The sequence below is a fragment of the Vibrio sp. Vb0598 genome (genome assembly GCF_033338935.1).
Classification (GTDB): Bacteria; Pseudomonadota; Gammaproteobacteria; order Enterobacterales; family Vibrionaceae; genus Vibrio; species Vibrio alginolyticus.
Genome location: NZ_JAWOTP010000005.1, coordinates 57672 through 115342 on the forward strand (window position 1 = coordinate 57672; position 57671 = coordinate 115342).

A 57671-nucleotide genomic window follows, 5' to 3' on the forward strand; every position below is an offset into this window, starting at 1 on the left:
TCGATGTTCTTATGCTTGGTCAACTTGGCGAAGCAGAAATTGCCGCAGTTGGAGTTGCTGCGCGCGCGACTTTCGTCACCACCATCATGTTAGTTGGGGTGACAACGGGCGGTGCGTTGTTAACTGCTCAATATTGGGGGGCTGGCGATAAAGTTGGGGTGCGTCGCAGTACCGCTTTAACATGGATGATCGCAATGATGTTTGCTGCGATTGCTGTTGCTTTGTTTGTTGTTTTTCCACAACTCATCATGAGCTTGACTACCGATTCACAAGAAGTGATTGAATTAGGGGCCAGCTATCTCATTATTTCGTCGGTTAGCATGTTTGCTGTTGCATGTGTGGCCAGTATGTCGGTGGGCCTAAGGGCGATGCACCAACCAGGCCTAAGCACTTTTTTTAGTGGTATAGGCATTTTATCTAATGTGTTTCTTAACTGGGTTTTAATTTTTGGTCAATTAGGCTTTCCTGCTCTGGGTATTACGGGAGCAGCGATCGCAACGGTAATCAGTGGCGCGATCGAAGTAGGTTGCTTGTTTGGTTATCTATGGTTGAAAAAACACATAATCGCATTTGGTTGGGATGATATACGCGCAGGATTGGTCTTAGATAAAATTACGCGTTTCTTGAGCCTCTCTTTGCCAACCACATTTAACTTCTTGGCGTGGGCTGGTGGGCTGTTTGCTTATCATGCCATCATGGGGCAAGCAGGTGTACAAGGTTTGGCGGCACTTTCCGTAATGACACCTGTAGAGTCGATCGCATTGGCGATGATGATTGGTTTATCGAATGCGGCTGCAGTTCTAGTCGGGAACCAGCTCGGCGCTCGTAATTTTGAACCCGTTTATTATCAAGCATGGGCTACGGTCATTTTGAATGTGCTTATCGCATTTGTGGTCGCCGTCTTGTTGATAGTGTCAAATCAATGGATCCTTAATGCGTTTAGTGCGCTGACGACAGACACTCGCGAGTTAGCTGAACAGTTTATGGTGATTCTAGCGTTGGGTGTCGTGCTACGCTCGGTGCCGATGATGGCGATTGTTGGTGTATTACGTGCGGGCGGTGATGTTAAGTTTTGTTTGTATCAAGACATCTTGGCGCAGTGGGTGATCGGGATTCCACTCGCAGCATTTGCAGCGATTTATCTCAATTGGGATCCACAATGGGTTTACTTACTCTTTTTGACGGAAGAAGTTGTGAAGTGGGCGATTTGCTTGCCAAGAATGGTTAGCCAAAAATGGATGAGAAACCTGATTGGCCAGTAAAGAGGAACAGAGTTTATTTTGGCTGCAAAAATCTGCTCAAAACGTCAACAAAATTAGCAACAGAAAGTGAATCGAGTTGCATTTGTACTTCCATAGTGTGATCAAGCATTCAAAATACTTTCTACTAACAGGATTTTAGTGTAGATTCTGATCCCAATTTTTAAACACCATCCGAGCGGCATAATCAATGTTAAAACTGTCAGACCTATGTAAAGGCTATGTAGACGGGGGAGAGTTTCACCCTGTATTACAAGGGGCAGAATTAACATTGCAGCAAGGTGACCAAGTCGCTCTGATGGGAGAAAGTGGTTCGGGTAAAAGTACTCTGCTGAATTTAATCGCCGGATTAGATACTGCTGACTCTGGTGAAGTGCAGTTTCCAAATTTTGCTATGCATGAAGCACCGGAGCATTTAAGAACCCTTTATCGCCGCAACAATATTGGGAATATCTTCCAACAATTCAACCTGCTTCCTACACTTAATATTGCCGACAATATTCGTTTTTGTCGTCAGTTAAAAGGTCTGCCGGAAGATAAAGAGTTGTGGCGTCAAATTCTTTCTGCTTTGGACTTAATGCCATTGCTAGGACGTTATCCGGAAGAGGCGTCTGGTGGTCAGCAACAACGTGCGGCGATTGCTCGTGCACTCTATATGGAGCCAAAAATCCTGCTTGCTGATGAGCCAACTGGTAGCCTAGACGAGCGAAACGCAGAAGCCGTAATGCGCTTACTAACGAGTCTCGCTCGCCAACTGGAGTGTACTTTGCTGTTAGTGACGCACAGTGAAAAAGTGGCCGCCCATATGGAAGGAAAGATTCGACTTCAAGGAGGGCAGCTACATGTTATGGCCCGTAGTTAAGGCACTACTCGGTCATTACCGTCGTTACCCTCTACAAATTATTCTTGTCTGGCTGGGATTAACTTTAGGCGTGTCCCTCCTTGTTGGTGTTACTTCTATCAACCAGCATGCAAAACAAAGTTATGCTACTGGGGAAAAGCTTTTCTCCAATCCTTTGCCATACCGAATCCGAACGAAGCACTCTGCCAATAAAATTCCTCAAGGTTTCTATATTCAGTTACGTCGAGCTGGGTTCAACCAATGTGCACCGTTTGACGTGCTTCATCTAGATGCCAAGACCGATATGAGCCTGATGTTGGTGGGGATAGATCCTGTCGCGATGATCCCACTACAACAAGGAAAATCGCTAGGTGAGATGCCTGTTTTATCACTAATGAAGCCTCCTTATCCTATTCTTGTTAGTCAAGATTTGGCCGCTTACATGAGTTGGCAGGATGGGGACTTCATTGAGATGAATGACGGAAGTCGTCTTGGGCCTATTCAAGTAGATAAGGACAAGATGCTTTCGGGTACTCGGCTGGTTACTGATATATCGTTGTTGCGTATGCTCAAGCGGAGCTCAGGTTTGTCTGCGATTTCTTGTGGTGAAATGCCAGAGGAAAAGCTAATAGCACTGAAAAACATGCTGCCAAACGGAATGACGCTCGTTAGGAATACGCGTACAGAGCTTGAGTCGCTAACTAACGCATTCCATATGAATCTCACCGCGATGGGAATGCTGTCGTTTTTGGTCGGGTTGTTTATTTTTTATCAAGCGATGTCTCTGTCTTTCATCCAGCGACAACGTTTGGTAGGTATTTTGAGACAGACTGGTGTTAACGGAACACAGTTAGCGCAAGCTTTATTACTAGAGTTGTCTTTGCTCGTCTTTATTGCGTGGGCGTGTGGTAACTTTTTTGGCTTGATCTTAGCAAATGAACTTATCCCAGCAGTGTCTTCGAGCCTGAGTGATTTGTATGATGCCAACGTAGGCTTAACCATAGGATGGTCATGGCAATCTAGCTTATACAGTCTAATCATGGCAGCGATGGGTGCGTTGATATCGTGTCTGTGGCCATTAATCCGTTTGTTGAAGTCACAACCAATCCGCCTTTCTTCTCGACTGTCGCTAATGCGATTTGCTGGAAGAGAGTTCTCTTGGCAGGCGCTTGCGGCATGTGCGTTTTGTGTCGCTGCAATAGCGGTATATCAGGCGCCGAAAACACAAGAAACCGGCTTTGCAATTATTGCGCTGATGTTGATTAGTGTGGCGTTGTTTATGCCATTTATTATGTGGCATATGTTCCAAAGTTTTTCTTATACCATGCGATGGGTTCGTGTCCGTTGGTTTTTTGCTGATGCAGCAGCCAGCATGAGCTATCGAGGTGTGGCTACGATGGCGTTTATGTTAGCGCTGGCGGCAAACATTGGTGTAGAAACAATGGTCGGAAGCTTTCGAGATACAACCGATAAGTGGCTAAATCAGCGATTAGCCGCTGATGTGTACATCTATCCGACTAACAATTCAGCCGCTAGGATGAGCGCATGGCTCCAGAATCAGCCAGAGGTGAACTCGGTTTGGTGGCGCTGGGAAAAAGATATGCCGACCGAGCATGGTGCTCTGCAAGTTGTGAGTACTGGCTCTTCTGAAGGTGAGTTAGACTCACTTACCGTCAAGTTAGGTGTCCCAAATTACTGGTATCAACTGCACGCTACCAAGAGCTTAATGGTCAGTGAGTCGATGGCCTTGAAGCTGGATATCCGCCCTGGCGATTTCATTAACTTGCAAGAACCGCTTGGTGGTGATTGGCAAGTCGTAGGCGTTTACTACGATTATGGAAACCCATATAACCAGGTGATGATGTCGCACCGGAATTGGCTGTATGCATTTGCAGGTACGGGTAATGTTGGTCTTGGCGTAGTATTAAAAGATAACGTCAATGGAGAAGGGCTGAAAAATCGCTTAGAGAATGTATTCCGTCTCCCGCAAGATCGTGTGTTTGATAACGGTAATATTTATAGCCAAGCAATGAGAGTGTTTGATCATACCTTTGCGATAGCAGGAACCTTGGGCAATATCACGCTGATTATTGCCGTGTTTGGTTTATTCTTTGCGACGTTGGCAGGAGAACTTTCACGGCAGCGGCATTTTTCCTTATTAAGGTGCATGGGTGTGTCCGGAAAAGAACTTGTCGTATTAGGTGGTTTGCAGCTATTCGTCTTCGGAGCCATTTCTGCGATTATTGCAGTGCCGCTCGGCTTGGCGCTCGCACATTTGATCGTTGATATTATCATTAAGCAATCATTTGGCTGGTCTCTAGAGCTTCAAACGATTCCATGGGAGTATGCTCAAACCATTGCTTGGGCGATGCTTGCCATCATGGTTGCTGGCGCATTGCCAGTTATTAGAATGATCAAAAGTACACCGATGAAGTCATTAAGGGACGCGTTGTAATGAAAAAAATGGGCTCTAAAAAACGCTTGTTGGTTTCAACGCTCATTGTTGTTACGTTCGCTTTTCTGACTGGGGCTGCTTTTTACTCAACTTTTTGGTTAGAGGCGACAGCAACACGAGAAAGCGAACTTGATTCTATCTTAACGCGTGAAAATCAAACGATTTTCGAGCCTGTACTACCTAATGAGCATGTCTCTTTACCCTCAGACTTTCGCTTTCATCCCGAGTATCAGCATGAATGGTGGCACTACTTTGCGAAACTAAAAGATGAGCAAGGCAAGATCTACAATGTTCAATGGAGCTATTTCAGGGTTGCGACGGACGAGCGAGAAACCAGCGGTTGGCAGAACCCTCAATTGTACATTTCACATGTTGTCGTCAGTCATGGCTCGCATGTATGGAAAGAGCAACGGGTAGCTAGAGGTGGGATAGGCCAAGCTGGTATGATCAATCGTCCTTTCAGGTTATGGATTGATAATTGGACTTGGCGATCACTCGGTGCGACGCCTTTCCCGGGCAACTTGAATGTGAATACTGATACGTTTGGACTTGAGCTCAATACCATGACAAGCGGCCCCTTTGTGGTGAATGGAGACAAAGGCTTCCAAGTTAAACATGCGTTGCAATCTGTTGCTTCTTTCAGCTTCAGTGCTCCATTTTTAAAAGTAAAAGGCAGCTTAAGCTTAAATGGTAAGCGATTCTCAGTGACGGGTTCTGCTTGGGCGCAAAAAGAGTGGGGCAGCGGCTTAATTGGTGAGGGGCAACAAGGCTGGGATTGGTTTGTTTTCAATTTAGATGATGGTCGAGCATTAACTGTTAGCCGTTATCGTCACCATGGGCAAACACCGCACGTGTTTGGCACGTTGTCGACACGCTCAGGTAAAGTCATCAACCTCTCAGACGATGATATCAGTATTAAACCAATGCAAGTGACCAGTTTATCCAATGGAAGAAGGTTACCTTTGCAGTGGATTATCAATATTCCGAAGCATCAAATTAATTTGACTACCCGCATTATCAAGTCAGATATGTGGCTACCCTTTGTAATACCTTACTGGGAAGGGCCTACTTTAGCTTCCGGCTCCAATGAGGCTTGGGGCTTTATGCAGCTGACAGGCTATTGAGTTGTGAAGAAAACCACCCCCTACGGGTGGTTTTTTAGTGCGCGAAGCTTCCTAGCTTTTTCTCAAAAGTACGGGGTTATCATGATGGTACAAGCCGTGTTATGCTGATTTTCTCATCATCTTGATAAATATTTGGTGCGACAAAAACAAATACGATCTCCGATCAAAATTGAGTGTCATGTTGGAAAATACGATGTATAGTAAACTTAACATCGAAAAAACCGAAGTTTATACTCTGAAGAAGCGATTATTCTAAAGTTTTCGACAGCTATACACTCTTATCACTCTTTGTTAATCGTTTATTAAGATAATAAATATAAGGACGAAACCATGAACGATGTCATTCGTGACTTTTTCAAAATGGAATCAGCAGGTGGTATTCTTCTCGTAATTGCAGCGGCAATTGCGATGACCATTGCTAACTCACCGCTGGGCGAAACTTATCAATCTGTACTGCATACTTATGTATTCGGTATGTCAGTTTCTCACTGGATTAATGACGGCCTAATGGCTGTTTTCTTCTTACTTATTGGCCTTGAAGTGAAGCGAGAGCTACTTGAAGGAGCGCTAAAATCAAAAGAAACCGCAATTTTCCCTGCGATTGCAGCGGTTGGTGGTATGTTAGCCCCTGCTCTTATTTACGTTGCGTTTAATGCTAACGACCCAGAGGCGGTTTCTGGCTGGGCCATTCCAGCTGCGACGGATATTGCATTTGCTCTAGGTATCATGGCGCTACTAGGTAAGCGCGTACCAGTAAGCCTTAAAGTGTTTTTGTTAGCTCTCGCTATCATCGACGATTTAGGCGTGGTTGTTATTATTGCACTGTTTTACACAGGTGATCTTTCTAGCATGGCGCTGCTTGTTGGCTTCATCATGACTGGTGTCCTGTTCATGTTGAATGCTAAGGAAGTAACGAAACTGACGCCATACATGATAGTCGGCGCGATCTTATGGTTTGCGGTACTTAAATCTGGTGTTCACGCAACACTTGCAGGCGTAGTGATCGGCTTTGCTATTCCTCTTAAGGGTAAACAGGGCGAACATTCCCCACTTAAGCACATGGAGCACGCACTTCATCCATACGTGGCATTTGGTATCTTACCTCTATTCGCATTTGCAAATGCGGGGATTTCGCTAGAAGGCGTATCGATGTCAGGCCTAACTTCAATGCTGCCATTAGGTATTGCTTTGGGGCTACTGGTTGGTAAGCCTCTAGGTATCTTCACCTTTAGTTGGGCAGCTGTGAAAATGGGTGTAGCTAAGTTACCGGAAGGCATTAACTTCAAGCATATCTTTGCGGTCTCTGTGTTGTGTGGTATCGGTTTTACAATGTCTATATTCATTTCCTCTTTAGCGTTTGGAAATGTAAGCCCTGAGTTTGATACCTATGCTCGACTAGGTATCTTAATGGGCTCGACGACAGCCGCGTTACTTGGCTACGCGTTACTGCACTTTTCTTTGCCTAAGAAAGCGCAAGCGTAAGATACACACTGTTTAGTAAAGCCTCCCATTCGGGAGGCTTTTTTATGTCTGCAGATTGGCACATCAACCACTTCAGGGTGGTTACTTTTGTGACCAACTAAGGTCTAGCTTATGGAGTCGGGGCAAATCATCGAAAGGGGCGTTTGGTAAATCTATAGGCGAAAAAAAGCCCAGCCGAAAATTTGACTGGGCGGATACAAACATAGGAGTTAATAAGAAAAAAGCAGCAACGTAACAATTAGATGGAAACAAGTTTGACGGCCAGTGAAACTTCAAATGCCCTAACTGTTACGTATATTCAGACCGAGCCTTTTCCAAACAGTTCCATTTTTTTTCAAAAAATTTCTACTTAATGCTTTCTAGCTTCTTACACATCCGAAAGCAATAGAAAAATCGAGATGGATTACCAACTTGGCGAAGTTACTAACTTCTGTGTTTCTCATTTTATCTCCCCTAGAACCGAAGATGTATTTCATACTCTCTTCGCTCACTCCGAGCCGCCAACGCTATTGTTAGCGTTTCAATTGCGCTGGTCTGAGAAACTTGATCGTTTTCTTCTGACAAGCTTCATTGGAGTATTCGATTGAATTTCAAAAGATTAGATCACACCTTTTGCTGTCTGGTCAGACCAATTGGTTAAAGTGTGATGTTAATCATTTGTTAATCTTAGGTTTCGGGAGTATATTTTCAAACAGTTGTTTAATACGAGTGATTAAAATGGCCCCGAGAACATCAACAAAAGAAAAAATACTCGATGTCGCAGAAGGACTCTTTGCTGAACATGGCTTTAATGATACTTCGCTAAGAACGATAACAGGTAAAGCTAACGTTAACTTAGCATCGGTAAACTATCACTTTGGCGATAAAAAAACGCTGGTTAGAGCTGTTTTAGATAGGTATTTAGAAGCACTAATGCCGAGCATTAAGACTTCATTAATTGAGTTAAACACGCGCGATAGCTACAACATGGACGATGTCTTTGAGTCATTAAGATTACCCTTACGTACATTAAATGATGTACGCCCAAATGGTACTGCGCTGTTTATGTTGTTAATTGGCCGCGGTTATACAGACGTTCAAGGTCATCTACGCTGGTTCATTACCACCAGATACGAAGAGGTACTGAACCTTTTCACTTTCTCGATAATGAAGGCGAACCCGGAACTATGTGAAGAACAGTTGTTTTGGCGATTGCACTTCACGTTAGGAACCTGTGTATTTACGATGGCTTCAAGCCAGGCTCTTTCGGAGCTGGCAGAAAGTAAGTTTGAAAAGGAAGTCGATGTGAAATCTGTCGTCGATTTACTGATTCCATATTTGTCAGCAGGAATGTCAGCAAAGCAGTTGGCATAAGACAAATAAGAAAGTTAAACCAATAATAAGATTATACCCCGAGCGGTTACGTGAACAAAAGGATCTGAACTATGAGCTCTCTACGAAGAAAATGGATTAGTGACCCGGCTTTTAAAGTGTTCAAAAAAGTATTGCCACCTCTGTCTAGCACCGAGAAAGAGGCGATGGAAGCGGGTAGTGTATGGTGGGATGCCGAACTATTCTCAGGCAAGCCAAACTTCACAACATTGCATCATTATCCAACGCCTACACTGACGGCAGAAGAGCAGTCATTTATGGATAATGAGCTTGAGACCCTGCTAGAAATGCTTGATGACCAGAAGATTGTCAAAGAAGACAGGGATTTACCGCCTGAAGTATGGGAGTACCTACGTAAAGAGCGATTTTTCTCTTTGATCATCTCGAAAGCATATGGTGGTCGTGAATTTTCCGCTTTGGCGAACTCAACCATTGTTTCTCGTATTGCGACTCGAAGTATCAGTACCGCGGTATCGGTAATGGTACCAAACTCTCTTGGCCCTGGTGAGCTGCTATCGCACTATGGTACGCAAGAGCAAAAAGATTACTGGTTGCCTCGTTTAGCTGATGGTACAGACATCCCTTGTTTCGCCCTAACTGGCCCTGAAGCGGGTTCTGATGCTGGTGGCATACCTGATCAAGGCGTGGTTTGTTACGGCACCCATGAAGGCAAAGAAGTGCTTGGCGTGCGAGTTAGTTGGAATAAACGCTACATCACGCTTGCGCCAGTTGCGACAGTGCTCGGGTTAGCATTTAAACTGCAGGATCCTGAAGGGCTACTTGGAGACAAGAAAGAGGTTGGCATTACATGTGCGTTGATTCCCGCTGACCATGAAGGTGTCGAGATAGGCGAGCGCCATGATCCTCTGGGGTCTGCGTTCATGAATGGCCCAACTCGTGGTGAAGATGTCTTCATCCCTATGGACTGGTTGATCGGTGGCGCTGATTACGCAGGTAAAGGTTGGCGTATGCTGGTTGAGTGTCTTTCTGCTGGTCGTGGTATCTCTCTTCCAGCGCTTGGCACAGCGATTGGTCACCTTACTACACGTACAACAGGTGCTTATGCTTACGTGCGTAAACAGTTTGGAATGTCGATCGGTAAGTTTGAAGGTGTTGCAGAAGCAATGGGGCGCATTGGTGGTCTTACTTACCTACTAGAAGCGACGCGTACGCTAACGACGACTTCTCTCGATATGAAAGAAAAACCTGGGATTGTAACCGCGATTGCCAAGTACCACATGACGGAAATCGCGCGTACCATTCTAAATGATTCGTTTGATATCCATGCGGGTCGTGCGATTCAAGATGGCCCAATGAACTATCTTGCTAAACATTACCTTGGTATCCCGGTTGCTATCACCGTTGAAGGCGCGAATATCCTGACTCGTAACCTGATGATTTTTGGTCAAGGTGCGACTCGATGTCACCCATATGTTCTAAAAGAAATGGAAGCCGCGGCGAATCCAGATTCTGAACAAGGTGCGAAAGAATTTGACAACTTACTCTTTAAACACATCAAGCACGCGCTCGGTAATACATTCGGTGCATTTGGTGCAGCACTAACTGGTTCTCGATTTGTTAACGCGCACATGAGTGGCCCAACGCAGCAATACTACAAAGACATTACTCGTCTCAGTCGTGCACTTGCAGTAAGTGCAGACTTTGCGATGTTAACCTTAGGTGGAGACTTGAAGCGTAAAGAAATGATCTCCGCACGTTTGGGTGATGGATTAAGCTATCTATACATGGCATCTGCTGCCTTGAAAAAGTATGAAGATGAAGGCCGTCAACAAGGCGATCTAGACTTCGTTCATTACGCTGTTCAACACTGTTTGTATAACGCTTCTAAGTCATTAAATGAGGCTTACACCAACTTCCCTGTGAAATACGTTGGCGGTGTGCTTAAGGGGCTATTGTTCCCGCTTGGTAATCATTTCAATAAGCCAAGTGATGAGCTGTGTGTGAATTTGGCTGAAGCGATGATGACACCAGGCGCGCAACGTGATCGCCTCACGCATCTGTGCTACATCGGAAAATCAGAGGATGACAGCGTAGGCTTAATGGAGAATGCATTCCTTGCAATGTACGACATTAAACCTTTGGAGCGTAAACTTATGAAGGCTGCGAAGGATGGTAAAGTGGCTCGTAAAGGTCTGCTACATGATCGTTTGCAGCAAGCATTTGAAGCAGGCGTGTTAACTGAACAAGAAATTGATCAAATCATGGCTGCAGATAAATTGCGCTACAAGGCGATTCAAGTTGACCACTTTAGTCATGACTTTTCTGAAGTGCGAACTCATAGCCCAAAAAAGTCGCAGTTGAATCCGGCGGCATAATAGACAACTAATGTTAAGAAAAGCACCTCAATGAGGTGCTTTTTTGTATTCTTGGGGAGTGGATGGTGGGATAGTGCTCCAACCACTTGCCTTTTAAGAGCATTTTTACAGAAATTAGATGCGAAATCCCAACGAAACTTTTATCCTAACAAGGTTTTTTAAAGGAAGTTGAATATGATCATCAAACCTAGAATTCGTGGATTTATCTGTACTACAACGCACCCTGTTGGTTGTGAAGCTAACGTAAAAGAACAAATTGCGTACACCAAAGCGCAAGGTCCAATCAAAAACGCACCTAAGCGTGTTCTTGTTGTTGGTGCATCAAGTGGCTACGGTCTATCTTCTCGTATCGCTGCGGCATTTGGTGGCGGTGCATCAACTATCGGTGTTTTCTTCGAAAAAGAAGGTACTGAGAAGAAGCCAGGTACAGCAGGTTTTTACAATGCCGCTGCTTTTGAAAAGCTAGCGCGTGAAGAAGGTCTGTACGCAAAAAGCTTAAACGGCGACGCTTTCTCAAATGAAGCGAAACAGAAAACTATCGAGCTGATCAAAGAAGACTTAGGTCAAATCGATATGGTGGTTTACTCACTGGCATCTCCAGTACGTAAAATGCCAGAAACTGGTGAATTAGTTCGTTCATCTCTTAAACCTATCGGTGAAACTTACACATCAACGGCTGTTGATACCAACAAAGATGTGATCATCGAAGCTAGCGTTGAGCCTGCAACAGAAGAAGAAATCAAAGACACTGTCACGGTAATGGGCGGTGAAGATTGGGAACTTTGGATCAATGCGTTGTCTGATGCTGGTGTTCTTGCTGAAGGTTGTAAGACCGTCGCGTACAGCTACATTGGTACTGAGCTAACTTGGCCAATTTATTGGGATGGTGCACTAGGTAAAGCAAAAATGGACCTAGACCGTGCAGCGAAAGCGCTAAACGACAAGTTAGCAGCAACAGGCGGCAGTGCCAATGTTGCGGTACTTAAATCTGTTGTAACTCAGGCGAGTTCTGCAATTCCTGTTATGCCACTGTACATCGCAATGGTATTCAAGAAAATGCGCGAAGAAGGTGTACACGAAGGCTGTATGGAACAAATCTACCGTATGTTCAGCCAACGTCTATACAAAGAAGACGGTAGCGCGGCAGAAGTTGATGAGATGAACCGCCTACGTCTGGATGACTGGGAACTTCGTGACGACATTCAGCAGCACTGTCGTGAGCTATGGCCTCAAATTACGACTGAGAACCTAAAAGAGCTGACTGACTACGTTGAGTACAAAGAAGAGTTCTTGAAACTATTTGGTTTCGGCGTTGAAGGCGTAGATTACGAAGCGGATGTGAATCCAGCAGTTGAAGCAGACTTCATTCAAATCTAATCGAATCACAGACTAGATAACCAATAAACAAAAGGCGCTCATTGAGCGCCTTTTTGTATTTCATAGTCAAAGTGAGTATTAACTTAGTATTATCAGAATCGTACCAGCTAGCGTCATTAAAATATTCGCAATCGCATAGGTACCCGCATAACCAAGGGCAGGGATGGTGGACTTAGCGTAGTCGTTAACGACATCCATAGCTGGAGCGCAAGTACGGGCGCCAATAATGGCTCCGAAGAGCAGGGCACGGTTCATCTTGAGTACGTGTGCGCCAACTAAGTAAGCCAGAACTACAGGTACAACACTGACAATAAATGCCAAACCAATGACTTTTGGTCCTACTTGCGTTAGGTGCTCGAACATCTTTCCACCTGCACTTAGACCAATTCCCACCATAAAGAACATTAACCCTAGATCTTTGACCATATTCAGCGCCCCTTGTGGGACATAACCGAAAGTAGGGTGATTTGCTCGTAAGAAACCAAGCGTAATACCGGACAACAGAAGACCCACCGCATTACCCAAACTGAAAGACACCTGACCGAACGTCATTGTGATGAGGCCAAACAGAATACCCAAAATAAAGAAGCTACAAAAAGCGAGCAAATCGGCCATTTGACTGTGGATCGAGATGAAACCGATTTTTTCCGCCAGTCCATGTACTCGGCTTTTCTCGCCGCTCACTTGAAGGACGTCCCCTTTAGCGAGCACAATGTCTAAGTCCATAGGCATTTCAATCTGAGCGCGAACTACGCGGTTTAAGAAACAGCCAAACTCAGACAAATTCAAATCCGATAAACGCTTACCAGCGATAGCGTCACTTTTTACGACGATTTCTTCTTCAACGATGCGCAAATCAAGCAAGTTACGGTCGAATACTTCTTTACCATTACGGAAGCTAGGGTCTAAGCGAGCATGGCTGTCAGGGAAGCCAACCAGTGCAATTTCATCTCCCTCTTGCAAGATAGCATCACCATCTGGGTGGGCGAGAATACCATTGCGACGGATTCGTTCAATGTAACAGCCAGTTTGACGATAAATACCCAGTTCTCGCAAGTTTTTACCATCAGTCCAGTCAATTAGCTCTGGGCCCACTCGGTAAGCTCGAATAATGGGTAAATACACTTTTCTCTGGCTTGAATTTCCAAGGCCACGCTCTTGTGCGATTTGCTGCGCGGAATCAGAAAGGTTTTGTTTTTGCAGTTTTGGCAACAATTTAGCAAACATGATCATGCTAATTAAGCCGACCAGATAAGCCATCGCGTAGCCTACGGATAGATTTTCTAATACCAGAGAAAATTCCATATTCCGCGGTATAGTCGCAAGGCCAGAGTTAAGAGCATCTTGTGCACCAACCAGTACTGGCGTTGCGGTCAATGCGCCTGCCATCATACCTGCGGATAAGCCAAAATCGAGGCCGAAATAGTGACTCAAGCCATACGTTAAGCTGACCGCAGACACGAGAACAGTCATGCTTAAAATAAAATAATGCTTACCATCTCTGAAGAATATACCAAAAAAGTTTGGTCCAGCTTCAATGCCAACGCAGTAGATAAACAGCATAAAGCCAATGGTTAAAGCTTCTGCATTAAATGAGAAACCAAGGTGGCCCATTACCAAAGAGGTAATAAGAACGCCAATAGAGTTGCCTAATTGTAATTTGCCAAATCGAATTTTTCCGATGGCAAGGCCAATGGCTAATACGACGAAGATTAGAAGGATAGGGTTTTGCTCGAGAAGGTATACGACGTCTATGTTCACTGTGTGGCTCGGTAGAGTGTGTGCCAAAAAAGATTAAGAACTGTGAATTGTAACTAAATATAGCAAAAAGATAAGTGAATTTTTTTAGGTTTTACCATTAGTTGACTTAACGTAATAACCAGCTGAAAAATAATAAAAAAGCCGCATGAAGCGGCTTTTTTGAAAACAGTCTTTATTACTCGTCAAATAGACCTAGGTGCTCTTTCGCGTATGCTTCGAACTCGTCGCAGCCACCGATGTGCTCTTGGTCGATAAAGATCTGAGGAACGGTTTCAACTGGTTTACCAACTGTTTTCTCAAGATCTGCTTTAGAAATACCTTCAGCGTGAATATCAACGTAACGGTAGTTGAAGTCATCACGTTTTGCTTTTAGCGTTTCTGCGTGCTCTTTTGCACGAACACAGAAAGGACATGCAGGGCGACCAAAGATAACAACGAACATAATCTTATTTCTCCTAAATCTATTCTTTTTTGAAAGCGTACAAAACATAGCGGCTGAGTGCGCTTTCTTTTGTTGGAGTAACTATGCCCGATCCAGATACGGAAATAAAGCGGCAATTACCTCTTGGTTCTATAGGTGAAATCTATCGAATAAAAACTAAACGCGCGTGCTTATTTTACGGCTCTGAAGTATGTGAAGTGACGCATAAAAAACATACATTCTAAAGGGTTAATGATGGCAAGGTGGAATTGGTCAATTTTTTTTGTTTAAAAAAATAGCAATCTATTTTGGCTATACGCAAATAACTTCAACTCTTACATAAGCGTTAAATCAGAGGGCGAGAGGTTATTTGGGTATATTCTTTTGGGAGGGTGTGTATGTTTCAGTTTATGACTGCAACAAGGATTATATTTGGTGAAGGTGCACTTCAATCTTCATTATCCGTTATTAACCAATTTGGCTACAGTGTTTTGCTGGTTACTGGGCAGGATACCCAACGAGCCGCCCCCATTATCCAATATCTTAAAGCTCAAAATATGCGTTACCAGCACGTAGCTATCGTTGGAGAACCATACATCACGATGGTAGAAGAGACCGCAGTGCTCGGTAGAAAATTCCAACCTGATATGGTGGTTGCGATAGGTGGTGGCAGCGTCATCGATATGGGCAAAGCCTTAGCTGCCATTATTCCCAATCAAGGCAATGTTTACGATTACGTAGAAGTGGTAGGAAGAAGCGTCCCTTTAAAAGCAAAGCCTCTTCATTTTATTGCAATTCCTACGACAGCAAGCACCGGTTCAGAAGTGACCAGAAATGCTGTGCTGAAATCTGGACAAGATAAAGTGAAAGTGAGTCTTCGAAGCCCTGATATGCTCGCAGACGTTGCCATTGTAGACCCGACACTTACTTACGGGACCGACCAATACACATCTGGACGTGGCGCAATGGATGCGTTCACTCATTTAATGGAAGCATATGTGTGTGGTGAGCCAAACCCTCTTACTGATATGGTCTGCGAAGAGGGGCTACGCCGTTTAAGCCGTTCAGTGATTGCCGCTTGTAAGCAAAATAATCATAAGGCGCGCTCTGATTTATCGTTCGCTGCATTGCTTGGTGGTATGGCGATTACTAATGCCAAATTAGGTGCCGCTCATGGGTTAGCATCGGCGTTAGGAGGCAAGTTAGACGCCCCCCATAGCGTTATTACGGCTCGCCTAGCTCCGCACGTGATGCAGGAGAACATTAACGCCGCTAAACTCGCGGGTAGGAATGATGTGATAAGTCGTTATCGCAAGCTGGCCCAATTAGTCACTGAGCGAGTAAATGCTAACGAACACGATGGAATTCTTTGGGTAAATATGGTGCTAGATAAGTTAGCGTTACCGCTACTGGCTCAATTTGGAGTATGCCAAACCTCTTTTGAGCAAGTGGCGAATGATGCGCTTAAATCAATGGCAATCAAAGGGAATCCTTTACCTCTTAATCAGGAACGTTTGATACACATATTGCAGCAAGTCTGTGATTGTAGCGGAGAGTGCGCAGCTGAGAGTGCACAACATGTCAGTTCTGTTGAAGTACTGGAATCAAGAACGGACTTATCGAGTGTCAACGACTTAGGGTGATTGCTCCCTTAGCAGCATTAAAACAAAAGGGGAGCCTTGAGCTCCCCTAGATAAAGTATGGACTAAGCTTTAGTGCTTAGTACTGGCTTAGTTTGTCATAGCGACTGTCTTTCAACGCATCTTTTACGCGTTTTAGGTTCTCACGGAAACCAGTACCACGGCGAAGAGTGAAGCCAGTTGCTAGCACATCAATCACTGTCATTTGTACAACTCGGCTTGCCATTGGCATGTAAACGTCGGTATCTTCTGGAATATCGAGCGTGATGGCCAGCGAGCTTGCCTTTTCTAGAGGAGAATCCTTCGCTGTAATCGCAATAACCGTTGCGCCATTTTCACGAGCAAGGTTCGCTATTTCTACCTGACTCTTTGTTCGACCGGTATGAGAAATAAGAACCACAACATCATTATCACTGCAGTTGATACAACTCATGCGCTGCATAACAATATCTTCAAAACAAGTAATTGGAATATTAAAGCGAATAAACTTGTTTTGTGCGTCTCGGGCAACAGAAGATGATGCACCAAGGCCAAAGAATGAAATGCGCTTCGCTTGCGTTAGCAAATCGACCGCACGGTTCACTTGCATTGGATCTAGGCTATTTTTCGCGACATCTAAACACGCCATCGTCGATTCGAAAATCTTATGGGTGTACGCGTCTGGGCCATCGTCTTCTTCCACATTACGGTTAACGTAAGGGGTGCCGTTGGCTAGGCTCTGTGCCAAGTGAAGCTTAAAATCTGGAAAGCCCTTGGTGTCCAGACGACGACAGAAGCGGTTTACAGTGGGCTCACTAACGTCGGCCATTTTAGCCAGCGTTGCAATGCTTGAATGAATTGCAGTTTGTGGAGACGCCATAATTACTTCCGCAACTTTGCGCTCTGACTTACTGAAATTCTCCAGGTTTTTTTGAATTTTTTCTAATGTATTCATAGTGTTCACGAGGGTATAGAGAACAACTCGCTGGCTCTGCTAACGAAAGGAAACACGAAGATTCCGGAGTAGAGTGGGGCGTTAACGAAAACAACCAGCGCCATAGAATCAGTATAAACCTGATCTTCAATCAGTCTAAACCAATAACGGGTACTATTTAGTGAGAATTTGACAGGCCTCAAACAAAATGTTGTAAAAACTACAGAATTGGATGTGTAAACGAAGTTTTGTTGCGCTAGTCGCACGATAATGATGTTTGAGTTACATCAAAACGAAAAAAAATTTCAAATTGATGTAACTCGATCTGGCCGTTAAGACGATTGAATATCAACAACCAGCTGTTGAATTCTTTTCATCAAATTTGGTGCTTGCTTGGCGATTTCGCGTTGTTCATCAAGCACTGAGCTCAAAATTTCTTTTGTGGTCAGTGGATTTGCCAAAACCACTCGAAACACGATCGTATTCATGCGTTGCCATTGGTCTGGGTTCAGTCTTGTACGTGAAACGAACGATTTGCCCGTTTCGCGCTGACGCTTTTGAATAAACTGTGTTAACTCATTGATCAGCTCATTCAGTTGTTCTTTTTGTGAGCCTTCTGCTTGTGCTAATGCTTCACGGATGAATGGCGGCAAATAACGGTATGTGAGCAGACAAAGCTCTGGTTCAGAAACTAACTCGAAATCATCTTGCTGTTTGATTAAATCCGCAAAGTATCGAGCTTTTTCAATGCTTTGGTCAATCAGAAGCTCGTAACCTGGGCGACTTATGATGTGCATTGCGGCGTAGACCAACATCGCCATGCCCGAACGTGAGCCTTCTAGTGTATGGCTGCCTAGGTCTTTTGAACCTTTGCGCAATATATATTGAGCGTGATGCTCTATGGATTTCATTGCGTCAGGGTCTTTGAACAGAACCATACCAGCGCCCATCGGGATATAGAGCTGCTTGTGTGCATCAATAGTTACTGAGTCTGCCATTTCCACACCTTTAAGAAGATGACGGTGATGGTTAGACATAAGTGTTGCGCCACCCCATGCGGCATCCACATGGAAGTGACAGCCGTGGGCTTGGCAGACTTCAGCGATTTCAGGCAATGGATCAACATTACCTGTCTCTGTTGTGCCAGCCACACCAATAACAGCAATAGGTTTGATGTTTTGTTTTTCGAGCTCAACAATTTTCGCTTTAAGGTCGTCGACAATAATACGGTTGTTGGCATCGGTTTTAACCGCAACCAAGCCCTCTTGGCCTAGCCCTAATACATCGGCTGCTTTCTTAAGGGAGTAGTGACCACGCTCAGACACTAGCACCGCTAAGCCATCATAGCCATAGTGCTTCATGGCTTTAAAAAGGCCTTCCTTCTCAACGCCTTTAAATGAGCCATTGGCTCTTAACGCTTTGTTACGTGCTACCCAAAGCGCAGTGATATTGGCAATGGTGCCGCCGGAACAAAATGCGCCTAATGAGTGGTTTGCACTGTGCATCCACTGATTGTAAAAAGTATCATTCTGACCATATATCAAGCGATGCAGCATACCCAAAACTTGACGCTCAAGTGGCGTAAAGGCTTTGGAAGTCTCTATTTTTACCAGGTTTTGGTTTAAGGCGATCATGATCTTTGACAGTGGCATCAAGAAATAAGGCAGTGCCGATGTCATATGACCAATGAAGCTTGGTGAAGATGTGTGAACTGAGTGCGACACCAAAGTGTCGAGTAAGTGCTCTGTATGATCTGACACGAACTCTGGCTGCTCAGGAATCTGAGCAGAAGAAAAGTCTTTTTCGATTTCGCGTAAAGGCTTTTCTTCTGCCACGATGTGTTCACGAAGAAATTGATTTAGATTTCGCGAGAGGCTCTCGTCAATTTTAGTTAACGTTGAGTCCGGACCTTCTGGGACAGTGAAGATCTTTAGCAAGCTCTCAAAGCTAACATCAGCGGTTTTTTGTTCCTTAACCATAGCAAAGAATCTTTGTAGTTATTTTGGTAATGCGAGCGGCACAATCTAAACTAAAACGGGCGCAAAGTCCCGTTTTAATTGTTGAAACCCAAGTTGTAGAAATGAAAATTTTAGGTGAAGGTTACGATATTCACATTAAAAAATTCTAGATTGAGTACGTTAAAACATTCTAGTGTTTTCGAATGCTAATCAACGACTAATGCGAGCAACCTTAGTCACATTTCTGCTTTTCAATCTTTTCTATTGACTGATTGTACTTATTAAGTGCGGTATCAATTTGTTGGGGATGACTAAGCAGATCAGCGAATGCTGAACGAAGCTCGTAGTTTTTTGGGTGGTTAGTTGATTGACGGTCGCTAAATGTCTGTTTTGCAACTTCACCTAACTTATCGCTTCGGGTCGCTAACTGCTTAACGTCATGTTGCTCTAGTTTTAACCATGCTTCGATTGGCTGTTCCGTCGCAACGCGGCTAGGGTCGTTCTCTAGAAAGTAGTGAACCGCTTCGCGGTTTAATTCAAAGTGATGTTTACGTCCATCCAAGAACCATTGACTAACTTCTTTCAGATCTGGATATTGGGTAACCGTCAAATCAACAAGATCTTGATACCACTGTAGTGAGGCATCGACGTAGCCATCGTATTTGCTAGCAAGACATTGTTGATCTGCGGCAAGCGTAAAAGTTGAGCTTGTAGCGAGGAGCGCTGCAACGACAAAGCGTTTCATTCTTCTTCCTTCTGGTTGTTATCCCTTTATTAACGCAATGCACATCAGTTGATGTTTCTCCCTTCTTTCTATTTGGTCGTGACAAATCGTTGGGCTGAATGACGAAAAGAAAGAGGGGTCTTGCCAAAAAATATTGACCACTTTGACGTTAACTGGGTATTTAAATTTTTGCCGTATTGTAATGGATGTTAAAGCGAAAACCTGAGATCTAGCTAGCAAGTGATACAAAGAAAAGCATCATAACTGGTACCAATAAACTCAAAATAAAGCCGCTAACGATAGCAACAGGAACACAACGCACACCACCGGTGGTTTGAATAACGGGTAGGGTGAAGTCCATTGCTGTTGCACCGGCATAACCAATTGCGGTGCACGGATAGCTACGAATAAAGAGAGGAATGGCAACCAGTGCGACTAGCTCTCTCATCAATTCAATCAAGAACGACGCGCCACCAAATACCGGACCAAAAGCGTCACCCATTAAAATACCTGCGAGTGAATACCAGCCAAAACCTGAAGCCATTGCGAGTGCTTGATAAAGAGGAAGATCCAAAAGCACCGCTGCAAGAACGCCACCAAGCATACATGTTGCGATGACAACAGCCGCAATGGCCATTCCTTGTTTATTTAATAGGATTTGACGCAGAGTAAGTCCACTATTGCGCAGCTGAATACCAATAAAAAATAGAAGTAGAAAGAGTATCCATTCGCTTGCTGTATCTACCCAACTCAAATCAATGGGTAACAGCAGGCCAACCACTAACCCGCCGCCAACGACCACGATAAGCTTAACAGACTCTAAAGCCATCGAAGATAACGGTAGCTTCTTTTGATTTTGATTGGTCTGGAGTGGGATAATTTTATCAATAATAGGCAGAGCCAACAGGTTGCAGGCACTTAGACACAAAAAAAACGTACTCGCATAGAGGAGAATACTTTGTAAGTTGCTGCTTAAATTATCGAGCGCCGCTAAGCTAAGACCCATCAACGACAAAATGACGTAAATAAGGTAGGACGTTGACTGATTGATCTTCTCCAATAACGAAGATCGAGATATAGGAATTAGATACCCCACCACAAGCGGAGCGAAAATAAATAGCATCCCTGAGAACATAAAGCTCAATGATTCCTTTTTGAGATAACATCAACACGCATAAATCAAATTATCTATCGGTTGAAATTAGAGACATTTCACCACACACAGCTCAGCCTTGAGCGAATCGTTTTATCGCGGATAAGGTATTATCAGAAAGCGATAAATTACAAACCGCTAGCATTGAGTACAGCACGGATTTGATCATTGAAGTCAGTATCACTCATGTTACTAAGTTCATACAAGACTTCTGCACCAGTTAAGTTGAATTCAACTTCATGTTCGTCAATGCGTTCATCGTGATTGCGGAACATCAATAAATGATGCGCAATTCTAGCGATGTCGAGATAACTCACTTCTGGTCGCGTTAACTCGTATTTTTCGTTTGAGGATACTTCTCTGAAGTCGTTGTCAAACCCCCAACGCTCAAGTACCAGTTTACTTGTGGCAGAACAACGTGTTTGGAAGATCTGCAATGCAATATCTGGGTCTAAGTAATTGCCCCTATCTAAGTACAAGTGGTACTCATTAATTAGGCAAAATAACCCAATATCGGCTAATAGACCGACCAATAACGCCTTTTCTTGCTCTAGATGACCATAAGTGCCTGGCTCGTGGCTACGAAACGATTGAACCAACATCACCATGACGGCACCGAGCTCACGCGATATCGCTGCACTCTTCACCAAGATGGCATTGCATTCTTTAGTGAGATTAACTGAGTGTTTAAGTTGCTCGATCGCTTGTGCGGTAACAATATCACGTACACGAAGTATTCCGAGACGAGATACCGCTGTAGTTAAGTCGTTGCAGGTGATATTTCTGCGATTGAAAATCACCGAGTTAGCGACTCGTAAAACGACCGCTGCTAATCCGGGATCTTCCAATAAACAGTTAGCAACATCGGCAATCGTGGTGTGTTCTTCGACACATAACTGCTGAATTTTAAGCACGACATCAGGAATAGGAGGTAACGAAATCTTACCCGTGGCGATGGACTGTTCTACCAGCTGAGCAAACTCGGATTCCAGTGCGTTTATAAGCTTATCTTTATTATTTGGCAGCCAAAAAAATGATAAATGTTCCATTGTGACGCTGTACTTGAGATCTTTCGTACAGTGTACCCTTACAGCGTATTCTTTATCAATTAAATGCGTATTATGTGCCCGTAATTGCCAGCGAGATCATAATGATGGCGTGTTTTAGGCATGCTATGCGTCAAAAAAATATCACCACACAAACAATAAGTGTGAAACTAATCACGTATGCAGAATTTATACTTTTTTATATGTGACCTATGTCCTAACTTATTTTTCAACGTTAAGTATGATTAAGCAAGTTGGTGAGCACAACTCACAAAAATATCGCCAACAAATCGACATTTATAATTCGCTATAAGCTGCTGTTTATCTGGTGACATCGCTAATCGGGGTAATTTATTCAGATTAAAGAGGTCAATGGACATGACAGACCAAGCTTTTTTTAAATATGTACGCACCTTCAGTGAGTACCAAAAACGTTCTATGTTCGGTGGTATTGGTTTATTCACCGATGATGCTATGTTTGCGCTTGTCAGCAATGATTGCTGCTACTTACGTGGTGGTAATGGGCTAGATGAAGTGTTTACTCAACTGAGCTGTGAGAAGTATAAGCACGTCAAAAAACAGACGACGGCAACCGTAAATTATTATGATGTAACCGATTTATTCGAATCCGGATATGTAGGGCTTGATGAACTGGTACAGAAATCAATTGAATACTCAATTAAGGAACGGAAATATCAAAAGTCCTCTGCCAGTAGACGCTTAAGAGACTTACCCAACATGCAACTAACCCTTGAACGTATGGTCAAGAAAGCCGGTGTTGATGACGTAGAAACCTTTTTAGAACTTGGACCTGTAAAAGTCTTCAACAAAGTTAAAACGGCTTACGGTAATGATGTTGATGTAAAGCTACTGTGGAAATTTGCTGGTGCAACTGATGGCGTACATTGGAAACTGATCCAAGAGCCGCGTAAAAAACAGTTATTGGCACTGTGTGACTAAGCGAAGCTGATCGCACAATGATTGACTCGTTTCGATGGAGTTAGCGGGTCGTAAAGGCAAGTGTGAAAAGCGGAAAAAGGACGTTGAAGTTTTTTACCACTTCATTGAGTTAGTCATTAAATTAGACAAAAAAACCGAGGTAGAGACCTCGGTTTTTGTTTTTTAATTTGCTCTTTTCTTACAGCACAAATCTTAAAACTTAAAACGCGTAGTGAACATTACCTGATCACCGTAAAAATCGTTGATACGTGCTTCAGCACCCAAAGAGAAAAGCTCTGTTGAGTGGAATCGAGCGTAGGCAGAGCCAGTCCAATCGTCATCGTTATCGATAGAAACGTAGCCGACTTTGCCGCCTACTTCTAATTGAGGGCCCAACCATTGGCGAACACCTAAGTTCAGCTCCATACCAACATCTGTGCTGCTCTCATTCGAAGGTTGCACAACGCGCATTAGCATTTCACCAGTAAGATCTGCCCAGTTGTTTAGCGGAGAATGGAAGCCAAAGCCTGCAGCTGAGTCAAAATCACTTTCAAACTCAGAGTCAATACGAGCAATAACATGCGCGTTCGGGTGAATTGATTTGCTGAATCCAGCACCAAATGTCACAGGACTTGCGCCAATACGTGCTTCGAAATAGTCGTAGCTAAAGTTGCTCATAGTTGCTGGCGCATTGCGATCGTTTGCAGCTAGGGCATGGCTTGATGCCACTAGTAAGGCAGCGGCTAATAGTGTTTTACGCATAACTAACGATAAACCTTGTTCATTATTTCCATGGATTCAAGCAACCACTTGAACCGTAATCTGATTTGTCCGACATCATAATAAAAAGGAAGGTCGACGACCAACAAAAATGTGTCGATGTTTTGTCAATTAACTTAATAGTTCCTTGGTTTAAGCAAAAACTACGCCATATACGTAGTGTCCGAGAATTTCACTCGAACAAGCAACGATGTTTTTCTAACCTCGTTCTACTATGCGAGGTAAGGTGGTTCAATGAGCATCGTTGAGTTCAAGTTAGAACCAAACACTTTATTACTCGCCAAAGCTTGCTCTTCTTTCTGCCATGGCGTTGAGGACTGCCTCAGAATCAAGGATTTGAGTCCAGGATAGCAGGTTATCATCATTCTCAATCACAAACGCGGTAAGCTGAGACACGATTGCTTTTCTCAATGCTTCACCTTTCCAAGGTTTGGCAATGTAATAATCGAGACTCGCGTTATTTACGGCTTCTACGGTGTCTTCCAAACCAGCTTGTCCTGTGAGTAAAACTTTGCGCGCTGCTTTTGTGTCACCATTTTGACTGAGTTCGATTAAGAAGCTGATCCCAGTTTGTTCCGGCATAATGTGGTCACATAAAATGAGCGCAAGCTGAACTTCTTCTTCCGCCATCTCCTCAATCACCTGCCGAGCTTCAGTCACCGATTCCGCTCCTTCGACGACAAAGTTCTCCTCGAAGGGAGCAAGATCTTGGAGCACGCTATCCAAGACTTCTCGTTCGTCATCGACACATAAAATTAGATACTTGGTCATGTTTCATCTCCTTCTTCGATGACTGGTAACCAGACGGTCATTCGTGTGAACTGGCCGATCTCTGATTCGACGTCAATCCACCCTCTGTGTGCTGTTACGATTTGCTGGCAGATGGACAGCCCGATGCCTAAGCCAAAATTACCTTCTTTTTTTGTGGTGAAGTTCAGCTCGAAAATGGCGTCTCTTTGCGATTCAGGAATGCCACATCCATTATCTTCAAATGAGATAACGGCATAATGTGTGTGCTCTTTTTCTACAAGGCGTGTTTGTATGTTTAACACACCTTTCTCTGGAAATGCGTCAATGGCGTTAGAGACCAAGTTCGTCCACACCTGTTGGAGTGCGATCGGTTGACAAAGGATGGAAGGCAAGTTTGCATAGTCGGTTGAAACTTGGTGCATTTTTAATTTGTTCTCGAAAATCACCAAGGTGTCTTCAATGCCCTCATGAATATCGGCATAGTGCAGGGTCTCATCATCTGACCGAGCATATCCTTTCAGGCTTTTTACCATATCAGCAATTCGTGCTGCACAGACATTAATTGAGCGAAGTGTAGAACCTGCTTTGTGGTATTGCTCTAGTGTATTGAGAGCATGATAAGACGCTTGCTGCTTTCTCGTTAGTTGGGTAAGTAGCTCGTGATCGGATTCTAAACCAAGGCTCACCACTTTCTTTGCCAACGCTCGGTCTGGAAGAGTATGGCTAAGCGCTTTTACGCGTGATCTGAGCTCGGCGGTTGAAGCGGGTTTTGAGGTTTGCGCTTTGTTCAGTAATTCAATGCCTTTGGTTTGTATATCGGAACTGGGCTCATCGTTAAGTAATCGTTCTAGTGTATGCGTTAAATTCTCTACGCCCCTTAATATCGCGGCTACTGGATTGTTTAGTTCGTGGGCCACTCCCGCAACCAATTGACCAAGCATCGCCATTTTTTCTCTTTCAATGAGCTGCTGGTGGGCTGATTCTAAAGATTCGAGCGTTTTTTGAAGTTGCAGTTTGGTGTTGATGCTTCTTTGCAATCGGCGGTTGAAGTGGCGTAAGAGCAAGTTTGTAAAAAGAGGCAGTAAGTTTGAGTCGCTTTGCATCACTTTATTGAATACGTTGCGATCGAGTTTGATAACTTCTGTTTTGGTTAGTGTTAGAGCTGTCGAGAAAGAACATTCCCCAGTAACAAACGACATGCCTCCGACAATATTCCCTTTGTTATGGCGTACAACCTCTCGCTGCATGCCTTGTTCATCGCGCTTGTACAGAGCCACTTCACCTTCGGTGATAAACCACAAAAAGCTATTTGGCTCGCCTTCCACGGTTAATAAGTGTTCAGGTGAGTATGTACGGCACGCTCTTGTTTCGTCATTATCTTTGAAAAATTGCTGGAGAGCGGAGATCACTTGCTCGGCTAACTCGGTATCAGACATCGAGTGGTAGTCGTGTAAGAATCCGGCTTGATAATGGCTCATCTGATTATTGATGTGCGCTCGCAACAAGCTGTGATGATCCAATATCTGACTGTAACTTAGCAGGTCTTCTTTACCGTTTCGCAATATAAATTGGGTCAGCTCTTTTTGCACTGTGTTAAATAAGACGTGATCTGGCAAAGGTTTAGTGAGGCAGTGGTCGAGCCTGCCCTCATTAACGGCAGTGAGAATTGCCTCTATATCAGACGAGCAGCTAATAAGAATTTTTCTTGCTTGCTCGGTATGTGGCATCCGGTCTAAACCAATAAGAAAATCCACGCCGTTAAAATGAGCGTGATGGCTCGCTATAACTAAAGCAACAGTCTGTTCTCTTTCTTCTAGATACTCTAAAGCGCTTTGAGCCTCTTCTATCGATTCGACAGAAAAAATATCAAACTTACTTGAGAAGGCAGACAGCTCCAATCGAAACTGTTCAGCACTGATTGGGTTGTTGTCGAGACACAACACAGCATAACGATTCACAGATATTTTAGCTCCGGTTAAAACTTCGCCACGCAAACTTTAACAATAAAAGGACATGATGAGTGGGAGCCAAGTATGATTCCTGATTAATGGACTAGAATAAGCATCAATAGTCTGATTTGTCTCAATGTTTTCTCCGCAGGTGGTTTGGGGTAGACTGACCGAAAATATCTAATAAGTGACGTTATGCAAAATCTTAAAAAAATCGGCGCCATTGGTGGTGCTATCTCATTAGCACTGTGTTGGCCATTGGCTGTCGGACAAATTGGTCAGTCCATCATTGAAGATGGTATTACCAATATGAATGATGAAATGATTAAAGGTGAAGTGGTCGAGTATCAGCGTGGCTACTTGTCTTCAGTCGTGCTGACTCGTTATTCAGTTGTTGATCCTGATCTTAAAACTCAGCTAGAGCGTGATGGTATGCCAACGACGTTTGATGTAACCAGTGATGTTAGCCACGGTCTAACAAGCCTAACAGCTGATTCAAAATTGGTGGACAATGACTTTTTGCCTCTCACGATGCATAGCCAGACTCAACTAAATGGCAATACAGCATTTATCCTCGACCTAGACAGTTGGCATTATCGTAACGAAGCGCAAGGTGTTTCTGTTTCTACAAGCCCTGCAAAAGTAACAGGTGATGTGACGGTATTGGGTGATCTCAATTACCAAGTTTCCGTTCCTTCTGTTCAAGTGGATTTTGAAAACGGTGAAGAGCTTCATCTGAATGCATTGACAGGGCAAGGTAAAGGAAAGCAAGCAAAAGGCTACTGGTTAGGCGAGCAATCTTTCTATCTAGAGAAGCTAGATGTGGTTGATGCGAACTTAACGCCTGTCTTTTTGATTGAAAATGCGAGCTACCGTGGTAACACTACGATGAGTGAGTCTGGTGATAAGCTGAACAGTCAATTAAACCTAGATGCTAAGAAACTGCGTTTAACTGATGGGACGGATGTCGATAACTTTAAGTTGGATTTCTCAATTGCAGATGTGGATAGCCAGTCTTTTGATCAAATTATGTCTATCTATCAAAGCTCTCCTATGCTAGATGAGCAGGAAATTGCGAATTTATTGCCGCATGTCGATACGCTGTTTAGCAAAGGTTTTGATTTATCCGTGAACGAGCTTTCACTCGCGTTCGGTGACGGCAAGTTCCACAATGAGTGGCAACTATCCATCCCTGAAGGTACTGAGCATATTACTCAAGATCCAATGAAGTTGGTGACGGCCACTACTGGTGAACTTAGCACTTACTTCTCTGATGAATTAGTAACGCATTACCCATTTATTCAAGAAGGGATTGATGAGCTCCTTATTATGGAGTTGATCGAAAAAGTAGAGGGCGGTTATCAATTAAAAGCAGAAATTGGTGAAGGCAAATTGAAGTTCGAAAATGGGCATGAGTTCCCATTGGTGGCTCTACTTATGCCTGCTTTGATGCAACAACAGTAATTCGTGTTGTTGCGAATTTGTTCCAATTCAACGCTTAGTCTTTAAAAAGAGGTCGTAAGACCTCTTTTCTTGTTTTTATCACTGCGAAAACGTGATATTAATTTCGTAATATTTACATAGCAGGAGCAATGAGCATCATGGAACAAAATACGGACAACGTATTTAACTTCAGTGCAGGGCCAGCAGGTCTGCCTAAAGCAGTTATGCAGCAAGCACAACAGGAACTAATCGATTGGCAAGGCCTTGGTACTTCGGTCATGGAAATCAGCCACCGAAGCAAAGAGTTCATCAAAGTTGCAGAAGAAGCCGAGCAGGATTTACGTGATCTTCTGAATATTCCGGACAACTATAAAGTACTGTTCTGCCAAGGTGGTGCTCGTGCTCAGTTTGCTGCTGTTCCTCTAAACTTACTTGGTGATGCCGATACGGCAACTTACATCGATGGTGGTTATTGGGCTGAAAGCGCGGTAGCTGAAGCGAAAAAATACTGCGAACCAGACGTGTTTGATGCAAAAACAGAAATCAACGGGAAAGTCGCGGTTCTACCTGCAAGTGAATGGAAAATTGCTCCAGAAGCGGCTTACGTTCACTTCTGTCCAAATGAGACCATTGATGGTATTGAGATTAACGATCTTCCTATCACCGACAAACCGATTGTTGCTGACATGTCTTCGACAATTCTTTCTCGTGAAATTGATGTGTCGAAATACGGTGTGATTTACGCGGGCGCTCAGAAAAATATTGGTCCTTCCGGCATTGCTATTGCTATCGTGCGCGATGATTTATTAGGTATGGCGAAGCAGGTACTACCAAGTATTTTGGATTACACTGTTTTGGCAGAAAAAGAATCAATGTTCAACACGCCACCAACCTTTGCATGGTACCTGTCTGGTCTTGTTTTCAAATGGCTGAAGGCACAGGGCGGAGTAAAAGCGATTGAGCAAGTGAACCGCGCTAAAGCCGCGCTACTGTATGATTACATCGATCAGTCTGATTTCTACCGTAATGGCGTGCACTCAGCAAACCGTTCTTTGATGAACGTGCCATTTCAACTTGCTAAGCCTGAACTGGATGCAACCTTCCTTGAGCTAGCAGACTCTAAAGGGCTGAAAGCGCTAAAAGGTCACCGAGCAGTTGGTGGTATGCGAGCATCCATTTATAACGCAATGCCGCTTGAAGGCGTTCAAGCGTTAGTAGACTTCATGCAAGAGTTTGAGAAAAACTACGCGTAAGCTCAAACTGATAACTGATATTTGTTCTCCAAAGCGTCGCTATTGCGGCGCTTTTGTTTATCTCAACTCACATCATTCCAGGAAGGTAAAATGACCAAGGCAAATATTGAAGCGCTGACTAAGCAGTTCCCACTCTTGGCAGCACTTATTGATCTTGAAGAGGTTTGTTGGTTTAACCCCCATATCACTTCCTTGGAGGAAGGCTTACCTCATGTCGGGTTAGATGAAAAAGATATTCAAGCGGCGAGTGAACGGCTAGCACGATTTGCGCCTTATTTGATGAAAGCGTTTCCCGAAACGGAAACGTCGCGTGGCGTTATTGAGTCCGCAGTGGTGGATATTCCCAATATGAAAGTGCGTTTGGAGCAGCAATACGACACACCAATATTGGGCCATTTAATGCTCAAAAAAGACAGTCATTTGCCAATTTCTGGTTCGATCAAAGCGAGAGGTGGTATTTATGAAGTGCTCACTCATGCAGAAAAGTTGGCGTTTGAAGCCGGCTTGCTCTGTGAAAGCGATGATTACAGCAAATTGTTCAGCAATGAGTTTCGGCAGTTTTTTAAGCAGTACAGTATTGCAGTTGGCTCAACCGGCAATCTTGGTATGTCCATCGGTATCATGAGTGCGAAGCTGGGTTTTTCAGTTTCAGTCCACATGTCTGCGGATGCGCGGGAATGGAAGAAAAATAAGCTCCGGTCACATGGTGTTAATGTCGTAGAGCACCAAGAAGATTATGGTATTGCTGTCGCGCAAGGTCGTAAAGAGGCAGAAAAAGATCCCAACTGTTTCTTTATCGATGATGAAAACTCACGGACGCTGTTTCTAGGTTACTCTGTTGCGGGTGAGCGTCTTAAGCAGCAATTTGATGACTTGGGAATCGTTGTTGATGAGCATCATCCATTGTTTGTTTATCTTCCTTGTGGTGTTGGCGGCGGGCCTGGTGGCGTGGCATTTGGCTTGAAGGTAGCGTTTGGCGAGCATGTCCATTGTATTTTCGCGGAGCCAACGCACTCCCCGTGCATGCTGTTGGGCGTACATACAGGCTTGCATGACGATATTTCGGTACAAGATTTGGGTATCGATAACATCACCGCCGCTGATGGCTTGGCAGTCGGGCGTGCCTCGGGATTTGTCGGAAGAGCGATGGAAAGGCTACTTGATGGTTTTTACACCATTGATGACGCTCGTATGTATCACCACTTGGGTGAGTTAAGTGAACTGGAAGGTATTAATCTAGAGCCTTCTGCATTAGCCGGTATGATTGGGGCAGTGCACGTCTCGAATAACCATGCTTATCAGTCTCAAATGAAATTTGACGAAGAAAAACTCAAAAACGCAACACATCTTGTTTGGGCAACTGGTGGGGGCATGGTTCCGGAAGATGAAATGGCGGCTTATCTCAAAAAATCTGGTCGGTAAATCAGCACTGTATACGTGCTTAATTAGGTAACTAATTAATACAGGAATAACAAAAGGGCTCATCGTTTGATGAGCCCTTCTCGTCACTGAAAATCGAATTATAGAGATTGTAATAGTTGGTAGTAACGACCTTTTTGAGCGAGTAGCGTTGGATGGTCGCCTTGTTCGATGATCTCACCTTGTTCCATCAAACAGATGCTATCCATACTTTCTAACTCTATCAGTCGGTGTGTAATGAATACTACTGTCTTATTAGCAAAGTGTTCATTGAAAAGCGCCATCACTTTTTGTTCCGTACGCTTATCGAGGCCTTCAGTCGGCTCATCTAAGAGTAGGATTGGGGCATCACGTAGCAATGCTCGAGCAATACCGATTCGGCGTTTCTCACCACCAGATAACTGACGACCGCCGTCGCCTAACCAAGCGTCTAAACCCGGCTCTTCAAGAAGTCCGCCAAGCTCGACTTTTTGTAAAATAGTAGACAGTTGCTCATCACTTGCGTCCGGAGCGGCCATGAGTAAGTTGTCACGTAGTGTCCCGTTTAGTACATCTACGCGTTGACTGACCACAGTCATTGCTGTTCGCAGGTCAGAATCGCTCCAATCTTGCAGTTTTGCACCACCGATTCGAACTTCACCTTGGTTAACATCCCAGTAGCGGCAAAGAAGCTGAATCAGTGTTGATTTACCTGAACCTGTTTGACCTACAATTGCAGTTTTAGTGCCCAACGGTAGTGAGAGTGACAAGTCTTTCAGTACCTTTTGCTGACCGTCAGGGTAAGTAAAATCTATGTTGTCGAATTCAATGTCTAACGTTGTGTCTTTATGTTTCGACTGCTCAGGGAAGACAACGTCAGGTTCAGCCAAAATTACTTCATTTAAACGACGAGCAGAGGTCAACGTTTGACCGAGATACTGGAATGCGCCCGCGATAGGCATCAGAATCTCAAAGCTCGCCATGGTTGCAAACGCAAACAGCGCAATCCAAGGATCAGGAGCACGACCACCTACGCCGTCTGCAGCAAACCAAAGCATCACAACCAGTGTAAGGCCGTTCACCAGCATAAGCAGGCCTGAAGCCATGCCCGTTAAATTCGCGTTCACAAATTGGTTAGACAGCAACTGCTTCTGCTTCTCTAGAATGAGATTACGATAACGTTCTTCTGCTCCAAAGATACTCAGTTCACTGTAGCCTTGAAGCCAGTCCAGTGTCGCCACTCGCAATTGCGCTTTATGATGAGTGAGATTCTCGCCATTGTTTTTACCCAGTTTATAGAACAGTACTGGCCATACAAACAACATGACGGTAAGAATCGAGCCAAGCAGTAGGGCGAGATGCCAATCAAAGAAAGCCAGGACAGCCGTTAAACTCAATATGCCAAAAACACCAATCACGACAGGGCTGATAAGTCGAAGGTAAACGTGATCCATCGCATCTACGTCCGCTACTAGGCGGTTGAGCAGATCGGCATCACGCATCGTAGAAACACGACCCGGAATCAGTGGTGCAAGTTTCTTAAAGAAGAAGATACGTAGATCGGTAAGCAGCTTGAACGTTGCATTGTGGCTAACGACACGTTCTCCCCATCGACCTGCGGTTCGAGCCATTGCAGCGCCGCGTACCCCGGCACCTGGTAACATGTAGTTGAAGGTCTCACGAGCAACCGTCAAGCCTGCCACCGCTGCGGCTGAAATAAACCAACCTGATAGCGTTAATAAGCCAATAGACGCCGCTAAGGTCAGAAATGCCAGTAGCATACCTAGCGAAAGACCAAACCAGTGTTTCTTATAGAGTTTAAGATAAGGGAGTAAATCACGCATCTAAGTTCCCCTTGTCTGTTTCACGTTGTGCGAGGTTCGCTTCCAACATGTCTTTAAATAAGCCATCTTCTGTCGACAGTGTGGCGTAATCACCACGTTGAACAATCTGACCGTCCTGCATAACAAGAATTTGCGATACGTTTTGTAAAGGCGCAAGTTGGTGAGTAATCATCAAATTCGTTGTGGCATGCGCATACTTGTTAATGCCTTCCATCACGAGTTTTTCACTGCGAGCATCTAAGCTTGCGGTTGGTTCATCTAACAACCAAAAACGACCATTTTGTAGCATGGCGCGAGCCAGTGCTAAACGCTGCGCTTGGCCGACAGATAAACCACCAGAACGATCAGATATCGGATAATCCAACCCATGCATTTCAACAAATTCAGCAGCGTGAGAGTCATTCAACACAGAATGTACGTCTGCATCCTGAATATTGTGCTTACCTAGTGTGATGTTATCTCGAATGCTACCGTGTAATAGCATCGGGTTTTGACCAATCCAGCTTACTGCCTCTCGCCATGTGGCTAGATCCAGTTGCGACAATTCGCAGCCATTAATTTTTAAGCTACCTTGATAAGGCATGAAACCGAGGATTGTGTTTACCAAACTTGTTTTACCTGCGCCACTTGGTCCAACCAACGCTGTACTTTTGTTGGCTTCAAGAGAGAAGGATAGGGGACCTGCGAGCTGCTTACCTTCCGGACTAAAAATGGTTAACTGGTCCGCTTCAATATGGATAGGGCTGTTTTTATCTAACGCTTGGGTACCATCTTTGATTTGATCGACTTCCAAATCCAGAAACTCGACAATGCTTTCTGCTGCGCCAACCGCTTGCTGTTTCGCATGATAGAACGTGCCCAAATCACGTAATGGCTGATAAAACTCTGGAGCAAGAATCAGAATGAACAAACCAGCAAAGAGCGTAACACCTGTGCCGTAGTAGCCGAAGTCCAGCTCCCCGATATAACTAAAGCCAAAGTAGACAGCGGTAATTGCGATAGAAATAGAAGTGAAAAACTCTAACACCGCAGAAGACAGAAACGCGATTTTCAGAACGTCCATGGTACGAGTACGAAAGACTTCTGAAGCACCCTTTAGCGTCTCAGTTTCAGATTTTGTTCTATCGAATAAGCGAATGGTTGTCATTGCTTGCAAGCGGTCATAAAAGTGACCCGACAAACGCTGCATCGCTTTAAAGTTTTTACGGTTTGCTTCTGCGGCTTTCATCCCAACCAGTGCCATGAAAATAGGCACTAGTGGTGCAGTGACCAGGAAGATCAAGCCTGCTGCCCAGTTTACTGGGAATACGACAACCAAAATGATGAAAGGCACTAGTACCGATAATGACATTTGAGGCAAGTAGCGTGAGAAGAAATCTTGCATATCTTCTACCTGCTCTAAGATGAGCGTTGCCCAAGTGCCAGCAGGTTTGCCTTTGATGTAAGCTGGCCCAAGTTTATGAACTTTATCTAAAATGAGTTGGCGAATATAAACTCGAATTTGCTCCCCGCAACGGTAACCGGCAAGCTCTCGACCCCAGGTACAAGCAGCTCGACCGATAACCGTGCCACCGAGCCCAACAAAATGCCAAATGAGCTCGGCTTTGTCGACTTGGTCAATGATTAACTGGTGCAGAATGGAGGCGAGCAGGGCTGCTTGAGCCAATAAAAACACGCTTGAAAGTACGCCTAGGCCTATCGCAATCATAAGCCAGCGCTTGGCTAACTTACTTTGTTGCTTCAGCCACTTATTCAAGCTGCTTTGCTTTTTCTTATCCATCGTGAAGGCTTAATGATAATTGTTTTAATGAGGCGGTAGTATACAAAAGAAAACCCAGCGGGAATACCGCTGGGCTTTAAGGATATGACACAAATGTGAAAAGTTATTTGTCACCAAGTGAGTCTAAGAAACGTTCAGCATCTAATGCAGCCATACAACCTGTACCTGCAGAGGTGATCGCTTGACGGTAGTTGTGGTCCATTACGTCGCCAGCTGCAAATACACCTTCGATACTAGTTTGTGTTGCGTTGCCTTCAAGACCTGATTGAACGATGATGTAGCCATCTTTCATGTCTACTTGGCCCTCAAAGATTTGTGTGTTTGGCTGGTGACCAATTGCGATGAATGCACCCATTACATCGATATCTTCTGTCGCACCGCTGTTCACGTCTTTAATGCGGACGCCCGTTACGCCCATATCGTCACCCAGTACTTCATCGAGAGTGCGATCGGTATGAAGAACGATATTACCGCTTTCAACTTTATCCATCAGACGTTTCACAAGGATCTTCTCTGCGCGGAATGAATCGCGGCGGTGGATCAGATGAACTTCTGACGCAATGTTAGATAGGTATAGCGCTTCTTCAACAGCCGTGTTACCACCGCCCACAACTGCAACTTTCTGATTACGGTAGAAGAAACCGTCACAGGTTGCACAAGCAGAAACGCCGCGACCTTTAAATGCTTCTTCAGACTCAAGGCCAAGGTATTTTGCTGATGCGCCGGTAGATATGATTAAGGCATCACAAGTGTACTCACCTGAGTCGCCTTTTAAACGAAATGGGCGTTGTGATAGCTCTACTTCATTGATGTGATCAAATACGATTTCAGTTTCAAAACGCTCGGCGTGTTCTTTCATGCGATCCATCAATGCTGGACCTGTCAGTCCCTCAGCATCGCCTGGCCAGTTTTCAACTTCAGTTGTGGTGGTTAGCTGACCACCTTGTTGCATTCCCGTCACAAGCACAGGGTTTAAGTTTGCACGCGCTGCGTAGACGGCAGCTGTGTATCCTGCAGGACCAGAACCAAGAATTAATAATTTACAGTGTTTTACGTCGCTCATTATGGCTCCAAAAAGGGCGTAACATTTCCCTCGATTGTATGGAAATTCTTAGTGCTTTAAAAGCATAAACAACGATTGTGATCGAATAATTGGTTATAGATTAGAACCCACTAAATATTGATTGAGAACGTTGACTTCTAGCATAAAATTCTATTCGTAGTAGAGAAGTCTAGTTTCAAATATTGTCAAAGCGTAAAACTGAAACATGGCTCTGTTTTTGTGGTTTTATTTGGTTTGTTATGTTGTTTTAGTCGTTTTGTTGAAGCTATCAACGTTAAAAGCTGGTAATTGCAGAATATTTGCGTAACCTAGAGTGTAAATTAAATGTTAATTAATGTGCCTCATTAAAGGAGCAAATGATGTTACATTCACGTGAGAATACTCTACATTTAACACAGCTCAGCATGGCAGCAATTGAGCAGCTTTCCCCATCGTTTGAAGAACTGCCTCGTACCGAACATGCAGATGGTCAGTATCGACTACGACGTTATTCTGTGGTTGGTTTTGATAACGGCAAAGTCATCGACTTAAATAAAAATAGCTTTGTTCAATCCTCTGATATCAACCGATTTCAAGGTGATGTTGTAAGACAATTCGAGCCAATTGAGAAGGATATTCTTACCAGCGATGGATTTCGAGAAATGTGTGAATTGTTTGTCAATGCGAATCATCTGCCAAACGGTCAAGAAATAGAAATCCACCAAATCCGTATCAGGGCACTGGAAGAAGAAACCCAAGTAGCACCTGAAGGTGTGCACCAAGACGGTTTTGATCACATTGCAATGGTTGGTGTGGGACGCCATAACATCATCGGTGGCGACATCATGCTGTACAGCAGCCATAACCAAGCCCCATTTTTCCGTAAAGTGCTAGAAACCGGAGAGGTCGCAATCTTGGCTGATAGCAAGCTGTGGCATAACGCGTGCCCAATCCGCTCTGTTATTGATGACGAAGCGGGCCATATGGATGTATTTGTACTCACGGCTACGGATAAGCGTAATGAACTTCAATCTTAATCAGATCAGAGAGCAATTTCCGGCGTTGGCTCAATACCACAACGACAAGCCCGTGACGTTTTTTGATGGTCCAGGTGGCTCACAAGTGCCTCAATCAGTACTAGACAGCATGGTAGGGTATTTAGGTCGTTTCAACGCTAACTTAGGCGGGCATTATTTTTCTAGCCAAGTGACCGTTGACGTAATGCAAAATGCGCGTGAGTCGGCTCAGGCTCTACTTAATGCCCCTTCATCTGGCAATATTGTCTTCGGTGCCAATATGACCTCACTAACCTTTCAGCTTAGTCGCGCGATTAGTCGAGATTGGCAAGCAGGAGATGAGATCATTGTTTCCGCTTTGGATCACTATTCAAATGTATCCAGCTGGCAGCAAGCGGCAGAAGATAAAGGCGTTACGGTTCATCAAGTTCGTATCAACGAAGAAGATTGTACGCTGGATATGGAGCATTTAAGCCGCCTTCTTTCTGATAAAACGCGCCTTGTCGCTGTGACTTATGCATCGAACACGACGGGCTCTATTGTGGATGTACAGCAAGTAGTCAGCATGGCGCACAATGTTGGGGCACAAGTTTATGTGGATGCCGTCCATTATGCGCCTCATCATTTGGTTGATGTTCAAGCGTTAGGTTGTGACTTTTTAGCTTGCTCAGCTTACAAGTTTTTCGGACCGCACGTTGGTATTGCTTACATAGCCGATCAGTGGCTCCACAGTATTCGCCCTTACAAAGTCGAGCCTGCCACTAATATAGGCCCAGGTCGATTTGAAACAGGAACGCAAAGTTTTGAAGGTCTTGCTGGTGTCGTTTCTGCGGTTGAGTATCTGGCTCAATTTGGTGAAGTCGGTTTACCTCTTCGCCAACGATTGGAGCAAAGCTACCAACTGTATGAACAACATGAGCAGCGCTTGAGTGAGCGTTTCTTACAGCGTTTGAATGCATTAGATGGTGTCAATCTATTCGGTATCGCAAAGGAAGATAGCCAACTCCGCACGCCAACTTTTGCGCTAACGTTTGACCGATATTCTCCAGAGTTCATCGCGAAAACACTGGGTGAACATAACATTTGTGTATGGAATGGTCACTTTTATGCGTTGGGCTTAGTTCGTCAACTTGGTTTAGAAGAATCGGGTGGTGTAGTGCGAATTGGTTGTATGCATTACAACACAATAGAAGAAGTCGATATGTTATTCGATGTGCTTGAAAGCATCCTTGACGCATAACTAACGATTTCTTCCTGATAGAAAAACAAAAGCTCGGGTCAAACTCGAGCTTTTTTCGTTTTTATTTGAATCAACGCGTTCTGCAAGCGATTACGCACTAACTTCAACTTCATAGGAAGTGAATTTTCTTACATTAATAACGCCGGTATCAAAGATGAGGTATTGACCTTTGATGCCTTGCAAAGTGCCAGTAACAACCGGGTTTTTATCGAAGTTATGCGAAGTGATCTTCGTTGGGTGCCGTTGTACCGGGTAGCTAAGGTCGGTAATGCTTTCGTTTAATACTTCAATGGCATCTTCGCCGAATTGCTGTTTTATCTCGGCAATTTTCTCTTCGACTAAAGGCAATAGCTCAGCAAAACGGTCCTGCAATGCCATAGGTTCACCGTCACCTTTAAGCAGTGTGCGCCAATTGGTCTTGTCTGCGATATGTTTCGCCAGTTCAACTTCAATTAAACCGGAGATATGGCGAGTTTTTACTTTAAAAATTGGCAAGCCCTGAGTCGCGCCTTGGTCAATCCAACGAGTCGGGATTTGAGTATGACGAGTAATACCAACTTTTAAGCTGGATGTGTTGGACAGGTAGACAAAGTGATCCACCATGCAATTCTCTTCACCCCATTGTGGTTCGCGACAAGTCCCTTGATCGTAGTGGCAGGTCTCTGGCTTCATGATACACATGTCGCAGCTTGCTAGCTTTTTCATGCATACAAAACAGTGGCCTTGCGAATAACTCTTTTTCGTTTTCTTTCCACATGAGCAACAAAAAATATTGCCAGTGTGAGTCAGTGTGAGCGTTTTACCCAGAAAAGGAGTTAAGTCGATCTCTTCCTCACCGACAGGAAGACGGTAGTTGACGGCACCTTCCAGAGAAGCACGCATTTTGTTTAGCGTGCCAGTTGCAATTAATGACATGACATTACTCATTATTGTGTTTTTGCACAGTATATACTGAAGTGGAGAAGAGATGCAGGGTTGACAGGAGCTTTAAAGTAAATGTCTTGCACTAAATTATTATGCATCGTGTTTTATTTTCTAAAAATTATGGCTGTGAAATGCTTCGCAAATAGAAGTTGGGCTGCACTTTTTAGAAATTTTAAAACGTGATAACGGTTCAAAATCCGTTACCATGTGTCGAAACTAAGAATTGAATGAAAAAGCGATTTTATTTCTTGATAAATCACCTTGATTTCATTTTTGAAATTATTGAACCCCACGTATTGTATAATCTCAGCAGGTCACTTGCCCATGAAGTGGATCCATAACTTTATCTTTGCTCTTTCTATTTGCACTATCAGTTTGGTTGCCCTTTATAGTGTGCTTGGCGATACGCGAAAGCTGACCATTACACCTGAGCATTTCAATATCTATGCAACTAAAGATGCCAGTGAAGGAGGTGTGAGTGATGCAGATATCACATACGATCGGCAAAGCCTAGTCCTTAGCTGTGAACTAAAGCAGAGCTCGTATGCTTGGCCTTACTGCGGAATCTCGGTTTATACCGATTCAGCAACGCCAACACAGGGTATTGACCTTTCCAACTACCATACGATTCGATTGAAGGTGCGATATGAAGAGGCAGGAATAGGGGCTAACCCTAGCCACGACCTACGTTTGTATCTTCGCAATTATAATTCTGAGTATTCCAAGCCGGACGACGAGTACACCATTAAATATAATGGCATGCAGTTTTCTCCGTCGGGTTCGAGCGATATTGTCGAAATTCCGATTAAAAATCTTCAGGTGATGACCTGGTGGTTAGCAGATAACGGAGTCGCGATTGAGCACTCTGCACCTGAATTTTCAAACATCACACGTATTGATATTGCAACTGGGTCTGGTGCGGCACTTGGTAAACATAGAATTGTGATTGATAAAATTGAGTTTGAAGGCGCTTACCTTGCGCAAGAAACATTGTTGTATGCATTATTACTCTCTTGGATGGCGCTTGGACTGGCTTTTTCACTGCATGAGTTACGAAAAAATAGAGTGGCTTATGAAAAAGCGCAAAAGCGTCACCGTCATTTGGAAAAGGTGAATGATACTTTGCGAGCTCAAAACTATGAGTTTGCAGAGTTAGCGCATCGAGATGCTTTGACGGGCGCGATGAACCGATATGCTGTGCAACACTGGCTGGAACAACAATCTCGTCAGGTTCGCTGGGGGCATAACACCTTCAGTATTCTCTATTTGGACTTGGATAAGTTTAAAAAGGTGAACGACAAATTTGGGCACCAAATGGGGGATGACATATTGCGCGAATTTGTCATGGTGGTAGCGACTTCTATTTACTCAGACGATCGACTCGTTCGTTGGGGCGGCGAAGAGTTTGTCGTATTTTGCCCTGATACCAATATTGAACAAGCGTTAGAGAAGGCAGAAATGATTCGCAAAAATGTGGAGGATCATTTGTGGGTGCACGGTGATTCATTAACTTGCAGTATTGGCGTTGCCCAAATGCAGAATGAACGCGTCTCAGAAACCATGGCGAGAGCTGACGAAGTGTTGTATCAGGCGAAGCGCAATGGCCGCAACCGAGTGGAAGCTCATTATGGTTTACTTGCTTGCGAAAAGAAGCAAGCCTGATAGCCGTTCACTGAAAGGAAAGAAAAAAGGTGGCCAACTGGCCACCAAGAGGGAAACTGCTGAACACCACTTAGGGGGGAAGTTTGGGTTATCGATACGATTACCGTGAGCAGCAGTGTAGTGCTAATCGAACTTGCTATTTTTACCAGAACAACCAAGCGAAGAGCGTTAGTGCAGCAATACACGCAATGTTTAATACGAAACCAATTCGCATCATTTCTTTTTGCTTGATATGACCCGTACCGAACACAATCGCGTTTGGAGGTGTTGCAACTGGTAACATAAATGCACAAGATGCAGCGACGGCAATCAGTGCAGAAAGAATAACCGGAGACATGCCTAAGGCTTCTGCAATGGTCGCAAATACAGGGACAAGTAGTGCAGCACTGGCGGTGTTACTCGCAAACTCAGTTAAGAAGACAACAAAAGCAACCACTGCAAGAATCGTTAAGAGAATACCGGCTTGCTCAAGGAAGCCTGACAAGCTATGAGCCAAAAATACGCTTGTTCCGGTTGCTTTTAGGACGTTACTCAGACAGATACCACCACCAAATAGGATTAACACACCCCAGTCGGTTGTTTTCTCGATATCTTTCCACTCGACGGCGCGAGAAGCACCAAGTAGAAGGATGGCGCCAATAGCTACAAGAGTATCGAACTTCGCGAAGCCACCCAGCATAGCGTTAATAGGCTTACTGAATATCCACAACGTCACGGTCAGTAAGAAAATCGCCAACGTAATCATTTTGCCGTTTGTCCATTCGACTGGTTGATGGTCAAGGTCAAACTTGTGGCTAAGGTCAGGCTTAGTCATCGTGTACAATACGAGGATAGCGATTGGCATTAATACTAGGGAAATAGGTACACCAAACTTCATCCATTCAGTGAAGCTAAGGCCAACTTCAGCTGCTGCAATTGCGTTTGGTGGGCTACCAACCAGTGTTGCAATACCACCAATTGAAGCACTGTAAGCGATACCGAGTAGAACGAACAAAAAGGTGTTGTGGTTTTTCTTGGCGTCTAGCTTTGTCATCACACCCAGCACAAGCGGTAACATCATCGCGGCGGTGGCGGTGTTTGAAATCCACATTGACAGGCCAGCACTCACACCAAATAGCATGAATACAGCGACAGACATTTTTCCTCTTGCCAGCAATAGTACTTTATCTGCAATCGCTTGATCTAACTTTTGTTTATGTAGAGCCGCAGCTAGTGCAAAACCACCCAAAAATAGAAAAATGATGGAGTTGGAAAAGTTATTCAGTGCGGCTTGAGTGTTGAACACACCCAAAAATACCGCAAGTAGTGGTATGAGCAGCGCAGTAATGCTGACGTGAATCGCTTCGGTTAGCCACAGAATAGCAACAAAAACTAAGATGCTCAGGCCGGTTACTACTTGTGGTTCAAAGGGTAAGGTATTAAACAAGATAATGAACAATAGGATATTCGCGTTCAAAATCATGCTGTTGCGAGTGAAGAACCAATTCTTCAATGTCACAGCGAGTGCGGTCATGGGTAGTGCTCCTTTTGCATTGCCTTTTGTCGGTTTTTTATGGCAAAGTAACTGACTTGTAGTTATTTATTGATGAAATGTTACTTTGAATGCGAAAAAGAGTTTTGCCTGAATCGTAGAGCAAATTAGAAAGTGTGATGTTGAGAATTGGAAATGGGTAGAAAACTACCCATTTGTTTTATAGAAATGTTACTAGGCTGTTACTAGGCTTATGAGCCACGTTATTCCTCTATTCGACGGGGACTTGAAGAGGCTCGTTAGCTGCTTTATTTGGCTCTTTTACTGCGACGATAGGTTCTTGAGGGCCAAGAAACTTAGGCTGCGTATTGATAATATACAGGTCTAAAAACGCTTTCACACGGGCTAGCAGTTCTCGAACACGCATCGATGTTTTTTGCTTGTTGGCCGTCGGCCCTGCTACCGCGAGACACTGTGCATCAATGCTGTAAGCATCAGCGATGAACAGTGCGCGTTCGCAGTGAAAGCGTTGAGTCACAATCAGAAATCGCTCCGAAGCAAAAATTTTTTTTGCTCGTACAATCGAATCTAAGGTACGAAAGCCAGCATAATCAAGGTGAATCACTTCTTCAGGCACGCCTGCTTTAAGTAAGTCGCGTTTCATTGTCCACGGTTCGTTGTATGAACGGTGGGCGTTATCACCACTCAATAAAAACTGTTTTACTTTGCCTTGGTTGTAAAGCTCAATCGCCGCATTAATGCGATGAGTGTAGTAAGTGTTGAGGATCTTTCCGATGTATTTACTGGTACCAAGAACTACGGCAACCTCATGTTGAGGGATTTGCTCGTATTCAGTGAAAATGCTCTCTTTGGCTTGTAAAACCACCCATCGGTCGATGGCAATAACAGAAACAAGCAGACTAAGTGCAGAGATCGACAAAATCAAAGCAAATCGCTTCCAGGAAAATTTCAGCTTCCACTTTGATCTTATGCGAGAAAACAACAAAACGTTTTATATCCTTAACTAAAAATGTAGTTCTCATCATATCTGATAGAAACAAAAAGAGAGAAGCCCATTTATGCCAAAATCTGGTTAGGATGATAAAAAAATAAAAGCCCCTACATGGTAGGGGCTAATTATTAAACGAATTGTCTCAAGCTTAGAACGCAGTGCGTTTGTAGCGGCGGTAAACAGGTTGCCAGAACGACTGTTCAATTGCCACGTTCAATGCTTCATCAGTAATTTCTAATGCGACACCTTGTTCAATTGCCTTTTTACCAACGGCAAATGCGATTTTTTTCGACACTAAGTGGATCTCTTCCAGTGGTGGAAGTAGTGCACCACGACCATTGATTGCTAGAGGAGAACATGTTGCTAGCGCGCGACTTGATTCCATTAGCATCTCGTCAGTGACACGTTTTGCATTGACAGCAAGTACACCAAGGCCAATGCCTGGGAAGATGTAGCTGTTGTTACATTGTGCAATAGGGTAAGTGCGACCTTCATGAACCACTGGCTCAAATGGGCTACCTGTTGCAACCAGTGCTTCACCATTTGTCCAACGAATGATGTCGTTCGGTGTCGCTTCCACGCGGCTTGTTGGGTTCGACAGAGGGAAGACAATCGGACGCTTACAGTGTTTATGCATTTCTTCGATGACTTCTTGGCTAAATAGGCCAGGCGCACCAGAAACACCAATTAGTACCGTTGGCTTGGCGTTACGCATAACATCGAGTAGTGAGAAGCCATTTCCTTCATTTTCCCACTCTTTCGTATTGGTATGCTTTTGCACCAAGCGTTGTTGGAAATCAAGAAGGTTAGGCATGCCTTCTTGTAACAGACCCCAACGGTCAACCATGTAAACTTGTGAGCGAGCTTGCTCGTCAGAAATTCCTTCCGATACCATTTGTGCGATGATCGCTTCTGCGATACCACAACCAGCAGACCCTGCGCCTAGGAAGGTAATACGTTGTTTAGAAAGCTGAGTTCCTGCTGCTTTACAGGCGGCAAGTAGAGAGCCAACAGTAACAGCTGCAGTACCCTGAATATCATCATTGAAGCAACACACGCGGTCTTTGTAACGCTCTAGAAGAGGCATCGCATTTTTCTGAGCAAAGTCTTCGAACTGGATCAAAGCATCAGGCCAACGGCGCTGTACCGCTTGGATAAACTCTTCTACAAATGCATCGTATTCTGCACCCGTAATACGAGGATGACGCCAACCCATGTACATCGGATCAGCTAAGCGTTGCGGGTTATTGGTACCCACATCAAGCACGATTGGTAGCGTGTAAGCAGGGCTGATACCACCACACGCGGTATATAGTGACAGTTTACCGATAGGAATACCCATGCCGCCGATACCTTGGTCACCCAAGCCAAGGATACGTTCGCCATCTGTCACAACAATCACTTTAACGTTGTGGTTTGCTGCGTTGTTCAGCAAGTCGTCAATACGGTCACGGTTTGGGTATGAAATGAACAGACCACGACCACGACGGTAAATGTTAGAGAAGTTTTCACATGCTGCGCCAACAGTCGGTGTGTAGATGATAGGCATCATCTCAGAAATGTGATTTTGCACTAGGCGGTAATACAATGTTTCGTTGGTGTCTTGGATATTACGCAGATAAATGTGCTTATCCATATCGCTTTCGAAACTTTTGTATTGCTGGTAGGCACGTTCCACCTGCTCTTGGATAGTTTCGGTCGACTCTGGAAGCAGACCTTCTAAGTTGAATGAACTACGTTCTTCAGCAGAGAATGCACTGCCTTTGTTCAAAAGAGGGGTTGCTAAAAGAGCCGGACCCGCATATGGAATATATAGTGGGCGTTTATCGTTGTTCATTGGGTGCCTTATGTAGGGTTGAAGGATGCGCACCAAATTTTAACGGGTTCACTATTTAGTTGTAAACATGCGTTGATGCACATCAATGTAATGTCGCAAAAAAATTCAGATACCGACGAAAATATCGGCAATATTGGTTGTTTAGAGATACCTAAAGCAGGATTTTTTTACTTGGGTATAATGTTTTGCATCATCAAATCAAATCCAATTTCTATGTTTCAACTACCTATCGACAGCCTGAAAGCCGAGTTTGACCATCATGTAAGCCTTAACCATCTTGTGGTGGAAGCCGAAACCGGGTCGGGTAAATCTACCCGCTTGCCCATGTGGGCGGCAAAACACGGACGCGTTCTGGTTATTGAACCACGTCGAATTGCTTGTACCTCGCTGGCTGAATTTCTTGCGGAGCAATCTGGAGAGCCAATAGGTCGCAAAGTCGGTTACTCGATCAAGCTTCATGCCTACTTTGATGAAAAAACCGAAGTTGTATTTGTGACTCCGGGGGTTGCACTGCGTTGGTTTTCGGAAAACAAGCTAGCAGACTTTGATGTCGTGATAGTGGACGAATTTCACGAGCGACGCTGGGATATTGATCTATTAACCGCCATTTTGAAGCAAGAAAATCAACATCGATTGATCGTCACTTCCGCTACCTTAGAAGGCGAAAAGCTTGCTCGTTACCTGAATGCTAAGCGCCTGAGTTCGGAGGGACGTTGCTTTCCAGTCACGGTGACACATCGTTCTACAGACAGCCGCTATTTACCGAACAAAAAGGGATGTGAACAGGAGGTTGTCGGAGCGGTAAAAGAAGCACTGGAAGATGAAGATGGCGATATTCTTGTTTTTCTCCCAGGACGTAAAGAGATCGCCCAATGCGCGCAGATGCTACAAAGCAGCAGTGATGTCATGGTGGTTAAACTTCATGCCTCGGTCAGTGATGAAGAACGACATCGTGCGCTAACGGTACAAAAGCAACGGAAAGTCGTATTGGCAACCAACGTCGCGGAAACCTCTCTGACCATTCCTAATATCCGTGTGGTAATCGATAGTGGTTTAGAGCGCAGAACTGTACAACGAAATGGACGTACAGCACTGACATTAACCAACATTTCTAAGGCCAGTGCCGCGCAGCGAATGGGGCGAGCAGGTCGCGTTACCGAAGGGGCTTGTATTCGTCTATATGGTGAGCACGCGCCTTTAGAGTTGGTGACGCCTCCAGAATTACACAGAGAAGAGCTCGTCGAGCCCATGCTGGCAGCGGCTTGTTGTGGGTACCGTCTCTCAACACTCGATTTTCTCGACTCAATTCCCCCAAAGTCGCTAGAGGCATCTCATTCGACGTTGTTATCTATGGAAGCGATTGATGAGGATGGCAATGTCACGCAGCATGGGAGAAAAGTATATCCACTACCCATTGATGCACTGTTTGCCGATCTCGTTACCAGAATTCAAGCGAAGCCAGAGAAGGAAGCAATGATTGATTTGGCTGCCGCCTTATCTGTGCCTGCGCAGCTCTATCAGCGACAAAGTGGTGAAGTTGCTGAGCTTCTATCTCAAGAGGAGCCATACGGGTGTGATGCCTCTTTGCTTATCCGTTTGGTTCGAGGGGAGCGACTTCCGGGCATTGTCATTGATGCCAGCGCACTCGAAGAGGCACAAGGTTTAGCGAAACAAATGCGAGAAGTATTTGAATTACCGGAACTTGACGTTGCCTCTCGATATAAACGTGAAGCGCTCTTTTTCTCCATCGCCTCATTGCATCCTGAGCTTGTGTTTGTCCGACGAGCTCGTCGAAGGGATGCTCTAGGAAATGACGTAGTCGAGATGCTGGTTGGGCGTAACAGCCGCTTTCCTGACAAAGAAGAAGCGGCAATCGTGCTAGATAGCCATAGCGTGCCAGGACGAGGCGTTAAGCAAACACTGAACCTCGCATCGGTTATGATGCCTATCCCGCTGACATTATTACGCGAACTTGAATTTGGGGAGTGGCAACAAGGTGAGACGAATTATGAAGAAGAGACGCCAAGATCAACAATGCACTTGGTCTACGCCGGGCGAACAATCTGTACTGAACATCAAGCGTTAAAAGGTGATGTTGCTGTTCATTCTATTGTCGAAATGATAGAAGACGAGACACTGTTACCAGGTTTTGCTTCTCAAAGAAAACAGCAAATCCAACACTGGAAACTCTACAACGCATTGGGCCTTAATGTCGAAGGAGAAGAGGTTAACGACTTGGCCTCCTTGACATTTTCTAGCTGGTTAAAGGATCAGTTGGAAACATTAGGCGTTGAAAACATCGATGATATGGCGTTGTTTGAACCAGAAGACTTAACATTTAACGGTGTTCCAGAATGGGAATACGACGATTTCACGGAGCAGTACCCTTTAGAACTTTCGCTGCCAGAACTCCAACTAGATGTCGAGTATTACGCGTCTCGCAAGCTGGTACAGGTCGTTTATCGAGAGGGAAACCGTAAGGGAGACCCGAAGCGTTGGGAGCTGCCACGTTGGGCTGGTTGGAAGATACAGTATAAAAAGGCCAGTCGAGTGATTGATGTAAAGTAGGTCGGGGGATGACGTTGTGACAAGAATTGATATTTTCTTGGTGAATCTATAATGATTTCATATTGATATCGTTACTTACGTGTTGTTTTTAGTTTCTTAATTGAAATATTAATCAATTGAATGCTTATATATGGCGAAGCTGTACATCAGTTGTTACAAAGCTGGTTTTAATATTTCCTTTTGCATGTTAATTAGTGCATAAAAGACGAATGTTTTATATCCCATTGCTATATCAAAACAGTTGAACGATATTTGGTATATCTCATTTTCGAGTGTCGGGGGCATAGAATGGATCAACAAGGAAAGACGTGCATTGAATTCGACTACACTAGCTTTTTAGGGGCGACAGGTAGTAAAAAATGGACCTTCTTAGAGGCATTTGCCACCATCGCGCCTATTTTCGGTTTGATGTGGAAACAGAACATTGCGGAATTGAGCAAGCCTGAAGATCGGTTGTGGGATGCCGCATTAAAATCGATGTCTTCTCGTAAAAGTGATGAATCCAATTTGGTCCGCTTAACCCAGTTAGCTAAACATGAAGGGATCAATGAATTGCGAGTCGTTATGCCATATTCGCTCGATGTTCAGCAAATCGAGTACATAGAATCTCGCAGTCAGTTGAAGGTGGATACGTCAGAACAAGATGTCCTTAACATCAAGTTTTAGGCTGAGCATTTCCACTTCATCGATGTACCACTTAACAATAGTGCAATGAAAAGCGACCTCAAAGTAGGTCGCTTTTTATTTTGAGGTTTTTGTCACAGGTCTTAGGAAATGTGATGAATATAGAGTATTTGCACTTAAATTAACAAAAATGTAACGTTTGGAAATGCAATTGTCATAACTAGCTTCTAACTTTGTGTTTTTAGGACAAATTATCGACTAAGTGGTTGGTACTGTAAGTTCGAATTAACGTCCCTTATTGGCATACAAGGATGATCGAGTCACCACGTCATTTGGGCATAAAAACAAACACAATAAGAAAGGAAGTCAATATGTCTTTGTCTCGTCGAGACTTTATGAAAGCTGCCTCTTCAACGGCGATTGTTACCGGGCTGGTGGGCTGTGGTAGCGATGCTAATGAATCTGTTGCGGTTACCTTTGAGCACGGAGTGGCGAGTGGAGATCCTACTCAAACACAAGTAATTATTTGGACTCGTGTTACAACCTCAGCGAGCTACGCAGATGTAAGCTGGCAAGTTTCATCTAACGAAAATTTTACTGATATCGTGCAAAGTGGCACTTTTGCCACAGACACGAGCCGAGATTTCACGGTAAAAGTTGATGTTCAAAACCTCAACGCAAATTCTCGCTACTACTATCGATTCATGGTTGGAGATGTCACTAGCGAAGTCGGGCAAACTCAAACATTACCAGAGGGTGGTGTAGAAAAGGCATCCATGGCCGTTGTTTCTTGCGCAAACTATCCTGCTGGTTATTTCCATGTGTATCGAGAGATCTTAAATCAACATGAGCAAGAACCGTTTGATGTGGTACTTCATCTCGGTGATTACATTTATGAGTATGGGGCTGGTGGCTACGCTAGTGAAGATGCTGAGGCACTAGGGCGAGAGCCAAGCAAAGGCACTGAATGCATTACCTTAGATGATTACCGAAAACGGTATGCGCAATATCGCCAAGATGCTGATCTGCAAGCGTTACATGCGAGCCTACCAATGATTGCAGTCTGGGATGACCATGAGCTTGCAAATGATAGTTGGAAAAATGGTGCGGAAAACCATCAAGAAGAGGAAGGCCGCTTTAATGATCGTCGTGCAGCTGCGGCTGCCGCGTGGACAGAATGGTTGCCCGTTCGTGAAAACACTTTCTCAAACATGCTGATTTACCGTCAGTTTTCGTTTGGAAGTTTAGTCAATTTGATGATGCTCGACACGCGACTTGTGGGGCGTGATAAACCGTTGGATTATTTCTCGCTCAGCTCACCAACGATGGAAGCTATTGGCGGTTTAGTTGCCCAGTCGCGCAGTCAAGACCGAGAGCTGTTAGGCGGTGACCAACTCGCTTGGCTGATGGATACGTTCAGTACGCACGACGCAACTTGGAATGTGCTAGGGCAACAAGTGTTAATGTCTCGTATGGAGTTGCCAAGTTCGGTTATGACCGCGATGTTTCAATTGTTTACTGCCACTGAAGAACAAAAAACAGAGGCGTTATTAGCGGTAAACTCTGCGATTACGGGTTATCTCTCTGACCCAAGTTTAGATACCATTGCTTTGCCATATAACCTAGATGCATGGGATGGCTACTACGTTGAGCGAGAGAAAGTTTATCAACTGGTCAAAGCCAGCAGTGGTAACTTTGTCTGCTTGGCCGGAGATACGCACAACGCATGGGCAAGTGAGCTTAAAGACGTATCTAAGCATCCTATCGGGGTAGAGTTTGCGACTAGCTCTGTGAGTTCCCCTGGGTTAGAGGCCTACCTCGCGTTAGACCCTGTCGCGATCGCTCAAATGGAATACACGCTGCCGCACTTAGTGTCAGAATTACAGTGGGCAGACATCAAACAGCGTGGCTTTATGCGCGTTACTTTTACGCCCGGCAAGGCAGAGTCGACCTGGTATTTCGTATCAACGATTAAAGACAAAACATATCAGGTGACGACCAAGTCAGCCTCTACAACAGATGGCACTACGTTAAATATCGGCTAAACTGAGCCTAATACGAAAAAAGTCCGCAAGCTAGTGCGGACTTTTTATTGGAAAGCGTTTAGCAATCTAGCGACAGTGCTAGTCAATCAATCCGTATTCTTTGCTCAGAACTTCGATGATTTCCGCTTTCGGATTCTCACTCAAATGAATCGGCTTGCCTGTAATCTTCTCGGCAATACCAATGTAGGTGCTCGAAATCGCCATCAAAGATTCGACGGGTAAAGCATTATCACGAGCGAGTGCTTCACGCTCTGGCATACGTTCTTTATTTAGCAAGATATCTGGGTCAGGGAAGTGGTTAAGTAGGAACTGGCGGAAACCTTCTTTTGAGTTCTCTACGATGTGACCTGCTTGGTACTCTTTAGCATCCCATATACGAGATGAGTCTGGTGTACCCACTTCATCCATGTAAATCAGCTTTTCATTGCCAGCAGCATCATGAACATAACCAAATTCGAATTTGGTATCGACAAAGATTTGGTCGATTTCTTCTAACGCTTGGCTGATAACGTTAAAGCCTTCTTTCAGCAATTTTTCGTAGAGTGCGATATCGTCAGCGCTTGAGAAGTTAAATGCTTCGTAGTTGTCTACGATGTTTTGACGAGTAATATTTACGTCATCCGCTTCTGGCACACCGGGAATGCCTTTTAGAATGCCTTTTGTGGATGGGGTCATTAGCAACTCTGGCAGTGCTTTGTCTTTTCCTAACCCTTCAGGAAGTTGGATTCCACAAAACTCGCGCTCGCCATTTGCGTAAGCGCGCCACATCGAACCCGTGATGTATTTGCGGCAGATGGCTTCGATTTTTACCGGTTTGGCTTTTTGTACAATCCAAACAAATGGGTGAGGAATGTCTAGAATATGGCTATCTGCTAAGCCATTTTCTTTGAACAGTTTGAACCAGTGATTAGAAATCGCATTAAGCGCAGCCCCTTTACCCGGGACACCATTAAGACCACCTTCAGCATGCCAAATACAATCGAACGCAGAGATTCGGTCGCTAATCACCATGATAGCCAAAGGCGCATCTGGCGCGACATTGTATCCTTTTTCTTTGATCAGTCGGGCGCTGTCTTCATCAGTTAACCAGTAAACTGAACGAACTTTTCCACTATGAACGGGTTTATGGGTGCGAATTGGCAGGTCGTCATTGACGGCAAGTACTTGATTAGCAAGGCTCATTGCGACATTCCTATCATCTTAATCAAACGTCAGAAAGAGAAGATATTCAGCAAAATGTGGGCGCTGAATAAATCGAATGTGGGCATCATACCAGAACTATTTTAACTCGCCAGAGAAAAAGCAAACGTTTGCCTGTTTTCTTTAATACAAAAAAATGCCCCCTTAAAAAGGAGGCGAGATGCAGGATGGATAACGTCGATCTTGTTAGTGGTACTTATTAACTCTGCCTTCGACGAAAAAGACTTCACACTGATAACGTTGAGCAATATCGCGAAGCATTGATTGATTCATTAGGGCAATCTTGTTCGATGCGACGACAGCGCTAGCGTTACCAGACTGAATAGCTTTAATCACGATTTCCACTTCAGAAAGCTGTTGAGACGGCTTCATCTGAATGATGTTTTTACAGCAAATATTAGAAGCAGTGAGTTGTTCAAAGTCTGGACGAGGGCAGTCTGCTGTAAACAAAATCCATTGTTTCTGCTGCGATAAAACAGCCAGCTTAGATAGAAGCTGATCCGAAACGGCCATGGGCTTAGTTGCTTGTGCCAATACGTTGTAGCGAGAGTATGTATGAGATTGACTTTGTAACTGCATCTTACTGTTCCTTTATACATGCTGTATGTGTATACAGTAGTTTGTTTTGGCGACCTGATCAACAAGTTTCTCAAAAGTTATTTGCGGTTTTTTGAGAAGGAAATAAAAGGATTTTACTTTAAGTAATTGAATTCATTTGTTTATTTTCATTTCTGATATGTCTAACATCAATTTAAAAATGTGAGGTGAGTAGAAAGTTGGACGAGAGACATACAGGGGTTTACTACTGTATATACAGGTGTTTTTCACGGACAGTGGTTTGTATACAGTGGAAGAGGGCTGATAACCGATGCGACATGCTATGTAGGATAGGAGGGAATACGAGATAGAGATTGGAAATAGGCTTGGGCGATCAAAAAAGCGCCTTATAAAAGGCGCTTTTGAAAATCAGTTCCATTGATTCCGTCTTGCTTAGCTCGCTCGTTGCAAACGTTCGCGCATTTGCAATTCGCCTTGGTTAAATAGGCGCACGTCGATTTTCGCCATATCGTAACAAGCTTTACATGAGTAGTGGTGCTTGCCATCTAAATAATCGTGACGAGTTACAAGACTAGGTTTTTTACACCAATCACAGGTGCCTTCTTCAGTGAACATTGATTTTCTCCCCACCTAGATTAATTTGAGTCGTTAGGTGTTATTTTGCGCCGGGCATTATGGCATAAAAGCGCGACTTAAGTTAAATGTCTGTTAATTTCTTTGAGAGGGAGATCGATTGCGGTGCTTGATTATATGGGAATAAAAGCATGGCAGCCATAGTATCCTGACCTGTTTTTACTGTTTTGTAACATTTTGTGAGACGAGCTTAAAGGCATGATTGAGTCGCTTCATTTCTTCTTCACTGCCCCTTGTGTCAGGATGATAAAGCTTTGATAACTGTCTATAGCGTAGCTTGATTGCCTGTAAATCAGGGATGGTTTGTGGTGTGTAGCCAAGCATGGCGCATGCGACGCTTAGCTTATGGTTTTCTGCCTGAGTTTTGGATTTCTTAAACTCTCTGAATACTTTCTCTAACTGACGCTTCAGTTGCTTGTTCGTAAACTCTAGCTCTTTTATTTTTTCCGCCATTCGTTGATTTTGGCTTTCCTCTTTGGCTTCACGCGCTTTTCTATTCTGCTTGAGTTTTTTGAACACGAGGAAACTTAAGCCGCAGATGATGAGTATCGCCGCTAGCCAAATCAGCCATAGAAACGGCGAGTGTTCTACTTTGGGGTTTGCAACTGTGCTTTTCTCTTCTAGTGTTTGCTCCGCCTTTTTATCGAGCGACTTTATTTGCGAGACTTGCTTAGCTCGCAGTTGGTTGAAGCGCTGCTCTAACAGTTGATTATAAGCTTGTTCTGCTGCTGGATTATGCTGAGAAGCCATTTGATACAAGGCTTCAGTCAATTGAGAAGTTGTGACCTTATCTGGATTGCGCTGAATAAAATCGGCGAGAAGAAATCCACGATCGGTTGGGTCATTGAGTGCGATAGAGGTTAGCCAATATAACGCTTGTGTTTCATTTTTTTCGCCATTTATCCCTTTAGCAAAGTCGTTCGCGAGCTGTTTTTGTGCAGGGAGGTAACCTTGGTTGGCGGATTGCTCTAGCCAGTAGCGCGTTTCTGGTGAGGCTTCAGCTTCGTTTGATGCCAATAATTGTTGTGCGTACTCGTATTGTTCGATGGGGTCATTTGGAGCTTGAGAGGCAAGTGAGTAGCCAGAAAAGCTGAGGCTAAATAAGCAGAGTAGGGCAGACGTTTTGACAGACATTAATATGTCAGGCCTAACGATAATGGTTAGGCCTGCTCCGGTAATTTTTTATTATTACCGTTATGGTGCAACCAAATTACTTCAGTGGCAAGATCTGGATTTCAACACGACGGTTGCACGCACGACCTTCAGAAGTTTGGTTTGAGCAAATTGGGTTACGTTCGCCGTAGCCGCGTGCAATTGCACGACCAGGTGCAACGTTTTGAGATACTAGGAATTGACGTACGGACTCTGCACGGCGCTCTGACAACGTTTGGTTGTATGACTCACTGCCTGTGCTATCCGTGTAACCATCAATAACGAGACTGGTATCTGGGTACTCAACTAGGATGCGAGCAACACCGCGTAGAGTGTTATGGATACTAGCATCAAGTTGGTAAGAGCTTGAAGAGAAGCCGATACCGTTTTCCATACGCAGTAAAAGCTGATTTTCACCAACACGCTGAACTTGTACGCCAGAGTTTAGCAAAGCGCGACGTAATTCCGCTTCTTGTTGGTCAAAGTAGTAACCAACGCCAGCGCCAGTCGCTCCGCCTGCGGCTGCACCAATGAGTGCATGCTGACGACGTTCTTTAGCATCATCACCCGTTGCTAGGCCGATTGCTGCGCCAGCGATCGCACCAATAAGCGCGCCTTGCGTGGTGGAGTTAGTTTCGTATTCACCCGTTGTTGCATTTTGGCGTTGAGTGGCTTGACAGCCAGTAAGAGCTAGCACTAGAGCTAGTGCAATAGGCATCTTTTTCAAGGGAAAATCTCCGTATAAAACTGAGGCGAAACCATGCCTCATAATGGGATGCGAATTATGAATAAACAAGCATTAATATTTGTTATGAGAAAGTAAGATTGATAAGAGTTTCTGTAAGAAAATTCCTATCAATACTGCCAAAGCTCTCAAAGTAAGCCCCATCGACATCGAAGTCATTGCTGCTTATGTGAATCCTTTACTATTCTGGCTATTTCGATGAATCGCCCAACATTTTGCGTGCTTGTTCGCCGCCCACTCCACGGTTAACTGAAACCTTTCTACCTTTCTTTAAGCCCACTTCGTAGTCTTCAGTTAGGTTTTTCATCGCTTCTTTCAATTGCTTCTTGAACGTTTCGCGGTCAATGTTTTGGAATTCTTTATCAATATAGTCATTAATTTTATTGGCCGACTCTTCATCTGGAGAAATAATTGGCAATTTTTCAATCGCGCCTTCCACCCAGCCAGATACAAATGAGTTCACACGGCGAGTCACTTCCTGAGAAGAGGTGCCGGTGCCAGCAAAGCTGTTTCGGAATTGTCCGGTACTTTCGTTCATCTCGCGATAAACAATATCGAAAGCAAATGCAGCAAAAATAGCGCGATCTGCTTCACCGATAAATTCGACACGTTTGAGCCCTTTGTGATTCAACAATACTGCTTCGACACCGAATTTTGTGTTAATGCCGCGAATCACTCGCAATATGGTAGAACTGATGTTCGCTGGTAGCAGATGAGAAGATTGTGTTTTTCCCATTCTGATGAACTCAATATCGTCTTTATCGAGACCATATTTAAGCATGAGGCGATGTGCCATTTTGATAGCATTGGCAGCCTCATTAACATTAGCGGAATTGCCCAGTTCTAAGCACTTGGCGATTTTTTTCAGAGCTTTTTGTTTATCCATCGACAACCAGTAACGAAAGCAGAAAATTTATGAAGTCAGACATATTACCTTTTTTGACATAAAAACGAAATACAAGGTGGGACTGAAGATAATTTCAGCACATAAAAAGAAGCCTCGCATTAAGCGAGGCTGGCGTTTTAGTTCGTCGTAATCAGTATGAAGTCGTACTTGTGTCTAAGAAGCCATTCTTCATTAAGATTCGTTAGAATTACAACCCGAGCTGGTTGAGCAAGTCATCGGCATCATCGTTTGATCCCGACGATTTAGATTCTTTCTCAGCCAACTGTTTACGTGTTGCCTCTAAAATGTCGTCTGGGTTTTCGTCTTCAGCAACTTCAAACTCTTCCAGTTGGATGAACTCAGTTTTATCCATTGCTAGTTCGAGATAGAAAATATTGTTGTTTTCGGTGGAGAACGTCACTCTGCGCGCTTGAGGGCGGTCAAGGTTGGTATCAACTTGTAAGATAACTTGCTTATTCAGCGCCAGCATTTTTGGTTGGTTTTGTGTGATGTTCGTTTGCAGGTCTTTACGAATTTTATTAGTGAAGTCTCCGACCAGTTGATTCATGAGTTCACCCAGAACATCGCCTACCTCGTCAGAAGTATGAGATATTGCCAGTTCTTCTTCTGGCATGCCCATATTACGCATGTAGTTGGTGTAGATCTCCAGTGCGGCTTTTGCCGTAAAATTAATCACAACTAGCCCGGTAAATCCGCCATCAAACAGAACAAAACAGCCAAAATCTGGTTTGAGGCTAGTCTTGTGGATTTTTTGCACCATTGCTGAATAATTTACTTGAGAAGATGTCGCCGAAGTAAGTACGCCAGAAACAGACTGGCAAAGTTTGAGAAGGATATCTTCAGTGGTCACAATTTTATTTTTTTTCATTCTGAAAACTCATCTAGAAACGCGATTCGTTCCCCAATGTAAGGCATCAAGCGTAAAAAAATAAAGCATAAGTTTAATTATTGTATCGAGATTCTGATTTGCTCGTCTTTTTAAATGTTGTAAAGTGACGAAATTCAAAGAATATTACTTCACTAACTCTTTTGTGGTGTTTTTTTCGCTTAGCGCCAATTTGTATGAGAAGTGAGCAAATAATTACACAACCCGCAGCTGATCGGATCAGCGTCGTAGGGGCAGGAAGCAAATGTTACCAAGATTACACTCGCAAACTGATGTCGATCCTCTTGTTCTTAGTTTTCTGAAAGAGCTTGAGCACGCCGGATTCACTGGTGATATCGAAAGCCAATATTCAAGTCGACTAGCGGTTGCCACTGACAACAGTGTTTACCAGCAACTTCCTCAGTCTGTCGTTCATCCCAAAACGACAGAAGATGTTTCTCTCCTCGGGAAACTGAGCAATAAAGAAAAGTACGAACGAATTACCTTTTCACCTCGTGGTGGCGGCACGGGGACCAATGGTCAGTCGCTAACCAAAGGTATTGTGGTGGATATGTCTCGCCACATGAACAAAGTGCTTGAGATTAATGAGAAAGAAGGCTGGGTTCGTGTACAAACTGGTGTAGTGAAAGACCAGTTAAATGACGCAGTTCGCCCTTATGGCTACTTCTTCTCTCCAGACTTATCTACCAGTAACCGTGCAACGATTGGCGGCATGGTCAACACCGATGCTTCTGGTCAAGGTTCTCTGAAATACGGAAAAACATCCGATCATGTTTTGTCGCTACAAGCGGTGTTTGCTGATGGCTCAGTTTTAGAATCAGACCTGTCCAACGGCTACCCAAAAGAAGATGAGTTTGCTGCCAAGGCGCTACGTGTAACGGAATCCGTATGTCGTGAAAAACGCCAGCAGATCGTAGATAAGTTTCCTCCTCTTAACCGCTTTTTAACGGGCTACGATTTAAAAAATGCCTTGAATGAAGACGGTGACCGTTTCGATATCACACGAGTACTGTGCGGCGCTGAAGGTTCATTGGCATTTATTACCGAAGCAAAGCTTAACCTGACGCCAATTCCGAAAGCGCGTACGTTGGTTAACGTTAAATACAACAGCTTTGACTCTGCGCTGCGTAATGCACCGTTGATGGTCGAAGCGAAAGCGCTATCTGTAGAAACCGTTGACTCGAAAGTGCTTAATCTCGCGAAGCAAGATATCGTTTGGCACACCGTGAGCGATTTACTTACCGATGTTCCAAATAAAGAGATGCTTGGCATCAATATGGTGGAATACGCAGGTCAGGACGAAGAGGAAGTTGCTGCTCAGGTTGCAGCGTTGACCGCCAAGCTCGATACCATGTTGGAAACAGAAGAAGCGGGCATTATCGGCTACCAAGTTTGTAACGATGTAGCGAGCATTGGGCGTATTTACAACATGCGTAAAAAAGCGGTGGGTTTGTTAGGCGCAGCAAAAGGTCGTGCTAAACCGGTCGCATTCGCTGAAGATACTTGTGTGCCACCAGAAAACCTGGCGGACTTCATTGTGGAGTTTCGAGAACTGTTAGACAGCAAGTCTCTGAATTACGGCATGTTTGGTCACGTCGATGCTGGGGTGCTTCACGTACGTCCTGCGTTGGATTTGTGTGACCCGCACCAAGAAGCATTGATGCACGAAGTTTCTGATGAAGTGGTCAAGCTGGTGGCGAAATACGGCGGTTTGATGTGGGGTGAACACGGCAAAGGTTTCCGTTCAGAATATGGCCCTGAGTTTTTCGGCGACGAGTTGTTTACTGAACTGAGACGTGTGAAAGCGGCATTCGATCCACACAACAAAATGAACCCGGGCAAAATCTGTACACCGCTGGATAGTGATGCAGAGCTTGTCAAAGTTACCGATACCAAACGTGGTTACTATGACCGTCAGATTGACGTTCAAGTACGTGACAGCTTTAAACAAGCGATGGAATGTAACGGTAACGGTTTGTGTTTTAACTATGATACCAGCTCGCCAATGTGTCCATCGATGAAAGTAACAGCCGATCGTCGTCATTCACCGAAAGGTCGTGCGGGTTTGGTTCGCGAGTGGTTGCGTCAGCTTACTGAGCAAGGCATTGATATTCTTGACTTAGAAAAGCAAACACTAGAAAAAAAAACATCA

Annotated in this window: 44 protein-coding genes (2 of these 44 cut by a window edge); 20 read left to right on the plus strand and 24 right to left on the minus strand. The window is 44.3% G+C overall.

The window, feature by feature from the left end:
• From R7Q38_RS07240 to fabV, 8 genes are all read left to right on the plus strand, one after another.
• Positions 1–1262: the 3' portion of an MATE family efflux transporter gene (locus R7Q38_RS07240; protein WP_239931981.1), read on the plus strand. Its footprint begins 115 nt before the window's first position; the window shows 1262 of its 1377 coding nt (coding positions 116–1377); its start codon lies beyond the left edge, outside the window; the stop codon is at positions 1260–1262.
• 187 nt (positions 1263–1449) lie between these two features.
• Complete coding sequence (locus R7Q38_RS07245; RefSeq protein WP_005378040.1) at positions 1450–2121, plus strand: ABC transporter ATP-binding protein; 672 nt, start codon at positions 1450–1452, stop codon at positions 2119–2121.
• A complete protein-coding gene (locus R7Q38_RS07250; protein ID WP_213970479.1) occupies positions 2102–4555 on the plus strand; it encodes an ABC transporter permease in 2454 nt (817 codons plus the stop codon). The genes R7Q38_RS07245 and R7Q38_RS07250 overlap by 20 nt, the downstream gene beginning before the upstream one ends.
• Positions 4555–5679, plus strand: coding sequence for a lipocalin-like domain-containing protein (locus R7Q38_RS07255; protein WP_042521997.1), 1125 nt, complete (start codon positions 4555–4557; stop codon positions 5677–5679). Before R7Q38_RS07250 ends, R7Q38_RS07255 begins: the two co-directional genes overlap by 1 nt.
• Before the next feature lie 330 nt (positions 5680–6009).
• Positions 6010–7161 carry a Na+/H+ antiporter NhaA gene (gene nhaA / locus R7Q38_RS07260; RefSeq protein ID WP_005378034.1) on the plus strand — a complete coding sequence of 384 codons (1152 nt, stop codon included), beginning with the start codon at positions 6010–6012 and terminating at the stop codon, positions 7159–7161.
• A 717-nt stretch (positions 7162–7878) separates the two neighbouring features.
• Positions 7879–8514, plus strand: coding sequence for a TetR/AcrR family transcriptional regulator (locus tag R7Q38_RS07265; RefSeq protein ID WP_005378033.1), 636 nt, complete (start codon positions 7879–7881; stop codon positions 8512–8514).
• Positions 8515–8585: 71 nt separating this feature from the next.
• Positions 8586–10868, plus strand: a complete 2283-nt coding sequence (locus R7Q38_RS07270; RefSeq protein WP_017634878.1) for an acyl-CoA dehydrogenase — start codon at positions 8586–8588, stop codon at positions 10866–10868.
• Positions 10869–11042: 174 nt separating this feature from the next.
• A complete protein-coding gene (gene fabV, locus R7Q38_RS07275; RefSeq protein WP_005388648.1) occupies positions 11043–12245 on the plus strand; it encodes an enoyl-ACP reductase FabV in 1203 nt (400 codons plus the stop codon).
• Between the two features lie 78 nt (positions 12246–12323).
• Here fabV and R7Q38_RS07280 read toward each other — a convergent pair whose 3' ends face one another.
• Together R7Q38_RS07280 and R7Q38_RS07285 are read right to left on the minus strand one after the other, a co-directional pair.
• Positions 12324–14006, minus strand: a complete 1683-nt coding sequence (locus R7Q38_RS07280) for an aspartate:alanine antiporter (RefSeq protein ID WP_005378028.1) — start codon at positions 14004–14006, stop codon at positions 12324–12326.
• A 175-nt stretch (positions 14007–14181) separates the two neighbouring features.
• Complete coding sequence (locus R7Q38_RS07285) at positions 14182–14448, minus strand: GrxA family glutaredoxin (RefSeq protein ID WP_005378026.1); 267 nt, start codon at positions 14446–14448, stop codon at positions 14182–14184.
• 377 nt (positions 14449–14825) lie between these two features.
• On the opposite strand from R7Q38_RS07285, the gene R7Q38_RS07290 reads away from it, so the two are divergent.
• Positions 14826–16070: an iron-containing alcohol dehydrogenase gene (locus tag R7Q38_RS07290; RefSeq protein ID WP_239938349.1), complete on the plus strand. Its 1245-nt coding sequence runs from the start codon at positions 14826–14828 to the stop codon at positions 16068–16070.
• Positions 16071–16146: 76 nt separating this feature from the next.
• Here the strand turns inward: R7Q38_RS07290 and R7Q38_RS07295 are convergent, their stop codons facing one another.
• From R7Q38_RS07295 to R7Q38_RS07315, 5 genes are all read right to left on the minus strand, one after another.
• On the minus strand, positions 16147–17001 hold the full coding sequence (locus R7Q38_RS07295; protein ID WP_005378021.1) for a MurR/RpiR family transcriptional regulator: 855 nt from the start codon (positions 16999–17001) through the stop codon (positions 16147–16149).
• A gap of 311 nt (positions 17002–17312) precedes the next feature.
• Positions 17313–18959, minus strand: a complete 1647-nt coding sequence (panP, locus tag R7Q38_RS07300) for a pyridoxal-dependent aspartate 1-decarboxylase PanP (RefSeq protein ID WP_047100728.1) — start codon at positions 18957–18959, stop codon at positions 17313–17315.
• A gap of 211 nt (positions 18960–19170) precedes the next feature.
• Positions 19171–19683: a hypothetical protein gene (locus R7Q38_RS07305; RefSeq protein WP_017634875.1), complete on the minus strand. Its 513-nt coding sequence runs from the start codon at positions 19681–19683 to the stop codon at positions 19171–19173.
• Between the two features lie 208 nt (positions 19684–19891).
• Positions 19892–20797, minus strand: coding sequence for a lysine exporter LysO family protein (locus R7Q38_RS07310; RefSeq protein ID WP_005378011.1), 906 nt, complete (start codon positions 20795–20797; stop codon positions 19892–19894).
• 146 nt (positions 20798–20943) lie between these two features.
• Entirely contained in the window at positions 20944–21864 is a 921-nt protein-coding gene (locus R7Q38_RS07315) for an HDOD domain-containing protein (protein WP_005378009.1), read from the minus strand.
• Between the two features lie 369 nt (positions 21865–22233).
• Here R7Q38_RS07315 and R7Q38_RS07320 point away from each other — a divergent pair, with 369 nt between their 5' ends.
• Positions 22234–22821, plus strand: coding sequence for a TfoX/Sxy family DNA transformation protein (locus tag R7Q38_RS07320; RefSeq protein WP_005378007.1), 588 nt, complete (start codon positions 22234–22236; stop codon positions 22819–22821).
• 192 nt (positions 22822–23013) lie between these two features.
• On the opposite strand, the gene R7Q38_RS07325 is transcribed toward R7Q38_RS07320, so the two are convergent.
• The 3 genes from R7Q38_RS07325 to R7Q38_RS07335 form a co-directional block, all read right to left on the minus strand.
• Positions 23014–23562 carry a hypothetical protein gene (locus R7Q38_RS07325; RefSeq protein ID WP_005378006.1) on the minus strand — a complete coding sequence of 183 codons (549 nt, stop codon included), beginning with the start codon at positions 23560–23562 and terminating at the stop codon, positions 23014–23016.
• A 291-nt stretch (positions 23563–23853) separates the two neighbouring features.
• Positions 23854–24351, minus strand: a complete 498-nt coding sequence (locus tag R7Q38_RS07330; RefSeq protein WP_130546680.1) for a response regulator — start codon at positions 24349–24351, stop codon at positions 23854–23856.
• Positions 24348–26288: an ATP-binding protein gene (locus tag R7Q38_RS07335; RefSeq protein WP_318114174.1), complete on the minus strand. Its 1941-nt coding sequence runs from the start codon at positions 26286–26288 to the stop codon at positions 24348–24350. The genes R7Q38_RS07330 and R7Q38_RS07335 overlap by 4 nt, the downstream gene beginning before the upstream one ends.
• 186 nt (positions 26289–26474) lie before the next feature.
• On the opposite strand from R7Q38_RS07335, the gene R7Q38_RS07340 reads away from it, so the two are divergent.
• The 3 genes from R7Q38_RS07340 to R7Q38_RS07350 all read left to right on the plus strand — a co-directional run bounded on the left by R7Q38_RS07340 (position 26475) and on the right by R7Q38_RS07350 (position 30397).
• A complete protein-coding gene (locus R7Q38_RS07340) occupies positions 26475–27743 on the plus strand; it encodes a DUF945 family protein (RefSeq protein WP_239938351.1) in 1269 nt (422 codons plus the stop codon).
• Between the two features lie 137 nt (positions 27744–27880).
• Positions 27881–28975 carry a 3-phosphoserine/phosphohydroxythreonine transaminase gene (gene serC / locus R7Q38_RS07345; RefSeq protein ID WP_005378000.1) on the plus strand — a complete coding sequence of 365 codons (1095 nt, stop codon included), beginning with the start codon at positions 27881–27883 and terminating at the stop codon, positions 28973–28975.
• 90 nt (positions 28976–29065) lie between these two features.
• The gene (locus R7Q38_RS07350; protein ID WP_064353825.1) at positions 29066–30397 is read left to right on the plus strand and encodes a D-serine ammonia-lyase; all 1332 of its coding nucleotides are present in this window, start codon (positions 29066–29068) and stop codon (positions 30395–30397) included.
• Between the two features lie 98 nt (positions 30398–30495).
• Here the strand turns inward: R7Q38_RS07350 and cydC are convergent, their stop codons facing one another.
• From cydC to trxB, 3 genes are all read right to left on the minus strand, one after another.
• The gene (gene cydC, locus R7Q38_RS07355; protein WP_318114175.1) at positions 30496–32217 is read right to left on the minus strand and encodes a heme ABC transporter ATP-binding protein/permease CydC; all 1722 of its coding nucleotides are present in this window, start codon (positions 32215–32217) and stop codon (positions 30496–30498) included.
• Positions 32210–33997 carry a heme ABC transporter permease/ATP-binding protein CydD gene (gene cydD, locus R7Q38_RS07360; RefSeq protein ID WP_154204673.1) on the minus strand — a complete coding sequence of 596 codons (1788 nt, stop codon included), beginning with the start codon at positions 33995–33997 and terminating at the stop codon, positions 32210–32212. Before cydD ends, cydC begins: the two co-directional genes overlap by 8 nt.
• Positions 33998–34100: 103 nt before the next feature.
• On the minus strand, positions 34101–35060 hold the full coding sequence (gene trxB / locus R7Q38_RS07365) for a thioredoxin-disulfide reductase (protein WP_005377991.1): 960 nt from the start codon (positions 35058–35060) through the stop codon (positions 34101–34103).
• Between the two features lie 359 nt (positions 35061–35419).
• On the opposite strand from trxB, the gene R7Q38_RS07370 reads away from it, so the two are divergent.
• Together R7Q38_RS07370 and R7Q38_RS07375 are read left to right on the plus strand one after the other, a co-directional pair.
• Complete coding sequence (locus R7Q38_RS07370) at positions 35420–36076, plus strand: 2OG-Fe dioxygenase family protein (protein ID WP_005377989.1); 657 nt, start codon at positions 35420–35422, stop codon at positions 36074–36076.
• The gene (locus R7Q38_RS07375) at positions 36060–37295 is read left to right on the plus strand and encodes a cysteine desulfurase-like protein (protein ID WP_085569570.1); all 1236 of its coding nucleotides are present in this window, start codon (positions 36060–36062) and stop codon (positions 37293–37295) included. The genes R7Q38_RS07370 and R7Q38_RS07375 overlap by 17 nt, the downstream gene beginning before the upstream one ends.
• A gap of 90 nt (positions 37296–37385) precedes the next feature.
• Here the strand turns inward: R7Q38_RS07375 and R7Q38_RS07380 are convergent, their stop codons facing one another.
• Positions 37386–38210, minus strand: coding sequence for a DUF2797 domain-containing protein (locus tag R7Q38_RS07380; RefSeq protein WP_318114176.1), 825 nt, complete (start codon positions 38208–38210; stop codon positions 37386–37388).
• A 333-nt stretch (positions 38211–38543) separates the two neighbouring features.
• Between R7Q38_RS07380 and R7Q38_RS07385 the strand changes: the two genes are divergently transcribed.
• The gene (locus R7Q38_RS07385; RefSeq protein ID WP_137281881.1) at positions 38544–39881 is read left to right on the plus strand and encodes a GGDEF domain-containing protein; all 1338 of its coding nucleotides are present in this window, start codon (positions 38544–38546) and stop codon (positions 39879–39881) included.
• Positions 39882–40023: 142 nt separating this feature from the next.
• Here the strand turns inward: R7Q38_RS07385 and R7Q38_RS07390 are convergent, their stop codons facing one another.
• The 3 genes from R7Q38_RS07390 to R7Q38_RS07400 form a co-directional block, all read right to left on the minus strand.
• Positions 40024–41394 (minus strand): SLC13 family permease, encoded by a 1371-nt coding sequence (locus R7Q38_RS07390; protein ID WP_017634863.1) that lies wholly within the window; start codon positions 41392–41394, stop codon positions 40024–40026.
• Positions 41395–41623: 229 nt separating this feature from the next.
• Entirely contained in the window at positions 41624–42358 is a 735-nt protein-coding gene (locus R7Q38_RS07395) for a vancomycin high temperature exclusion protein (RefSeq protein ID WP_005388862.1), read from the minus strand.
• A gap of 154 nt (positions 42359–42512) precedes the next feature.
• Positions 42513–44201 (minus strand): NAD-dependent malic enzyme, encoded by a 1689-nt coding sequence (locus tag R7Q38_RS07400; RefSeq protein WP_005377977.1) that lies wholly within the window; start codon positions 44199–44201, stop codon positions 42513–42515.
• 213 nt (positions 44202–44414) lie between these two features.
• Between R7Q38_RS07400 and R7Q38_RS07405 the strand changes: the two genes are divergently transcribed.
• The 3 genes from R7Q38_RS07405 to R7Q38_RS07415 all read left to right on the plus strand — a co-directional run bounded on the left by R7Q38_RS07405 (position 44415) and on the right by R7Q38_RS07415 (position 49438).
• Complete coding sequence (locus R7Q38_RS07405; RefSeq protein ID WP_239938353.1) at positions 44415–46769, plus strand: helicase-related protein; 2355 nt, start codon at positions 44415–44417, stop codon at positions 46767–46769.
• Between the two features lie 288 nt (positions 46770–47057).
• Complete coding sequence (locus R7Q38_RS07410) at positions 47058–47435, plus strand: hypothetical protein (protein ID WP_005377965.1); 378 nt, start codon at positions 47058–47060, stop codon at positions 47433–47435.
• Positions 47436–47764: 329 nt separating this feature from the next.
• Complete coding sequence (locus tag R7Q38_RS07415) at positions 47765–49438, plus strand: alkaline phosphatase D family protein (RefSeq protein WP_132936590.1); 1674 nt, start codon at positions 47765–47767, stop codon at positions 49436–49438.
• Positions 49439–49516: 78 nt separating this feature from the next.
• On the opposite strand, the gene R7Q38_RS07420 is transcribed toward R7Q38_RS07415, so the two are convergent.
• From R7Q38_RS07420 to R7Q38_RS07450, 7 genes are all read right to left on the minus strand, one after another.
• Complete coding sequence (locus R7Q38_RS07420; RefSeq protein WP_237305962.1) at positions 49517–50620, minus strand: phosphoribosylaminoimidazolesuccinocarboxamide synthase; 1104 nt, start codon at positions 50618–50620, stop codon at positions 49517–49519.
• A 204-nt stretch (positions 50621–50824) separates the two neighbouring features.
• Positions 50825–51217, minus strand: a complete 393-nt coding sequence (locus tag R7Q38_RS07425; RefSeq protein ID WP_130546007.1) for a SulA-like leucine-rich domain-containing protein — start codon at positions 51215–51217, stop codon at positions 50825–50827.
• A 411-nt stretch (positions 51218–51628) separates the two neighbouring features.
• Complete coding sequence (locus tag R7Q38_RS07430) at positions 51629–51811, minus strand: hypothetical protein (protein WP_005377960.1); 183 nt, start codon at positions 51809–51811, stop codon at positions 51629–51631.
• Positions 51812–51988: 177 nt separating this feature from the next.
• Positions 51989–52963, minus strand: coding sequence for a J domain-containing protein (locus tag R7Q38_RS07435; RefSeq protein WP_047100720.1), 975 nt, complete (start codon positions 52961–52963; stop codon positions 51989–51991).
• 76 nt (positions 52964–53039) lie between these two features.
• Positions 53040–53699, minus strand: coding sequence for an OmpA family protein (locus R7Q38_RS07440; protein ID WP_005377956.1), 660 nt, complete (start codon positions 53697–53699; stop codon positions 53040–53042).
• 217 nt (positions 53700–53916) lie between these two features.
• The gene (locus R7Q38_RS07445) at positions 53917–54612 is read right to left on the minus strand and encodes a DUF2786 domain-containing protein (RefSeq protein ID WP_005377954.1); all 696 of its coding nucleotides are present in this window, start codon (positions 54610–54612) and stop codon (positions 53917–53919) included.
• A 208-nt stretch (positions 54613–54820) separates the two neighbouring features.
• Positions 54821–55501 carry a DUF3334 family protein gene (locus tag R7Q38_RS07450; RefSeq protein WP_005388843.1) on the minus strand — a complete coding sequence of 227 codons (681 nt, stop codon included), beginning with the start codon at positions 55499–55501 and terminating at the stop codon, positions 54821–54823.
• A gap of 262 nt (positions 55502–55763) precedes the next feature.
• Between R7Q38_RS07450 and R7Q38_RS07455 the strand changes: the two genes are divergently transcribed.
• On the plus strand, positions 55764–57671 hold the 5' portion of the coding sequence (locus R7Q38_RS07455) for an FAD-binding and (Fe-S)-binding domain-containing protein (protein WP_213969507.1). The gene runs 1128 nt beyond the window's last position; 1908 of the gene's 3036 nt are visible here — the first part of the coding sequence; the start codon lies at positions 55764–55766; the stop codon falls past the right edge of the window.

Coding starts and splice junctions, on each gene's coding strand:
- R7Q38_RS07245 (WP_005378040.1), top strand. CDS start 1,450: ATGTTAAAACTGTCAGACCTATGTAAAGGCTATGTAGACGGGGGAGAG.
- R7Q38_RS07250 (WP_213970479.1), top strand. CDS start 2,102: ATGTTATGGCCCGTAGTTAAGGCACTACTCGGTCATTACCGTCGTTAC.
- R7Q38_RS07255 (WP_042521997.1), top strand. CDS start 4,555: ATGAAAAAAATGGGCTCTAAAAAACGCTTGTTGGTTTCAACGCTCATT.
- nhaA (WP_005378034.1), top strand. CDS start 6,010: ATGAACGATGTCATTCGTGACTTTTTCAAAATGGAATCAGCAGGTGGT.
- R7Q38_RS07265 (WP_005378033.1), top strand. CDS start 7,879: ATGGCCCCGAGAACATCAACAAAAGAAAAAATACTCGATGTCGCAGAA.
- R7Q38_RS07270 (WP_017634878.1), top strand. CDS start 8,586: ATGAGCTCTCTACGAAGAAAATGGATTAGTGACCCGGCTTTTAAAGTG.
- fabV (WP_005388648.1), top strand. CDS start 11,043: ATGATCATCAAACCTAGAATTCGTGGATTTATCTGTACTACAACGCAC.
- R7Q38_RS07285 (WP_005378026.1), bottom strand. CDS start 14,448: ATGTTCGTTGTTATCTTTGGTCGCCCTGCATGTCCTTTCTGTGTTCGT.
- R7Q38_RS07290 (WP_239938349.1), top strand. CDS start 14,826: ATGTTTCAGTTTATGACTGCAACAAGGATTATATTTGGTGAAGGTGCA.
- R7Q38_RS07295 (WP_005378021.1), bottom strand. CDS start 17,001: ATGAATACATTAGAAAAAATTCAAAAAAACCTGGAGAATTTCAGTAAG.
- panP (WP_047100728.1), bottom strand. CDS start 18,959: ATGGTTAAGGAACAAAAAACCGCTGATGTTAGCTTTGAGAGCTTGCTA.
- R7Q38_RS07305 (WP_017634875.1), bottom strand. CDS start 19,683: ATGAAACGCTTTGTCGTTGCAGCGCTCCTCGCTACAAGCTCAACTTTT.
- R7Q38_RS07310 (WP_005378011.1), bottom strand. CDS start 20,797: ATGTTCTCAGGGATGCTATTTATTTTCGCTCCGCTTGTGGTGGGGTAT.
- R7Q38_RS07315 (WP_005378009.1), bottom strand. CDS start 21,864: ATGGAACATTTATCATTTTTTTGGCTGCCAAATAATAAAGATAAGCTT.
- R7Q38_RS07320 (WP_005378007.1), top strand. CDS start 22,234: ATGGACATGACAGACCAAGCTTTTTTTAAATATGTACGCACCTTCAGT.
- R7Q38_RS07325 (WP_005378006.1), bottom strand. CDS start 23,562: ATGCGTAAAACACTATTAGCCGCTGCCTTACTAGTGGCATCAAGCCAT.
- R7Q38_RS07330 (WP_130546680.1), bottom strand. CDS start 24,351: ATGACCAAGTATCTAATTTTATGTGTCGATGACGAACGAGAAGTCTTG.
- R7Q38_RS07340 (WP_239938351.1), top strand. CDS start 26,475: ATGCAAAATCTTAAAAAAATCGGCGCCATTGGTGGTGCTATCTCATTA.
- serC (WP_005378000.1), top strand. CDS start 27,881: ATGGAACAAAATACGGACAACGTATTTAACTTCAGTGCAGGGCCAGCA.
- R7Q38_RS07350 (WP_064353825.1), top strand. CDS start 29,066: ATGACCAAGGCAAATATTGAAGCGCTGACTAAGCAGTTCCCACTCTTG.
- cydC (WP_318114175.1), bottom strand. CDS start 32,217: ATGCGTGATTTACTCCCTTATCTTAAACTCTATAAGAAACACTGGTTT.
- cydD (WP_154204673.1), bottom strand. CDS start 33,997: ATGGATAAGAAAAAGCAAAGCAGCTTGAATAAGTGGCTGAAGCAACAA.
- trxB (WP_005377991.1), bottom strand. CDS start 35,060: ATGAGCGACGTAAAACACTGTAAATTATTAATTCTTGGTTCTGGTCCT.
- R7Q38_RS07370 (WP_005377989.1), top strand. CDS start 35,420: ATGTTACATTCACGTGAGAATACTCTACATTTAACACAGCTCAGCATG.
- R7Q38_RS07375 (WP_085569570.1), top strand. CDS start 36,060: ATGAACTTCAATCTTAATCAGATCAGAGAGCAATTTCCGGCGTTGGCT.
- R7Q38_RS07380 (WP_318114176.1), bottom strand. CDS start 38,210: ATGTCATTAATTGCAACTGGCACGCTAAACAAAATGCGTGCTTCTCTG.
- R7Q38_RS07385 (WP_137281881.1), top strand. CDS start 38,544: ATGAAGTGGATCCATAACTTTATCTTTGCTCTTTCTATTTGCACTATC.
- R7Q38_RS07390 (WP_017634863.1), bottom strand. CDS start 41,394: ATGACCGCACTCGCTGTGACATTGAAGAATTGGTTCTTCACTCGCAAC.
- R7Q38_RS07400 (WP_005377977.1), bottom strand. CDS start 44,201: ATGAACAACGATAAACGCCCACTATATATTCCATATGCGGGTCCGGCT.
- R7Q38_RS07405 (WP_239938353.1), top strand. CDS start 44,415: ATGTTTCAACTACCTATCGACAGCCTGAAAGCCGAGTTTGACCATCAT.
- R7Q38_RS07410 (WP_005377965.1), top strand. CDS start 47,058: ATGGATCAACAAGGAAAGACGTGCATTGAATTCGACTACACTAGCTTT.
- R7Q38_RS07415 (WP_132936590.1), top strand. CDS start 47,765: ATGTCTTTGTCTCGTCGAGACTTTATGAAAGCTGCCTCTTCAACGGCG.
- R7Q38_RS07420 (WP_237305962.1), bottom strand. CDS start 50,620: ATGAGCCTTGCTAATCAAGTACTTGCCGTCAATGACGACCTGCCAATT.
- R7Q38_RS07425 (WP_130546007.1), bottom strand. CDS start 51,217: ATGCAGTTACAAAGTCAATCTCATACATACTCTCGCTACAACGTATTG.
- R7Q38_RS07430 (WP_005377960.1), bottom strand. CDS start 51,811: ATGTTCACTGAAGAAGGCACCTGTGATTGGTGTAAAAAACCTAGTCTT.
- R7Q38_RS07435 (WP_047100720.1), bottom strand. CDS start 52,963: ATGTCTGTCAAAACGTCTGCCCTACTCTGCTTATTTAGCCTCAGCTTT.
- R7Q38_RS07440 (WP_005377956.1), bottom strand. CDS start 53,699: ATGCCTATTGCACTAGCTCTAGTGCTAGCTCTTACTGGCTGTCAAGCC.
- R7Q38_RS07445 (WP_005377954.1), bottom strand. CDS start 54,612: ATGGATAAACAAAAAGCTCTGAAAAAAATCGCCAAGTGCTTAGAACTG.
- R7Q38_RS07450 (WP_005388843.1), bottom strand. CDS start 55,501: ATGAAAAAAAATAAAATTGTGACCACTGAAGATATCCTTCTCAAACTT.